This window comes from Pseudomonas brassicacearum (assembly GCF_003732225.1).
In the GTDB taxonomy this organism is placed as follows: domain Bacteria; phylum Pseudomonadota; class Gammaproteobacteria; order Pseudomonadales; family Pseudomonadaceae; genus Aquipseudomonas; species Aquipseudomonas brassicacearum_E.
Genome location: NZ_MOBJ01000034.1, coordinates 1 through 57,671, shown reverse-complemented (window position 1 = coordinate 57,671; position 57,671 = coordinate 1). Strand labels below are relative to the sequence as shown.

The window sequence follows — 57,671 nt, the reverse complement described above, 5'->3', positions numbered from 1 at the left end:
GGTTGTGGTACTGACGGCGCTGGGTTACTGGTTATTCGGCTGAGTCTTCTGCGTACGCCAGGCCTAAAGATCGCAGCCTGCGGCAGCTCCTACAAATCTGCCCGGCGTAGGAGCTGCCGTAGGCTGCGATCTTTTGATCCAGTCATTGCAGAAAACATCGAGCGCTGGTTATAGTCAGCGCTCGCTGCGTTTCCAACCCAGCGATTTCTCCCTCAAAAAAGATCAGTCCATGCCTGTATCCCTCATCAACGCGGTAGTCGATTCAGCGGTCAACGCTGGCGTCGTGCCGTGCGGGAATTTGCAGCCTGCGCAGATCAGTCACTATCCCCCTCCTGTCAGTCGCACGCCGGTGTGCGCGGTGGTTTCACCGCCAGGTGTTGGCTTCTCGGGCTGATCAGCGTTTTCTGCTGTTCCCTGCGCCCGCCTGAACACAACGACTGAATTTCAGCTTCGGCTGAGTTGGCTTCTTGCCTGATGACAGGTGGTTTTCATGTTGCTCATTTCAAAAAAAACCGCGCTCGCGGCGGCGTCCACGAGCCTGTTCGTTCTGCTCTGGAGTAGTGGGGCGATTTTCTCCAAATGGGGGCTGGCTCACGCCTCACCCTTTGCCTTTCTGTTGATCCGCTTTGCCATTGCCCTGCTGGGGCTGGTAATCCTGATTCCCATCCTCAAACTCAAACTGCCCCGTCGTGGCAAGCCGATGCTCTATGCCGCGGCCACCGGCCTGGTATTGCTGGGCGCCTATCAGATTTTTTATCTGCTGGCGCTGGACCTGAAGGTCACGCCCGGGGTCATGGCCACGATCATGGGGGTTCAACCGATCCTCACCGTGGTGCTGATTGAACGTCAGCGTTCCTGGAGCCGGATGTTCGGCCTGATGCTGGGGCTGACGGGGTTGATCATGGTGGTCTATCAGGGCATCGGTCTGGCCGGGATGTCGCTGGCCGGGATGCTCTTTGGTTTGCTGGCGCTGGTCAGCATGACCGCAGGCTCGATCATGCAGAAACGCATCACCGAAAATCCCCTCGGCACACTGCCGGTGCAGTACCTGGCCGGACTGTTGCTGTGCGGGATTTTCGTGCCGTTCCAGCCGTTCCACTTCGAGCACAGCAGCGGGTTTGTGGTGCCGGTGTTGTGGATGGGGTTGGTGGTGTCGCTGCTGGCGACCTTGCTGCTGTATCGCCTGATCGCCCGAGGCAATCTGGTGAATGTCACCAGTTTGTTCTACCTGGTGCCAGCGGTGACGGCGGTGATGGACTATCTGATATTCGGCAACAGACTGGCGATATTGAGCATGCTCGGCATGCTGTTGATCATTGTCGGGTTGGTGTTTGTGTTCCGTAAAAGCCGCTGATGCTGACGCGGCCTTCGTGATTGGCGAAGGCTGCGTTTTTTAGGGCTGGCATTGCAGGCGCACGCGCTCGTAGTTCAGGGCTTTGTTGCGCTCGGGCAATGCGTAGGGCGCCAGGCAGTGTTTGCCATCCCATTTGATGGTGAGGGTGGCCGAGTCCTCTTCCACCAGCGCCAGGGCTTTACCGCTCGGGTCGGAAATTGCCAGTTGTTTGCCGGCGGCATCTTCCAACGCGGCGCCAAATGGAATGGGCTTGTTCTGCGCATCAAACAGCTCGAACTGCACCCGTCGACCGGTCTTGCCAATATATCGCGCCAACACCACGGCGCCTCGCCTTGGTACGACTTGCTGGGTTGCATTATCGATCTCGATGTCCGCACCCAGATCCCGGGTATCCAGGCTGATCCAGTTCACCCGATAGGGCTGGGTGTTGGGGACCACGGCAAAGCCGTTGGCGCCGGTTTCAGCGCCGCTGTAACTGCCGATTTTGGCCCCGGAGACACCCGGTACTTCGGCCAGGGCAAAGGTTTCGCCCACGGTCTGGCCCAGATTGAATCCTCCCGCGTGGGCGACCACGGAACCGGCCAGGTTAAGGTTTTGCGAGGCGTAACCGCGTCCCTGGCTATAACCCGCGCTGATATCCGCCACTGAGGTGCGGGTGCTGATGTTGGCCGAGGCCGAGCCGCCACCGGTGCTGCTGTTGCCGCCTTGCAGTGAGTAATAGGTGTCGCTGTTTTCCGACAGATAACCGTTGATACCGACTTGAGTGCTATCGCTGTTCTTCTGCGTGCTGGCCGAAACAAAGGCCCGTGGTGCACGGGGCTTGGAACCCAATGGGAACGACAGGGACAGATTGATCAACGTGTCATTGTTTGACGAGCCGAAATCACCGACATCCTTGGTATAGGTTGCGCCGACGTTGTAGCTGACCTCACCCCAGTAGTTGCTGTAGCCGGTGGACAAACTCTGGGAACCGCCGCGTCCCCAGTAGCGCTGGTCGCTGGCGTTCAGGTAAACGCTGCCATATTGCTGGTTGCGGCCCAGGCTCTGGTTGATGGTCAGGTCGGTACGGGTTTTCGAGTTGCCGGTGGGTTTCTGGCCATTGGCGCTGAGTTCCTCGACGTGATTGGTCAGGGTCCGGTAGCCCTCGGTCGAATAGCGATAGGCCGCGAGGGTGAAGTTGGTGTCGGTGCCGGTGAACGTCTTGGCATACAACGCCCGCAGGCTATTACCCTGGACGGACTGGCCCGTGGTAAGGCTGGAGGAGCGAGTCAGGTCGACAGAGACGGCACCGATCGCGGTGTTGCGACCCGCGCCGACTGAGAGCGCCTTGAAGTTCTCCGAGGCCTGGACACCGACGATCCCCGTCAGGTTGCTGTTGATGCCGTAAGCCAGGGTACTGCTGACAAACTGCGGCGACGCCAGGCCATCGCTGTTGCTGTTGTACTTGCCCGCCGAGACGCTGTACTTCACCTGACCTTCGCGGACCATGATCGGCAGGCTGGAAAACGCCTGCATCGTTACCCGTCGGCGGCCATCGGCTTCGATGATGGTCACTTGCAGGTCGCCGTTGGAGCCGCTGGGATAAATGTCGCTGATTTCAAACGGGCCCGGAGGTACGTTGGCGGTGTAGAGGATGTAATCGTTTTGACGGATCTCCACCGTGGCGCTGGTTTCCGCCACGCCGCGAATGATCGGTGCATAACCGCGCTCGCTGTCGGCGCGCATGCCTTCGTCAGAGGCCAGTTTCAGGCCGCGATAACGCACGCTGTCGAACAGGTCGGTGTCGGAGAAGATATCGCCGGCGCTGAACTGGCCCTTCAACGCGGTCACGTCATGTTGCAAGTAGCTGCGGTTGCTCTTGAACGTGTTGGGCTGGCCGGTACTGCTGCTGAAGTTCGATTCGTTGCGCAGCCGCCAGGCGCCCAGGTTGATGCCGTTACGCAGGCCCAGGTTGTTGGAGAACGTGGTGGCGTAATCCGTGCTGTTACGGTTGCTGCTCAACTGATAGTTGATAAAGGCCGCCGAGACGCCGTCGTCCCATAAGGCAGGATCGACATAACCGCGCATGCCGCGCTGCATGGCGATTTGCGGCACGCTGGCCAACAGCCGCAGGCGGCTGACGTCATAGCGCAAGGTGGCCTTGTCGATCAGCGACGGCAGGTCATAGCAGGCTTGCGGCTCATTTGGGTTGAGTTTGCCGGCCGCTTCCAGCTTGTTCATGTCGATGCCCAGTTGCTGCAACATGTCCAGGGTCAGGCAGGCTTCGACCTTGGCGTTTTTCGGGTTGCTGCGGAAGTCGATATCACGGCGCCCCACCAGGGTTTCATTGCTATAGAGATCGACTCGATAGTTGCCGGGCAACACGCTGTTGGCGGACAGCAGCAGTTGCAGGTCCACCGACGACTGGGCGCCTTGCAGAAACGAGGTGTTGAATTGCTCGAGTTGATCCTGTTCGAGTGCAGTCGGCGTCGTTTCAGTAGCACCCGCCAAAGACGGAATACCGAAGACTATCGCTATTGACAGAGCGTTAAGTTTTGAAGGACTCAACAGTGTGAAAGTATTGGATAATCGCGCGCAGTGATTTACGCCATGATCGGATCTGCTGCCCGTGAGTAAAGTCATGCAAAGAACCTATATCACCCCCGATGCGAACGACTAAACGGAGCGAAGAAAAATACGGAAATAGACGATTGATGTTTAATCAGACGTATTGATTTTAGTTTTTTGTCAGGCTGGCTTTGACCGGCGTGGTGTTGGAAAGTTGAAGGGTGTAACGGTCTTGTGCGCCGTAGTCGTTGATATTCATGAATGACACGGTTGGCGTGCTGGAACTGCTGAATTGTTTGATCGCGAACTCTTTTTGTTCGCCCGGGGCGATCATCATTGAATCAATGGCTTGTTCCATTGATTGTCCTGATTGAAGTTTTATTTCCGCCATGGAAACGTGGTAAAGGCCTGGGTTATTAATCGTCAAGACGGTTTTTCCTGCTCGATCCTCCAAGCGCCATAACAGTTCTGTTGGCGCCAGGTAAGCGTTCGTCTTCAGCCCTGAAGGGCGAAAAAATACCTTGATGCGCTGGCGTACCGCGAGCTGCAAGGTATTTTGTGTTTTCGAAGCCTGGGGGATTTCCTGGACGTTGAGCCAGACCACCGACTCTCTATCGCCGGGCATGCCGGTGCCCTCATAGATCACCCGTAACAATTGCTGCTGTTTGCCTGCCACCCGTGCCAGCGGCGGGGTCACGGCGAAGGGCACCGAGGTTGCGTCGGGGGTGTCGCTGTCGACCCATGACTGGATCAACACGTCTTCACCGCTGTTGCGCACAGTGATGCCGGCTTCCTTGTGCTTACCGTCAAAGACCAGACGGGTAGCGCTCAAGGAAATGCCGGCGTCGGCCTGGGTGGCCATGAGCACGCTGAGGATACCCAGGCAAAAGGAAAGGGAGTGACGACGAAACATGATGATTACCGCTTGATTTCAAAAGAGATGGCGAGGCCTACAGGCCCCGCACACAGTCAGATCCAGTCCTGCGGTTATTCGTATTGCAGGGTGAACGGCAGGGTGGCGTCACCGCGACCGGCAACAGCGGTGCCCGCTGCGCCAGTCGTGACATAAGCGGCGGAGAACTTCAGCGAGGTGCTGCCATCTTGCAGTTTGTTCTCGATTTTGGCCGTGGTGGGCGAGCTCAGGTTGATCAGTGCGCCATTAGCATCGAGCAGGGCGATACCGATGTTTTTTGCAGCACCCAGGCCGTCGATCAGGTTCAGTACCCCAGTGCTATCGACGCCCGAACCGGTACCTTTATTGGGTTCAAAGATCATCGACACTTTGGTGCCGGCGTTGCAGCTGATCTTCATGTCAAAGTTTTCGGCGCTCAATTTTCCGCTGCCAATTGGCGCTGCGGCGGTGCCCATGTCTTTGATCGACACTTCACCCATCGGCACGGAAATAGTCTTCTTTATGTCGGAACCTTGAACGGAGCATGCATCGTTGTTAATGATGCCGGAGAAGTTGATGATGCCGCTGCCGGCTTTGGTGATTCCCGGCTCTGCTGCGAAAGCGTTGCCAGTGGCTGCCAACATGGACAGTGTCATAAGTGCCAGGGAAAGCTTTTTCATTCTGATTTCCATACGTGTGTTTTAAAAGTGCTGCATCAAGGTGCAGCCACACAATAGAGAAGCGACTCGGGTAAAAAAATCAGACGATTCTTAGAAACGCTCTGTGGCACGAGATGAAGTGGAATGTTTCAGGTCATATGGGTTCTGAAAGCGACAGTGGGTATGACCGGAGATAAGCGATTATTGGTTATGGTTTAAGTGTGAACCTGGTTAGTTGAAAAGTTTACGTTCAATGCAGTAACTCAATAAGTCCTGATCACTGTTAACTTCCAGCTTACGCATTGCGGATATTTTTTGTGCGCTGATGGTCTTGGCACTTCTATTCTGACCGCGAGCGATATCGCTAACACTTTGCCCGGACACAAACAGGCGCAGTATTTCGTGCTCTTTGGGCGATAACCGGGCAAATCGATCGTCCAGGGCAGTGCTGGACTCTATCACCGAGGTGGGTTCCGGCCCGGCACTTTGGAACGGATTGCCCTTGGCGACAGCCTTGAGAGCAACCTGGATTTCGTTGTGCAGCTGGCTTTTCTGAATGACCCCGACCACGCCCAGTTCATGCAGCCGGGTCAGGATCAAAGGGTTGGAAATCATGGTCAGCACCAGGATTTGCACCGCCGGGAAATGCCGTTTCAGATACTCCACCAGCTTGAGGCCATCGCCGTAGGGCGAGTCCGCGGGCATGTTGAAGTCGGTGATGACCAGGTCAACAGGCTGGCGCTCAAGCAGGTTGATCAGCTCATTGGAGCAGACCGCTTCACCCACCACACGAAAGCGCTCATCACGTTCTATCAGCTCACGTACCCCGAGCAGCACGATGGGGTGATCGTCAGCGATGACAACGTTTAGTTTTTCCATGAGCGGTTATCCATAGTCTGTCGTTGGGGAGAAAATTGAGGTTACTCAAGAGCATCCAGTAAAGCCGTTAGCCGTTCCAGCTTTTGCCTGACCTCCAGCGCCAGGGCTGGCGTGACCGTCAAGCCCATCAACCGGCACTCCAGTTCGGTGAAGGCAATCGCCATGGCACCGGCCTGCACAGCACCCAATGCCCCGGCCATGCTGTGCAGTTGTCGCGCAACGGCACTGGCATCGCCACTGTCCAGCGCTGCAAGCGTGGTCTGCCTGTCCTGTTGCAGGGTGCTGATAAACAGTTCGCGCATTTTAGGCGATAGCTGAACCTGGTCAGCGGCATCCTCAGGCGCACGGCTGTCATCGGTGGTGATGGCTTGCGCGGGCACGGCTATCTTGCAGTGTTTCAACAATTGCGCGCGCAAGGTATGCAGGTTCAGGGGTTTGACGAGCCAGGCGTTCATACCCACGGCGGCGCAGCGTTCACCTTCCTCGCGCAGGGCATTGGCGGTCACCCCGATAATGGGCAAATCCGCATCATGTTGACGCAGAGCCTTGGCCAATTCATAGCCATTCATGATTGGCATGTTGACGTCGGTCAGTACCAGATCGAACAATCCGGGCAGCCACTGCGCCAGGGCCTGTTCACCATTGGCTCCGACGACTACCGAGCAGCCCAGCGCTTCCAGTTGTTCCTTGATGATCGCCGAGTTGATGGGGTTGTCTTCGGCCACCAGGATATGCAGATCAAGGTGGCGGGTTTTCTCGGGTGAGGGCAGGTGGTTTTGTGCGCTGGTGCCTTGGTGCGCAAAGCTGACGGCCCAGGCAATTGCACGGATATCATGGGCGTCGACTTCCCAGCCATCGCCCGAGTACTCAGGTGGGTTGCGGCCTCCTGTCGTGGCGATAATCCGTGGACCGGGCCAAGGCAGTTCGTTGCCAGACGGCAACATATCCACCAGCAGCGCCGAGGGCTGCGTTTGTTTCGTATCGGCGTTCACCAGCCTGGCCTCTACACCGAGGCGGTTCAGCCAGGCGCAGAGATGTTGAGCCAACTCCTGCGCTGGCGCCCGGACATAAACAGCCGGCGCTCCTGATTCGAATTCAGGGCAGTCGGCCAGTTCTCCCGGCAAGCACTCAAGCGCCAATTGCAGAGAGAAGCTGCTACCCAGGCCCGGTTCGCTGACCACTTTCAACTGGCCGGCCATCAGCTCACACAGCCACCGGCAAATCGCCAGGCCCAATCCCGCACCGGCTTCACTGGAGGTATCGCGGACCTGATAAAACGGGTCGAACAATTGCGTCTGCTGGGCTTGGGAAATGCCGATGCCCGAGTCGCTGACCTGCCATTCCAGGCTGACTTTTCCACCGCTGGTTTCCAGCACCCGAACTCGCAGTACAACCCGCCCGTTGTCGGTGAACTTGATGGCATTGCTCAGCAGGTTGTTGAGAATTTGCCGGATGCGCAGTGGATCACCGCGCACCCGGTCAGGCAGCGCCGCATCGATACAGGCATAGAGCTGCAACCCCTTGACCTGGGCGAAGGCACTGTAGGTGCGCAGGGTGTCTTCCGTCAGCTCCAGGGGGCAGAACTCCTGGATCTCGATGGTCATTTGCCCGGACTCGATCTTCGACACATCCAGCACATCGCTGATCAACTGAAACAAGGTTGCGGAGGAGCGTTGGATGGTGTGCAGGTAGTTCTGCTGACGCGGCTCAAGCGGGGTCAATCCCAGCAGTTCCAGGGTGCCTAGCACGCCGTACAGTGGTGTGCGGATTTCATGGCTCATGGTGGCCAGAAACCGGGTCTTGGCCTCATTCGCCGAGTCGGCAGTCCGGCGTGCTTCTTCCAGCGCCGCCGCGTCTTCGATATGGCGGGTGACGTCATGGAAGGCACAGAGCCAGGCGTCCTGACCTTGATAGCGGGTGGAAATGAAAGCGACGTGCAGGTGACGGCCGTCGATCTCCAGATCGGCCTGTCCTGGCTCGGTGAGGCCGTGTTGCTGGTTGAGGGCGGCAATCAGTTTGGCGGTGTCTTGCCATTGCTGGGCGCGCTGGTTTTCCAGCAACACTTTATGATCGCTGCGGCGCACCACGCACAGGCCGGTAGGTGCGGTGTCGATGACGGCGCGGCTGAAGGCTTCGCTTTCGGCAATGCTTGCGTGGGCTCGATGCGCGGGGAGTACCACTCGGGTTTTGTACCAGCGACTGAAGGCCCAGCCGCAACCCAGACCCGCCAGCAACAACGCCAACAGGCTGAGCAAGGGCCACAAGGCATAATTCAGAAAGCTCTTTAAACTGATGACGTAGATGGCTGTCCAGTGTGGCTCGCCGGGGCTCGATACTTTGAACACCAGCCCGTCACTATTGAAGTTCAGTCCTTCATTGAGCCTTGACTCAGGTTTCAGCGCGCCGATCAGCGCCTCGCCCGAGGGCGCGATGAGGGTGAAATGGTCATAGATCGACCACTGCATGATTCTCTCGATGTTATTGACCTGCGATAGATTCAACAGTGAAGCGACAACCGCCCAGTGGCTGGCTCCCTCAATGTTCAATTGGATCGAGGACAGGTCAATGTTGACGTAGCCGAGGATGGACGGGGAGGTAACGTCCTCGGGTGCCGTGGTGTATTGCACCCAGTGAATCCTGCTGTCCAGCGGCTTTGGATTCTTGTCGTGCAGTCGCTGCAGAACGTGCTTCATTACCTCGACGAATTCACCGCCCTGAATCTGACCGGCGCCGCGCAGTCGTCCGGCAGCGGGCACGGCGATGTCGAAGTTATCCGGGACGTTGAACAGGAAAACCTGCGGTGACTGATAGTGTGAGGCGGACCAGAAGGCGCTGTAGTCATCGGCCAGGTGCGCGGCCAATGTAAAGACTTTGGGGTGTTGGCTGAGCGCGACTTTCTCGGGATTGACCTTCACGCTGAATGGTAGGGAGAACGAGAACTGCCGCCCTTCATAAACATCAGGTCTTTCATCGGGCAGTAATTTTTGCAACGCCATCGGGGAGGGCAGTGAGGCCAGCAGTTCGCCCTTGGCACTCTGCTGCGAGACTTCATTGAGGAAGGCTTCCTGTTCGCGCAGATTCTCCAGTAGCCGGGCAAAGTGAAATCTCACTGTGTCGTGCTGTTCCTCGAGCATTCGCTGCACACCCCAAGCGCTGATGCCGATCAACAGCAGCACCGTTGCGCAGAGCACTGTCAGGCCTTTGTTCAGGCGCAGGGAGCTGCTGGCCAGTTTCTCAAGCAAGGCGTTGGGATGATTCATTGCGCAGCCAAGCAGGAGGTGAGTCGAAAGCGGTTGTGCACAGTGACCTCGAAGCAAGAGACGTTCAAGCGCACGTTTCTGCGGGTCAATACGCGCTTGCCGGACCGTCATGGGTCAGCAATTGCTGGAACTGATCCGAAGACACAGCGTGAGAAATCAGGAACCCCTGGACCTGAGTGCAGTCGATTTTACGCAACAGAGCAAGTTCCTGCGCGGTTTCGACGCCTTCGGCCACCACGGTCAGGCCCAATTGCCGCCCAAGGGCGACAATGCTGGTCAGCGCCTGGGCCAGCTCTTCGTTTTCGTTGCATCCCTGGACCAGCGCCCGATCGATCTTCAGCTCGGTAAAAGGCGTCGACACCAAGTTCATGTAGGAGCTGTAACCCTTGCCGAAATCATCTTGCGACAGGCCGAAACCCATGATCCGCAAACGGCAGGCTCCAGCGTAAAAATTGCTGATGTCCTGAGGCAAGGAACACTCCATTAGTTCAAAGCAAATTCTCCCCGGCACCCCTTGATGCGCGTGGACAAATTCAAGAATGCGATCCGCCAGGTCATGACTGTTCAACAGGTGCGTGGGCAGGTTGATCGACACCGGAATATCGTAACCCTGGTCGCGCCATTGGGCCTGGGCATTGATAGCCTGCCCCAGCACTTGCCACAACAGGCGTTCTTCCAGATCGAACGCCTTGAGCGCTGGCAGGAACATTCCCGGGAGCAGCATTCCGTGCTCGGGGTGCATCCATCGAACCAGGGCTTCGGAAGCAACAATGCGACCATTGGCCAAGGCTTTCTTGGGTTGAAACCAGGCCTGCAGTTCACCGTTGTCCAGGGCTTCAAGGATCGCCTGACGGTCAATGCCCGGCGCGGGCGAAGGCCGGGCCGCATGGCGCAGCCCCATGAGCTGATCAGTCAGGTTGCGCAGGGCGGTGGCCTTCACCGGTTTGGAAATCAGCCCGATAACCTTCACCCCCAGATTACGGGCCACCAGACTTGCGCCCATCAACATGCGCCGCGAGGTGGCACTCATGATCGCCAGTGCGGGCCTGGAGCGTAAACCCGCTAGCCCCTGGATAAACTGCACGCCATCCATGCCGGGCATCAGCAGGTCGGTGAGTACCAGGTCGAATTCACGTTTTTTCAAGCGAGCCAAGGCTTCCTCGCCGTCTCGCGCGGACTCCAGATGAAAATCTCCCAACTCGCTGAACAAATTCTGCAGGTACAGGTGCTGGAAGGGATGGTCTTCGACAATCAAAATGCTACACGGCTTCATGGGCTGTTCTTTCATAAGGCGCCAGGTAATTGAACAAGGCCCGCAACGTAAAAGGCTTGACCAGGCAGTGATTCATTCCTGCCGCCAGGCACAACGCTTCTTCACCGCGCATGGCGTTGGCGGTAGCCCCGATGATCGGTGTTGTACAACCTTGTCGGCGCAGTTCCCGAGCCAGTTCGTAGCCATTGAGTCTGGGCATGTTCACGTCGCTCAGGACGATGTCGAAATTTTCGCTGCGCCAGATCGCCAGTGCTTCTTCGCCGTTGGACGCCAGTTTCACGGTGCAGCCGAGCTCTTCCAGTTGATCGCACAGGATCAACTGATTGATAACGTTGTCTTCGGCGACCAGGATATGCAGGTGCAGTTTTTCCATTTCTCGTGGCTCGCTGTGCTCCTGGGGCTTGACCACCCACAGGCCTTGAGCCTGGCAGACCGCCTGATGAATGGCTTGCAGGTGGTTGAGGTTGACCTTCCAGCCGCCGGACATGATCTGCGGTTCGTTGCAGCCATCGCCGGTGGCCAGCACCAACGGGCCGGTCCACTCGGGTGCCAGACGCTGTTCGAGAATGCCTGGGTGCAGCTCGATCAACACGTTTTGTGAGGCGAGGTCCAGGCGTGACGGACGGCCGATGTGCGGACGGGCCCCCCAGCGACGCAACCAGCCGCTGATGACCTCGGCCAGCTCGCGTATCGGCGAGACCACGTAGACGACTTCCGGCAACAGCCCCGTCATGGCGATCGGCACTGAAGCGGCTGAGGGCTCTTCAAGCGGCAGAGTCAGGGAAAAACTGCTACCCAGCCCGAGTTCACTGACCATGCGGATACTGCCGTTCATCAAGTGGGTCAGGCGCTGGCAGATCGGCAGGCCAAGACCCGTGCCGGCCACCACATTGGTGTTGCCTTCGGTTTGGTAGAAAGGCTCGAAAATGAACGGTTGATCGACCTGGGCGATGCCTTTGCCCGTGTCCGAGACTTGCCATTGCAGGCTGACGCGCTCGCCTTCGCGGCTCAGCAGCCTGAGCCGCAGCACTACCCGCCCTGAGTCGGTGAACTTGACGGCATTGTTCAACAGGTTATTGAGGATCTGGCGGATTCTGCTGACATCACCGATCACCCGATCCGGCACTTGAGGGTCCAGGCAGGCGTAGAGTTGCAAATCCTTGTTCCGGGCCGCAGCGGCATACCCCTGGATCACCTCCTGCACCAGCTCCAGAGCTGAAAACTCGCTCAACTCCAGGGCCAGTTGTCCGGCTTCGATCTTCGACACGTCGAGTACATCGCAAATCAGTTGCAGCAAGGTCGCCGAGGAACTTTCGATCGCACGCAGATAATCTTTTTGCTGGACATCCAGACGGGTGCGCGCCAGCAATTCGAGGGTGCCCAGCACGCCATACAGTGGCGTGCGAATTTCATGGCTCATGGTGGCCAGAAACAAGGTCTTGGCTTCATTGGCGGTGTCGGCCATCTGCCGCGCCTGTTCCAGCGCCTCTTCGATCTGGGTGCGTGCGCTGATGTCGCTGAAGGCACAGAGCAAGACGTCTTCGCCCTTATAGCGTGTGGGCGCGCAGCTCAGGTAAAGGTGCCGGCCATCGGCGGTTTCAAAGTAATCGGTGAGGGCGGGCGCCACGGTATCGAAAGCTTGCCGGATCCAGCCAGGGCACAGTTGCTCCCGTTCACCGCCCTGGCCCAGCCACTGCTGGGACAGCGTGTTTTCCAGCACCACCTGGCCGTCGGTGCGGCGTAATACGCACAGGGCCACGGGGGCGGTCTGGATCACATCGCGGCTGAACAGCTCGCTTTCGACCAACGCCTGAATACGGTGGATCGCCGGGGTGATGAAACGGTGCTCCATGCGACGGATCAGCAGCCACACCAGGCTGATGCTGAGCAGGCAGAACAGCAACGCCCCGCCCAGCTGTGGCCACAATGCTGACATCACCGCGCGCAAATTGATGGAGTACACCAGTTGCCAATCCGAAGATTTCAATTGCTTGCGGATCACCAAATGGTCGGGCAGCCAGCCCTGGCCGACAAACCCGAAGAAGTCCTGACGCTGAAGCTGCAACAGGTTTTGACTCAGCTGCGCCGTATGGCTGTTGGTGAACAACAGCATGCCCTGAGAGTTGAACATCATGAACTCGCCCACGCTGTGGTCGTTCAACGCGCTGGAGACTTCCTGACCATCCATTTCCAGCCCCAGCCAGCCGGAGCTTACGTCGCGCTCATCCAGGCGAAGGAAAATGTAGAGCTGCGAATGGCTGGCTGATTGATGGGTCAGCCACAGTTCCTCAAGCGCTGGCGCGTTGTCGCGTTTAAGGGTTTCCAACTGGTTCAACATGGCTTCGGGAAACGCGTTCACCACCGGCGTTGTGCTGTACAGGCGTGCCACGTGAGCGTCGGCACCGCTGCTGACATAGATCAAATTGACCTGTTTGGCTTTCAGGTAGTCGCGCATGCGCTCCGTCAGCCAAATGCTCCACTGCTTGCCGGGAACATTGCCCAGCAGCAGGTAAATTTCTTCCTCGGATACCGGCGGCTCGACTCCGGATTTACGCGTGGCTGACAGGCTAAGGCTTTCCAGCAGGGCTTCGCGGGTGGTGAAAAACGTGTGGGCTTCGGCAATCGCGCTGCTCATGTAGCCGCGGCGTTGGGAGATTTCATTGTTGAACGTGAACAACAGGAAATTATAGACGCCGCCCAGGATGCCGATCAGCAACACCAGGGCAAAAATGCGCAGCAAACGTCGGGCTGCATTGGGAGTGGAAAGGACCGGGTTGATCTGATGCAGGTATGTCTTCAATCTCATGCGGGCACTTTAGGCAGGCGTGGGGGCGACAGATATAAGACGATCCTTAATTGATTACAGATAACTCATGATGAACGTCACGGCGGTGTTCGCGGTGCCGGCTTGAAGTGTGCCTTCAGCCAAGCGGTAGTAGGCCGCAGACAAGGGGATCTTGAAATCAGTGCCGGTGGTATTGAAACCATTGAACGGATACACGGTGTCCAGGGCGATCGGTTGCCCGGCATCGTTCATCAATTGCAGGCCGATACCTTTGGCCGTCGATTCGGCATTCAGCGCGACGATGCCTTTTTTCGAGTCGATGACCTGAGTGGTGGCCTTGAGCTGATAGGTCACCTTCTTGATGCCGCGCTGGCACTGGTTCAAGGCGATGTTGAATTTGATCTTCCGAGGGGTGTCGCCGCTTTTACTGAACTCATCGAGGCGATAGTCGTCACCCATCGCCACCGGGACAGATGGTGTTTGGCAAGAGGCGGTATTCAGACGAATGGGATTGAGTAGATTGAACTTGATAAATACCAAGTCACTGACCTGGAGGTTTCCCAAAAAGCCGGCGGCGATCTCGTTTGTCGATGACAATTCGCCGGACTTGAAAATCTCAAGCGTGTAACTTCCGCCGTTGGTTGTATAAGTGCCTGCGTTGAGGCCGAACGGCGGCGGCATAAAGGAGATGTTCGGGTTGGGCGTCCCTATACGAAATGAAAGTCCGGTCTTGCCCAGGGGGTAAGTAGAGTTGGACGGTGTGCCCAGGGCCGGGTTTATGGAAAATCCGTAGAGCGTTGCCGCCGAGCAGGTAAAAATATGCTCATCTGCATGAAGGACTTGCTCGAAAATGACTGTGCCAATCGGGGCGTCCTGGGGGATCGTCAAACTGTCAGCGTCCACGCTGGCCCCGAAATTCAGGGTTACCGCCTTGTTGTATTTATCGGAATGAGTAAAGGCGCAATTCGCAGCCATAGCGCCCGGGCCATACGTATACGCCATCACGCAGGCAATACTTAAAAAAGCGCGCAATCGACTCTGTTTGTTTGAAAGATCCATATTGATAGCGATACACGGTGATAAAAGAGCTACACACTCTAGCGACCGTGAAAAGCGGCGAACATCAGGCGTTTCTTAGTCTGTCAGCCGCAGCTGACTGATGGATGGGCTTTTGGCGGCTTCAAGAAAAAAACATCAGACATTTCCTAAAGTCCTCAAGATCCCAGCCAGACTTGTCGATGCAGTCCTTACAACCCTAAGGAGCGTCAACATGAACGGTAAGCGTTTGTCGGTCGGTATCAGCCTGTTCTTTGCGTTGAGCGGTGCAAGCCTGGCGGCCACCCCGGTGGCTCAGGGTGTCATCCAGTTTCACGGCAGTATTGTCGAGTCAGGCTGCACCTCCCGCGTGGGGGCGAGTTCGATGTTTGAGTTCAGCAATTGTCCGACCAGGGTAAGCGGCGACTCGGTCAATGTGCGCAGCGTCGAGCCGGTTCGCTCGGTCAGTGCGCTCGATCATTCCCGCGTGGGCGTGAAGCTGGTCGCGGACGGGAGCAAGGATGGCCGTTACTACGATCAGCAATACGCCTTGGTCGACGCGGCCGGCAAACCGGTGAACTCAGGCGCTTACCTGATTACGCTGACTTCGCCTTGAGGTGAGGTGCACGCAAGCTCAGGCGGCGCATTGTGTGTCGATGCGCCGCTGCCGATGAGTTACTGCTCCGCCAGTTCCGGCACCTTCACCGCCGCAGGCTTCAACACCAGCCACAACGCCCCTGCAATCAACAGCCCGCCATACAGATGCGCCATCGACAGCGGTTCATCGAGAAACAACGCGCCCCACAACACGCCGAACGGCGGGATCATGAAGGTCACGGTCATCGATTTGACCGGGCCGATCGAGCTGAGCAAGCGGAAATACAGGATGTAGGCAAGCGCCGTGCAGCCCAGGCCCAACCCCAGCAACGACAACCAGACACTCCAGCCGCCCCAGCTAGCGGGCGGCTGAGTGATGACGCTGTAGCCGAACAATGGCAACAGCAGCAGCGTTGCGCCGAGCATGCTGCCCAGTGCCGAGAGTCGGCTGTCGAGGCCACCTTGATGGTCGAGCCAGCGCCGCGCCAGGAACCCGGCGAAACCGTAGCAGGTGGTCGCGAGCAGGCAGGCCAGCGCGCCGATCAGCAATTCCATGTCAAACGCCACGGGACCGGCGCGGGTCAGGATGGCGACGCCAAACAAGCCGAGGGCAACCCCGGCAATCTTCGAGAGGGTGAGTCTTTCGCTGAAGAACAGCCCGCCGATCAACACGCCCATTAGCGGGGTGGTGGCGTTGAAAATGGCCGAGTAGCCAGCCGGCAACACTTGAGCGGCTACCGAGTACAGGGTGGCCGGAATCCCGGAGTTGATCATTCCGAGTAGCAGCACGGTTTTGAACTTGCCACGGAAGTCCCAACTGATCCGCATCAGCGTCAGAATCACCAGCAATCCGGTGGCGGCGATCGAAACGCGGAAAAAAGCAGTGGGGATTGTGCCAATCACTGGGGCGATGATGCGCATGAACAGAAAGCTCGCCCCCCAAATGGCAGCGAGTGACAACATACGCAGAATATCGACGGGGTTCACGGCTCGTTCCTTCCTTTATCAGGGCGCAAGTGTCACCGTCGGAGCCGTCCATGGCAATGGTTGCAATGCGTAACAATTGACCTCTAAGCTCAGCCTCCAACGATAAGAACCATCCCGTAGAGGTCTCCACATGCCGCAGCCATGGCCCGCCGCCGATATTGCCCAGATGATCCTCGACGGCTTCGACGATTACCGCGAGCATTTCCGCCAGATCACTGACGGCGCCCGGGAGCGCTTCGAACGGGCACAGTGGCAGGAAACGCAGGTCGCGTCGGCGGCGCGGATCAACCTCTATGAAGTAAAGGTCAGTGAAGTGGCGGGGCGTCTGCATGCCGCCTTCGAGGCTGATGTGCTGATGGATGTCAGCTGCTGGCCGCTGGTCAAAAGCGCCTACATCAGCCTGATCGACCTGCGTTTCGACGATGAACTGTCCGAGACCTGGTACAACTCGATTTTCTGCGGGCTGTTCAGCCACGACCTGATCAGCGACGGTTGCATGTTCATCCACACCACCCGGCCCAGCTTGCACCGGGCCCGGGCCGCGCAGACCCGCACCTATAAACCGCATGGCCAGTTGTCGAGCATGTTGGTGAGCATATTTGCCGACTACCGGTTCAGCGAAGAATACGCGAACCTGGCCGGTGACCTGCACCGACTCGAAGCGCAACTGCGCGAAAACCTGCCCGACTGGGTCTGCAAGGATCCGGAACTGAGCGTCGAGCTGTTTTCCTCGGTGCTCTACCGCAACAAGGGCGCCTATCTGGTAGGGCGGATCTTCACCACCGATGAGCAATGGCCACTGGTGATTCCGTTTCTGCACCGCGAAGGTCGGGGGATTCAGATCGACGCGTTGATCACCGATGAGTCCGAAGTGTCGATCATCTTCTCGTTCACCCGTTCGTACTTCATGGTCGATGTGCCGGTGCCGGCGGAGTTCATCGGTTTCCTCAAACGCATCCTGCCGGGCAAGCACATCGCCGAGCTGTATACCTCGATTGGTTTTTACAAACACGGCAAATCGGAGTTCTACCGGGCGTTGATCAACCACCTGGCTAACACTGACGATCAGTTCATCATGGCGCCGGGCGTGCGCGGCATGGTCATGAGCGTGTTCACCCTTCCGGGGTTCAACACCGTGTTCAAGATCATCAAGGATCGTTTCTCGCCGTCGAAGAACGTCGACCGTGCCACAGTGATCGAGAAGTACCGCTTGGTAAAAAGCGTCGACCGGGTCGGGCGCATGGCCGATACCCAGGAGTTCGCCGACTTCCGTTTTCCGTTGAGCAAGTTTGAGCCGGCATGTCTGGCCGAGTTGCTGGAAGTCGCCGCGTCGACGGTCCAGGTGGAAGGCGACACCGTGTTGATCCGCCACTGCTGGACCGAACGGCGCATGACGCCGTTGAACCTGTACCTGGAAAACGCCAACGACGCTCAGGTGCGTGAAGCGCTTGAAGACTATGGTCTGGCGATCAAGCAACTGGCGGCGGCGAACATTTTTCCCGGCGACATGCTGCTGAAAAACTTCGGCGTCACCCGACATGGACGGGTGGTGTTTTATGACTACGACGAGATTTGTTTTCTCACGGAAGCCAACTTCCGCCACATTCCGCAGCCGCGTACGCCGGAAGATGAGATGGCCTCCGAGCCCTGGTATTCGATCGGGCCGCTGGACGTGTTCCCCGAGGAGTTCCCGCCGTTCCTGTTTGCCGATTCCGCGCAGCGGCGGTTGTTCGATCAACTGCATGGCGAACTGTACAACGCCGACTATTGGAAAGGCCTGCAAGAGGCGATTCGCGCCGGCAAGGTGATCGATGTGTTCCCATACCGCCGCAAAGGCCTCGATAACGAATAACCGGCTCCGCACAACCCTGTAGCAGCTGGCGAAGCCTGCGTTCGAGGACGAAGTCCTCGCAAAACCGGTGTTCGCGGTACATCAGGAATACTCGGGAAGCAGGTTTTACGACTGCTTCGCAGCCGGACGCAGGCTACGCCAGCTGCTACAAGGATCTCGTTCGCTCGTTAAATCTGCGACAATCCGTCCCCTGCGCCACTAGACGACCTTTGCGTACCTGATGACTGACGAATCGCCTTCCATCGACAAACTGCTGAAAAACCTCGATCACGCCATGCTTGCCGACCGCCACCGGCTGCGGCGGCAGTTGCTCGAGCTGCGCCAGAAACCCGACGACGCCAAGCTGGCCCTGTGGGTGACGCGCCTGCAAGCGTCCTGCGACCAGGTGTTGGCGCGGCGCGCCAGCCTGCCGCTGATTCGTTACGACGACAGCCTGCCGATCGCCGCCAAGCGCGACGAAATCAAAGAAGCGCTGCTCAAGCATCAGGTGCTGATCATTGCTGGTGAAACCGGCTCGGGTAAAACCACCCAGTTGCCGAAGATCTGCCTGGAAATCGGGCGCGGCCAGCACGGCCTGATCGGCCACACCCAGCCTCGCCGAATTGCTGCGCGCAGTGTCGCGAGCCGGGTGGCCGAAGAACTGGCCACGCCGCTGGGTGCCTTGGTCGGTTATCAGGTGCGGTTCGAGGATCAGAGCGATTCCAACACCCTGATCAAACTGATGACCGACGGCATCCTGCTAGCGGAAACCCAGAATGACCGCTACCTCGAACGCTACGACACGATCATCGTCGACGAAGCCCACGAGCGCAGCCTGAACATCGACTTCCTGCTCGGTTACCTGAAAACCCTGCTGCCGCGCCGTCCGGACCTGAAAGTTATCATCACCTCGGCGACCATTGATCTGGAGCGCTTCTCCAAGCATTTCGACGATGCACCGATTGTCGAAGTCTCGGGCCGCACCTTCCCGGTGGACACCTGGTACCGGCCATTGACGCTGGAGCAGGACGAAGAGGGCAATCGGGTCGAAGACGACTTGACCGTGGACCAGGCGATCCTCGCCACCCTCGATGAAATTGCTGCATTCGAACGCAGCGAGCGCCGCAGTCCTGGCGACGTATTGGTGTTCCTGCCCGGCGAGCGAGAGATTCGTGACGCGGCGGACATGCTGCGCAAAGCCCAGCTCAAGCACACCGAAATTCTGCCGCTGTACGCGCGACTGTCGCCGGCCGAGCAGCAGCGGATTTTCCAGTCCCATCCGGGTCGTCGCGTGGTGCTGGCAACCAACGTCGCGGAAACCTCGCTGACCGTACCGGGCATTCGTTACGTGATCGACAGCGGCACCGCACGCATCAGCCGCTACAGCTACCGCGCCAAGGTCCAGCGCTTGCCGATCGAGGCAATTTCCCAGGCCAGCGCCAACCAGCGTAAAGGTCGCTGCGGGCGGGTCGAGCCGGGTATTTGCATTCGTCTGTACAGCGAAGAAGACTTCATCGGTCGCCCGGAATTTACCGATCCGGAAATTCTGCGTACCAACCTCGCGGCGGTGATTTTGCAGATGCTGCATCTGCGCCTCGGCGAGATCACCGATTTCCCGTTTATCGAGCCGCCGGATGGCAAGGCCATCAGCGACGGTTTCAACCTGCTGCAAGAACTCTCCGCAGTCGACCGCAACAGCCAACTGACGCCGCTGGGCCGGCAACTGGCGCGTCTGCCGGTGGACCCGCGTATGGGCCGCATGTTGCTCGAAGCAGCGAAGCTCGGCAGTTTGCAGGAAGTGCTGATCGTCGCCAGTGCGATGTCGATCCAGGACCCGCGCGAGCGTCCGCCGGAGCGTCAGCAGGCCGCCGATCAGGCTCACGCACAATGGAAGGACGTGGACTCGGACTTTGCCGGGCTGGTCAATCTGTGGCGTGGCTTTGAAGAACAACGCCAGGCCCTGACCGCCAGCCCGCTGCGCAACTGGTGCCGCAAGAATTTCCTGAATTACCTGCGCCTGCGTGAGTGGCGCGATTCCCATCGCCAGTTGAGCCTGATCTGCCGCGACATGCAGTTGAGCCTGAACAGAGAGCCGGCGGACTACCCGAAACTGCACAAAGCGGTGCTGTCCGGTTTGCTCAGTCAGATCGGCCAGAAGACCGAAGACGGCGATTACCTGGGCGCGCGTCAGCGGCGTTTCTGGATTCACCCGTCATCGGGCCTGGGCAAGAAGCGTCCGCAATGGCTGATGACCGCCGAACTGGTGGAAACCACCAAGCTCTATGCGCGCATGGTGGCGAAGATCGAGCCGGACTGGATCGAGCCGCTGGCCGGGCACCTGATCAAGAAGAACCACTTCGAACCGCATTGGGAGAAGAAGCGCGGACAGGTCGTGGCCTTCGAGCAGATCACTTTGTTCGGGCTGATCGTGGTCGGTCGCCGCCCCGTGCATTACGGGCCGATCGATCCTGTCACCTCGCGTGAACTGTTTATCCGTGAAGCGCTGGTGCGCGGCGAAATTCAGTCGAAAGCCAAATGCCTGAGCGCCAATACCTTGCTGCTGGAACAGCTCGACGAACTGGAGGCCAAGGCCCGTCGCCGGGACATTCTGGCGGACGAGGAAACCCTGTTTGCCTTCTACGATGCGCGCTTGCCGGCAGAGATCCATCAGACCGCGACCTTCGACAGTTGGTATCGGGTCAACAGCCAGAAAGACCCGCAACTGCTGATCATGCGCGAAGAAGACGTGCTGGCCCGCGAAGCCAGCGAAGTCACTGCCGCGCATTACCCGGACACTCTGCGTCTGGGTGACCTGACCTTGCCGTTGAGTTACCACTTCGAGCCCAACCATCCCCGTGATGGCGTGACCCTGCGCGTGCCGGCACCGCTGTTGCCGGCGCTGCCGCCGGAACGGTTGGAATGGCTGGTGCCCGGTGTGATCGAAGCCAAGTGCATCGCGCTGGTGCGCAACCTGCCCAAGGCATTGCGCAAGAACTTCGTGCCGGTGCCGGACTTCGTCAAGGCGGCGTTGCAGCGAGTCACTTTCGCCGAGGGCTCGTTGCCTCACGCGCTGGGTCGTGAACTGCTGCGCATGACCGGTGCGCGGGTCAGCGATGAAGCCTGGGCCGAGGCGGCACAACAGGTTGAAAGTCATCTGCGGATGAACCTGGAAATCGTCGATGGCCAGGGCAAGTTCCTTGGCGAAGGCCGGGATCTGCCTGAGCTGACTGCACGTTTTGCCGAGGCCAGTCAGGCGGCATTGGCTGTCCCGCAGACGGCGAAAAGTCAGCAGCCGGTGGAAGCGAAAGTCTTTGCTGCCGTCGCCGAGAAAACCCAGCAGAAGATCGCCGGGTTGTCGATGACGGTTTACCCGGCGCTGGTGGAAGAGGCGGGCACGGTCAAGGAAGGGCGTTTCTCGACCCTGGCTGAAGCCGAGTTCCAGCATCGTCGGGCGTTGCAGCGTCTGCTCATGCAACAACTGGCGGAGCCGGCGAAGTTCCTGCGCGGCAAACTGCCGGGGCTCACCGAACTGGGCCTGATGTACCGTGAACTGGGGCGCATCGACAGTCTGGTGGAAGACATTCTGCTGGCGAGCCTCGACAGTTGCATTCTCGACGGCGAAGCCAGTTTGCCGCGTGACGGCGCTGGTTTGGCCTCGCTGGCCGAGCGCAAACGCGGTGCGTGGACCGAGCATGCCGAGCGTCTGGCGAAACTGACGCTGGAGACTCTCAAGCTCTGGCACGGTTTGCAGAAACGCTTCAAGGGCAAGATCGACCTGGCGCAAGCGGTGGCCCTGAATGACATCAAGCAGCAGCTCAATCACCTGGTTTATCCGGGCTTTGTTCGTGAAACCCCGATGCAGTGGCTCAAGGAACTGCCGCGTTACTTGAAAGCCGTCGAGCAGCGCTTCGAGAAGCTTGGCGCTCAAGTGCAGAAGGACCGGGTCTGGAGCGGTGAATTGTCCGGTCTATGGACCCAGTATCAGACCCGTGCCAACAAGCACGTCCAGGAAGGCAAGCGCGATCCACAGCTTGAACTCTATCGCTGGTGGCTGGAGGAGTACCGGGTTTCGCTGTTCGCCCAGCAATTGGGGACCAAGGTGCCGATCTCCGACAAACGTTTGAACAAGCAATGGGCTCAAGTCGAACCCTAGAACCGAGGCTTGCACAAAACCCTGTGGGAGCGAGCTTGCTCCGGGCGGCGCTCCGACGATGAGGCCATCACCTTCAACATCTATGTTGAATCTTAGGCCGCCATCGCGAACAAGCTCGCTCCCACATTAGGTACGCCGTTACTCTCGCAAAAGGGGTCAAATGCCAATGTTTATGGCAAACTTCGCGGTTATAAACGCCGCCCCCGCAGATTTGAGCCTTCGCAGCCGGGCGGATCGGAATAAAGCGATGCCAGGTCGATGCCCTTTGAGGGGATAAGGCCCTTTATGTGTTGGTACGTCGGTGCCAACGCTTTCTGCCTGAACGGATTAGAGAAACGACCATGCATAATGTCGTCATCAGCGGCACCGGCCTGTACACCCCGGCCAACAGCATCTCCAACGAAGAGCTGGTGCAGTCTTTCAATGCTTATGTAGCTCAGTTCAATGCTGACAACGCTGACGCTATCGAGCGCGGTGAAGTGCAAGCGCTGACCGAATCCAGCGCAGCCTTTATCGAAAAAGCCTCCGGGATCAAAAGCCGCTTTGTCATGGACAAGGAAGGCATTCTCGATCCAAAGCGCATGGCGCCTCGTTTGCCTGAGCGTTCCAACGATGAATGGTCGGTGCTCTGCCAGATGGCCATTGGTGCTGCCGAGCAAGCCCTGCAACGCGCCGGCAAGACCGCAGCGGACATCGACGGGGTGATCGTCGCCTGCTCCAACCTGCAACGCGCCTATCCGGCCATTGCCATCGAAGTCCAGGAAGCCCTGGGTATCGAAGGTTTCGGTTTCGACATGAACGTCGCCTGTTCCTCGGCAACGTTTGGTATTCAGGCCGCCACCAACAGCGTACAGCTGGGCCAGGCCCGGGCGATCCTGATGGTCAACCCGGAAGTCTGCACCGGTCACTTGAACTTCCGTGACCGCGACAGCCACTTCATCTTCGGTGACGCAGCGACTGCGGTGATCATCGAACGTGCCGATCTGGCCACGTCCAAGTACCAGTTCGACATTGTCAGCACCAAACTGCTGACCAAGTTCTCCAACAACATTCGCAACAACTTCGGCTTCCTCAACCGCGCGGCGGAAGAGGGCATCGGTGCCCGTGACAAACTCTTTGTCCAGGAAGGTCGCAAGGTGTTCCGCGACGTTTGCCCGATGGTCGCGGAATTGATCGCAACCCATCTGGACGAGAACAAGCTGAATGTCAGCGACGTGAAGCGTTTCTGGCTGCACCAGGCCAACCTCAGCATGAACCACCTGATCGTCAAGAAGCTGCTGGGCCGCGAAGCCACCGAAGAAGAAGCCCCGGTGATTCTCGATACGTATGCCAACACCAGCTCCGCCGGTTCAGTGATTGCGTTTCACAAGAACCAGGACGATTTGCCAGCAGGTTCGCTGGCGGTACTTAGCTCGTTTGGTGCCGGTTATTCGATTGGCAGCGTGATTCTGCGCAAGCGCTGAGTTCAAGATCGCAGCCTGCGCGAGAAGGGCAGAAGCCCAACCCCCGTAGGAGCTGCCGCAGGCTGCGATCTTTTTCTATCGGGTACTCACATTCGGACGCGAGGTATCAATGGCCGCAGCTGACGACACGCAACTGCTCGAACGCCTGTTGGCGGGCGAGCAGAAGGCTTTCAAAGAGTTGGTCAGCACCTACCAGGGCGCCATGCGGGCGGTGGCCTATGCCATCGTCGGTACCCGGCATGCCGACGAAGTGGTGCAAGATGCCTGGCTGTCGGTGGTGCGCAACCTGAGCGGATTCGAGGGGCGTTCCAGCCTCAAGACCTGGTTGTTGACGATCACCGCCAACGCGGCAAAAGGTCGATATAAACAAAACCGTCGGGAAGTGCTGCTCGATGACCTGCCGTCACCCCACGGCACCATCGATGATGATCGTTTCTCCCCCGGAGATGGCCACTGGCTGGTGGCGCCGTTCAGCTGGCACCAGGACACCCCTGAAGCGCTGCTCACCGAAAACGAACTGCGTGAATGCCTGGAAAATACCTTGCTCAGCCTGTCGGAACTGCAAAGCAGCGTGCTGCTGTTGCGTGAGCGCCAAGGCCTGGAGCTGGAGGAGATCTGTAATCTTCTGGAGATCTCGCTCTCCAATGTTCGGGTGCTGCTGCACCGGGCACGGTTGAAGGTGTTTGCGACCGTGGAGCATTTTGAGGAAACCGGCGAATGTTGACCTGTAAGGAACAAGTGGCGCGGTCCAGCGATTATCTCGATGGTCAGTTGAGTTTTCGTGAGCGGCTGATGATGCGTCATCATTTGATGTTTTGCCCCAATTGCCGGCGGTTCATTCGGCAGATGCGCTTGATGCAGGCGACCTTGCGCGTCATGCCCGAAAAACCGGTTCCCGATGTCGACGAACTCGCCGAACGCCTGGCCGCCGAGCGTCAAAAGGGTAAAAAATAGTTTCAGGTCGCACCTCCCTCATACTTCGTTTTGACTCCGCCGCGGCGGGTTTTTTTATTTCGGCAAGTGCCGGGGATGGGCGATACTCGGCGGGTCGTTAGGCAACAACCGCTGGGGAACAGGATGCCGTTACACGTTTTGGACAGTCTGTCCGCCATCGCGCCTCAAGAGTGGGATGCGCTGGTGCCCGCGACTCAGCCGTTTCTGCGTCACGCCTTTCTGGCAGCGCTGGAAGACAGTGGCAGCCTGGGGCCGCAGTCCGGCTGGCAGCCGGAGCATCTGCTGCATATCGAAGACGGTCGGCTGCTCGCGGCATTGCCGAGTTACCGTAAATGGCATTCTTATGGCGAGTACGTGTTCGACCATGCCTGGGCTGATGCTTGCGAGCGCGCCGGGATCGATTACTACCCCAAACTGTTGACGGCTGTGCCCTTCAGCCCGGTCAGCGGGCCACGGTTGTTGGCGGCCACTGTGCAGGATGGTTTCGAACTGCTGAACAGCGTGCCGGGTTATCTGGAAACTGAAGGGCTCTCCAGCGCCCATATCAACTTTACCGACGCCTTTACCGATGCGGCATTGGCCGAGCAACCGGGCTGGTTGCAACGCATCGGTTGCCAGTATCACTGGCAGAATCGCGGTTATCGGGATTTTCAGGACTTCCTTGATGCACTCAGTTCTCGCAAGCGCAAACAGATGCGCAAAGAACGTGAACAAGTGGCGGGGCAGGGCATCGAGTTTGAATGGCTTGAGGGGCATCAACTCGACCAGGCACAGTGGGATTTTGTCTACGCCTGCTACGCCAACACCTATGCGGTGCGTCGGCAGTCGCCGTACCTGACGCGGGAGTTTTTCAGTCTGTTGGCCGAACGCATGCCCGAAGCCATTCGGGTGGTCCTGGCCAAACAAGGATCACGGCCGGTGGCCATGGCCTTCAGTCTGATCGGTGGCGATAGTTTTTATGGCCGATATTGGGGCTGCCTGGCGGAGTTCGACCGCCTGCACTTCGAGACCTGTTTCTATCAAGGCATGGAGTACGCAATCGCTAACGGCTTTCAGCGTTTCGACGCTGGCGCTCAGGGCGAGCACAAGTTGATTCGTGGTTTCGAGCCGGTGATCACCCATTCCTGGCACTACTTGCGGCACCCTGGATTGAAAGCGGCAGTGAAGGACTTTCTTGAGCGCGAACGTCTGGGTGTCATGGGGTATGCAGAAGAGGCGAAGAGCGCCTTGCCCTACCGGCAGGGCTGACTTTCATTGGCTCTGGTGGCTATGTCCCGTAGCAGCTGCCGAGCCCGCGAGGCTGCGTTCGAGGACGCAGTCCTCGCAAATCCTGTGTATGCGTTTTGCTTGAAAGAACGCGCTGCCTGATTTTACGGCCGCTTCGCAGCCGAACGCAGCCTCGCGGGCTCGACAGCTGCTACAGCGCTCTCGTCTCAATCGATCCCGACAAACCCACCGGTCTGGTGCTGCCACAACCGCGCATACAACCCGCCGTGGGCCAGCAGTTCGGCGTGGCTGCCGCTTTCGGCGATCCGGCCCTTTTCCAGCACTACCAGGCGATCCATCCGTGCGATGGTCGAAAGCCGGTGAGCGATGGCGATCACGGTTTTGCCCTGCATCAGGGTTTCCAGGCTTTCCTGAATCGCCGCTTCGACTTCCGAGTCCAGCGCCGAGGTGGCTTCGTCCATGATCAGGATCGGCGCGTCCTTGAGCAGCACCCGGGCGATGGCAATCCGTTGGCGCTGACCACCGGAGAGTTTCACCCCACGCTCACCGACGTGAGCATCGAAGCCGGTGCGCCCTTCAGCGTCCGACAGCAACGGGATGAATTCGTCGGCGCGGGCCTTGCGGACCGCCTCCCAGAGTTCTTCGTCGGTGGCGTCGGGTTTCCCGTAAAGCAGATTCTCGCGGATCGAACGGTGCAGCAGTGAGGTGTCCTGGGTGATCATGCCGATCCGTTCGCGCAAGCTTTCCTGGGCTACGTTGGCGATGTTCTGGCCGTCGACCAGAATCTGCCCGCTCTGCAAGTCGTAGAGGCGTAGCAGCAGGTTCACCAGGGTCGATTTGCCTGCGCCTGAAGGGCCGATCAAGCCAATTTTTTCACCGGGTTTGATGGTCAGGTTGAGGTCGCCGATGATTCCGCTTTTCTTGCCGTAGTGAAACGCCACGTGCTCGAAACGCACTTCGCCACGGGCCACTTCCAGGCGCGGTGCCGGTTCGCGGTCGGTGACGCTGATCGGTTGGGCGATGGTTTGCAGGCCGTCCTGGACCATGCCGATGTTTTCAAAGATGCCGTTGACCACCCACATGATCCAGCCCGACATGTTGACGATGCGGATCGCCAGACCGGTGGCCAGGGCAATCGCGCCGACCGAGATCAGCGACTGGGTCCACAGCCATAGCGCCAGACCGGTGGTGCAGACGATCAGCAGGCCGTTCATGCTGGTGATGACCACGTCCATGCTGGTGACCACGCGACCGGCCAGCTGGGATTTTTCGGTCTGCTCTTCAATGGCTTCGCGGGCGTATTGCTGTTCGAAGTTGGTGTGGGCGAAGAGTTTCAGTGTGGTGATGTTGGTGTAGCCGTCGACGATCCTGCCCATGAGTTTCGAGCGCGCATCGGAGGACACCACCGAGCGTTCTTTCACCCGTGGCACGAAGTAGCACAGCGCGCCGATGTAGCAGGCGATCCAGGTCAACAGCGGGATCATCAGGCGCCAGTCGGCTTCAGCGAACAGCACCAGCGAGCTGATCGCGTAGATCAGCACGTGCCACAACGCGTCAACGGCTTGCACCGCCGAGTCACGCAGGGAGTTGCCGGTTTGCATGATCCGTTGGGCGATACGCCCGGCGAAGTCGTTCTGGAAAAAATTCAGGCTCTGTTTGAGCACGTAACTGTGGTTTTGCCAGCGAATCATGCTGGTCATGCCGGGGCTCAGGGTCTGATGCACCAGCAGGTCATGCAAGCCGACGAATATCGGTCGCAGAATCAGTGCGACCACCGCCATCCAGGCCAGCTCGACGCCGTGGATTTTAAAAAAGTCTGCATTGGGTGTGCCTTGGGCCAAATCGATGATTCGACTCAGGTAACTGAATAACGCCACTTCGATCAGCGCGCCGATCAAGCCGACGACCAACAGCGCGGCAAAACTCGGCCAGACCTGGCGCAAATAATAGGTATAGAAGGGGAGAACCCGGCTCGGCGGAGCCGCCGTCGGGGCGTCACGGAAAATATCGATCAGTTTTTCGAAACGACGATAGAGCATCAGATAAACGCCCGCGTACGGGCTCTCCTTTTTTCGATGTGAGCGGCTCGGTGATAATACCGTTGCCGCTCAGGACTCCTTGTGCAGTTTAGTCGATGCGCTTGGCCGACTTGATCAGCACCGGGTCGATGGGCACATTCTGCATGCCCTGTTTGGTGGTGGTTTGCGAGTTGACGATGACGTCGACGACGTCCATGCCTTTCACGACTTTGGCGAACACCGCGTAACCGGCATCGCGACCCGGGTCGAGGAAGTCGTTGTCCTTGACGTTGATGAAGAACTGGCTGGTGGCCGAATCCGGATCGGAGGTGCGCGCCATGGACAGCGTGCCTCGCACGTTATGCAGGCCGTTGCTGGCTTCGTTCTTGATCGGTGCCTTGGTGTCTTTTTGCGCCATCTGCGGGGTGAAACCACCGCCCTGGACCATGAACCCTGGAATCACACGGTGGAAAATGGTGTTGGTGTAGAAACCGCTGTCGACATAGGCGAGAAAGTTTTTGGTGCTGATCGGTGCCTTGACCGGGTCCAGTTCGATTTCGATCTGGCCGTTGGTGGTGTCGAGCAAGACGTGCGGAGCCTTGGCAGCGTCTGCGGCCATCAGGTTGGCGGCGAACAGAACGGAGCCTGCGACAAGGGCGATTTTTTTCAGCATGGGTCAATGATCCTGGGTAGTGGTGTCGACTGCGGTTAGAAATTCAAGCAGGGTTTGGTTGAAACGTTGTGGCTGGTCCAATGGCGTTGCGTGGCGTGAATCTTCGATCACCACCAGCCGCGCATCGGGCAGCAGTTTTACATAGGCTTCTTTCAGCGCCACCGGTGTGTAGTCGCGGTCGGCGCTGACGATCAGGGTTGGACAGGTGACTTTCGCCAGTCGTTCCTGAACTCCCCAGCCAACGATGGCATTGAAGCTGGCGAGATAAGCACGTTTGTCGTTTTTTGCCCAGCGCTCGGCCATCTTTTGCCGCAGGTCTGCCTGTTCGGGTTTGGGAAACAGCTTGCCGCCCAGGGCCGTGCCGATGGTGCGCAGACTGAGGATGCGCATCAGGCTCCAGCGCTTGAACCATTGCCAGTAATCATCCGCCGTGCGGACTTTGACCTCGGGTGCGCTGTTGACGATGCACAGGCTTTTAAGCAGCGATGGCTGATCCACCGCCAGCTGAAAACCGATCATCCCGCCCATGGACAGCCCGACCAGATGCGCCGGGCCAAGGTTCAGGTGTTCGATCAGCGCGACCAGGTCGGCGCTGAAGCCGGCAATGCTGTACCGCTCGCGGGGCTTGTCGGAGCGACCGTGGCCGCGTACGTCCGGGACGATCACCCGGTAACGGGTCGAGAGCTCCGGGACCTGTTTTTCCCAGTCCAGCGTACTCGAGCCCAGCCCGTGAACCAGCAGCAGGGGTGTGCCGTGGCCATATTCCTCGTAGTGCAAGGTGCAACCTTCGTGTTCGAAATAGGCCATGGCGCAACTCCTTGTCAGGCTTGTTCTGGTGCAGCGAAAGGCGCATCCAGCGGTGCGGTGTCGAAGGTGCGCAGCAGTTCGATGAGGATCTGCGTCGCCGGGCCCAAGGGTTTGTCCTTGTTCGAATACAGATAGAAGCTCGGGTTTCGACTGCCGCCCTGGTCCAACGGTAGCAGCTTGAGCGTACCTTCCTTCAGTTCCCGTTCAATCATGTGCCGGGGCAACCAGGCGAAACCCAGGCCGCTGCTGACAAAGGTCGCGGCGGTGGCAAGGCTGCCGACGGTCCAGCGCTGTTCAGCGCCGAGCCAGCCGACGTCCCGTGGCTGCTGCCGACCGGAGTCGCGGATCACCACTTGCATCTGGGTTTCCAGATCCTGGAAATTCAGTTCGCGGTTCAGACGATGCAGCGGGTGTTCGGGGTGGGCCACGGCCACAAATTCTACGTCGCTCAATTCCGCGCCAAGGTAACCGGGAATACTGAGACCGGTGATGGCCAGGTCGGCTACGCCTTCGAGCAAGACTTCCTCGACCCCGGACAATACTTCTTCGCGCAGACGCACCCGGCAGCCGCGGCTTTGCGGCATGAACGCGGTCAAGGCGCGGACGAGGCGGGCGCTCGGGTAAGCGGCGTCGACCACCAGCCGCACCTCCGCCTCCCAGCCTTGCTCCATGTGGTGCGCCAGATCTTCCAGCTGACTGGCCTGTTTGACCAGTTGCCGCGAGCGGCGCAGCAGCACGCCGCCGGCTTCGGTCAGTACGGCTTTACGGCCGTCGATGCGCAACAGCGGCACGCCAAGCTGGTCCTGCATGCGCGCCACGGTGTAGCTGACGGACGACTGCGAACGGTGCAGCGCTTCGGCGGCCTGGGCGAAACCACCGTGGTCGACCACGGCTTGCAATGTACGCCATTGATCAAGGGTCACGCGGGGCGCTTTCATGATGAGCTCCTCTTGTCCTAAGCTGGCAGCTTCCATTGGAGGCTGCCGAATGAAAAAAATCTGTTGTGTGGTGCTGGCGATGCTGCCGCTGACTGCGTTTGCCTACCCCATCGATGTACAAAAAGAACTCAACGGCCTGAAAATCGACTACACCACCTATGACACCGCTCGCGACATGGGCGCCATTACGCTGAACAACTACAGCGGTAAAGCCGCCGAATGCACGGTGGCCTTCCGCAATGGCCCGGAAACACCGCGTACTCGCCGCGTGAGCCTGGAGGCTGGGAAAAGCGCCGATCTCTCGGCCAGGTTCAACCGCGAAATCATCAAGCTGTACATCACCCTGACCTGCAAACCCAAATAAGGGTCGTTGCACCAGCGGGGCAGATACGCTCCGCTTATAAACGAATTTATTGATGGTTTATAGCAGTTATTTGTGCTTTTTCATCGATACGACTCTGTTTAATCTCCACTCCATCGACTTACAGCATTCACCGATGGAGGCTACATCCCATGTCCCGCGTTCTGATCATCGAAAGCAGTGCCCGCCAGCAAGACTCGGTATCGCGTCAGCTGACCCAAACCTTCATCAGCCAATGGAAAGCTGCGCACCCGACTGACCAGATCACCGTTCGCGACCTGGCGACCCATCCGGTTCCACACCTGGACGCCAACCTGCTGGGCGGCTGGATGAAACCTGCCGAGCAACGCAATGAAATCGAGCAGGCGTCACTGGAGCGTTCCAACGAACTGACTGACGAGCTGCTGGCCGCCGACGTGCTGGTGATGGCCGCTCCGATGTACAACTTCGCGATCCCAAGCACGCTCAAAGCCTGGCTTGACCACGTGCTGCGTGCCGGTGTGACCTTCAAGTACACCGCCACCGGTCCTCAGGGCCTGCTCAACGATAAAAGGGCGATTGTCCTGACGGCTCGCGGCGGGATCCACACCGGTAGTACGTCGGACCATCAGGAACCGTACCTGCGTCAGGTCATGGCGTTCATCGGTATCCACGACGTCACTTTCATTCACGCCGAAGGCATGAACCTGGGCGGTGACTTCCATGAAAAGGGTCTGAACCAGGCCTACGCCAAGCTTGCACAGGTCGCCTGAGCCGTTAATCGCCAGATAATCACCTGATGGTTAAGTAGCTCCCGAACCCCCTTCAAGCCGGTTCGCGCATCGAACCTCCCTTTGCACTTGTTGCTCATGAGTGCTCTAGCCCGATTGAACGCTTTAGCGAGATCGGGCTTTTTTTTGTCTGCGATTTTGTGGGCGGGCATGAACCTGTGGGAGCGAGCTTGCTCGCGAAGAGGGAGTGTCAGTCGACATCATTGTTGAATGACACGCCGCTATCGCGAGCAAGCTCGCTCCCACAGTGGATTTGTGTGTTGTTTGATGATTCGCAGTGAATAGCAAAACCCGCTATCGTCGCCGCCATTCGAAACGAGGCGAGCATGGGCTATCTACTTTTTGTCACGCTGATTCAGGCGTTTTCCTTCAGTTTGATCGGCGAATACCTGGCCGGGCATGTCGACAGCTATTTCGCGGTACTGGTGCGGGTGTTGCTGGCGGGGCTGGTGTTTATCCCGTTGACCCGCTGGCGTCAGGTGGAACCGGCGTTCATGCGCGGGATGCTGTTGATCGGCGCGTTGCAGTTCGGCGTGACCTACGTCTGCCTGTACCTGAGCTTCCGGGTGCTGACAGTGCCGGAAGTCTTGCTGTTCACCATCCTCACGCCGTTGCACGTGACCTTGATCGAAGATGCGCTGAACCGCCGCTTCAATCCCTGGGCACTGGTGGCGGCATTGGTCGCGGTACTCGGCGCGGCGGTGATCCGCTATGACCGGATCAACCCGGACTTCTTCATGGGGTTTTTGCTGCTGCAACTGGCCAACTTCACCTACGCGGCAGGCCAGGTGCTGTACAAACATCTGGTGGCACGCCATCCGAGCGATCTGCCGCATTATCGACGCTTTGGTTACTTCTACCTCGGCGCGCTGGCGGTCGCCTTGCCGGCGTTTCTGTTGTTCGGCAAACAGAACTTCCTGCCGCAAGCGCCACTGCAATGGGGCGTGCTGGTGTTCCTCGGACTGGTGTCCACCGCGTTGGGCCTTTACTGGTGGAACAAGGGGGCCTGCCTGGTGAATGGCGGGACGCTGGCGGTGATGAACAATCTGCATGTGCCGGTGGGGTTGCTGATCAACTTGCTGATCTGGAATCAGCATGAAGCGTTGGGGCGGCTGATGTTTGGCGCGATGGTAATACTGGCGGCGGTGTGGATTAGCCGGTTGGGTGTACAAAAGCGGGTAGCCGCCCACTAAACCTGTGGGAGCGAGCTTGCTCGCGATGGCTGAGTGTCAGTCGACATGAATGTTGCCTGTCACACCGCTATCGCGAGCAAGCTCGCTCCCACAGGGGATATGTGTAGCTACATCGAGCACTTTTCCGGCTCGGGGATATGGCTTACGCCGAGCACCGCTGGGAGCAAGCCGGCCCTTAGATCCCCGCCGCTCGGTTGCTGATACAAACTCAGCCCAAACTCCGGCAACACCGCCAGCAGGTAATCGAAGATATCGCCCTGGATCCGTTCGTAATCGGCCCACGCCGTGGTGCGGGTGAAGCAATAGATTTCCAGCGGCACGCCCTGGGCGGTGGTCTGCATCTGGCGGACCATGCAGGTCATGTTCGGCTGAATCTCCGGATGGCTCTTCAAGTACGCCAATGCATACGCGCGAAAGGTCCCGATGTTGGTCATCCGCCGGCGGTTGGCCGACATCGCCGCGACGTTGCCCTGGGCCTCGTTCCAGCTCTTGAGTTCGGCCTGCTTGCGACTGATGTAGTCGGTGAGCAAGCGTACCTGCGTCAATTTCTGCTCTTCGTCGTCGTGTATGAAACGCACGCCACTGGCGTCGATGAACAGGCTGCGCTTTATCCGTCGGCCACCAGACTGCTGCATGCCGCGCCAGTTCTTGAACGATTCGGACATCAAGCGCCAGGTCGGGATCGAAACGATAGTCTTGTCGAAATTCTGCACCTTGACCGTATGCAGGGTGATGTCCACCACGTCACCGTCGGCGCCGACTTGCGGCATTTCGATCCAGTCGCCGACCCGCAGCATGTCGTTGCTGGTCAGCTGTACGCTGGCGACGAATGACAGCAGGGTGTCCTTGTAGACCAACAGAATCACCGCCGACATTGCGCCCAGACCCGAGAGCAGCAACAGCGGCGAACGATCGATCAGGGTCGCAACGATGATGATCGCGCCGAACACGAACAGCACCATTTTCGCCAGCTGCACGTAGCCTTTGATCGAGCGGGTGCGGGCGTGTTCGGTGCGTGCGTAGATGTCCAGCAAGGCGTTTAGCAGGGCGCTCAGGGCCAGTACCAGGAACAGAATGGTGAAGGACAGGGCGACGTTGCCGAGGAAAATTTGAATGGTTTTGCTCAGTTCCGGCACCAGGTTCAAACCGAACTGGATCACCAGCGACGGGGTCATCTGCGCCAGGCGATGGAACACCTTATTGTGGAACAAGTCGTTGAACCACTGCATCGCCGGTTGCCGGCCAAGCAGTTTGACGGCGTGCAGCACCACATAACGCGCCACTCGTCCGAGCAGCAAGGCGATCACCAGCAGCACCATCAGCGCCAGGCTGGAATGCATGAGCGGGTGTTGGTCGAGAGCGCCCCAGAGGTCTTGGGTATTGAGCCAGAGCTGTTTGAGATCCATGGGCTAAAACGATTCTTCTATAGGACGAGACGGGTCGATTAGAGCATTTAAGACGCATCGAGTTACGTTCAGGGACAAATCCGCTAACAAAATAGCCATTGTTTGCGTTCGTTTGCATAAAGAAACTCGGCCTTCGCGCTCGAAACCGTTACCCTATGCAGCTGATTTTTTGTATTTCTTCGAGGTAGCACCCGTGTTTTCCCAATTCGCCCTGCACGAACGCCTGCTCAAAGCCGTGGCCGAGCTTAAATTTGTCGAGCCAACGCCTGTGCAAGCAGCGGCTATCCCGCTCGCGCTCCAAGGGCGTGACCTGCGGGTGACTGCGCAAACCGGTAGCGGCAAAACCGCTGCATTCGTATTGCCGATCCTCAACCGTTTGATCGGCCCGGCCAAAGTCCGCGTCAGCATCAAAACCCTGATCCTGCTGCCGACCCGCGAGCTGGCCCAGCAGACCATCAAGGAAGTTGAACGCTTCGCGCAGTTCACCTTCATCAAGTCCGGCCTGATCACCGGCGGTGAAGACTTCAAGGTCCAGGCAGCCATGCTGCGCAAGGTGCCGGACATCCTGATCGGCACCCCGGGCCGGATGATCGAGCAACTGAACGCCGGCAACCTCGACTTGAAAGAAGTTGAAGTGCTGGTGCTCGACGAAGCCGACCGCATGCTCGACATGGGCTTTGCCGAAGACGTACAGCGTCTGGTTGAAGAGTGCACCAACCGTCAGCAGACCATGTTGTTCTCTGCCACCACCGGTGGTTCGGGCCTGCGCGAGATGATCGCCAAGGTCCTGAACAACCCTGAGCACTTGCAGCTCAATGCCGTCAGCCAGTTGAACGACACCACCCGTCAGCAAATCATCACCGCTGACCACAACCAGCACAAAGAACAGATCGTTAACTGGCTGCTGGCCAACGAGACCTACCAGAAGGCCATCGTCTTCACCAACACCCGGGCCATGGCTGACCGTATCTACGGCCGTCTGGTGGCGCAGGAATACAAGGCATTCGTCCTGCACGGTGAGAAAGACCAGAAGGATCGCAAACTGGCGATCGACCGTCTGAAGCAGGGCGGGGTGAAGATCCTCGTCGCCACCGACGTTGCCGCTCGCGGCCTGGACGTGGAAGGCCTGGACCTGGTGATCAACTTCGACATGCCACGCAGCGGCGACGAATACGTTCACCGCATCGGTCGTACCGGTCGTGCCGGCAACGATGGCCTGGCCATCTCGCTGATCTGCCACGGTGACTGGAACCTGATGTCGAGCATCGAGCGCTACCTCAAGCAGAGCTTCGAGCGCCGCACCATCAAGGAAGTCAAAGGCACCTACGGCGGACCGAAAAAGGTCAAGGCCTCGGGCAAAGCCGTTGGCGTGAAGAAGAAAAAGGTCGACGCCAAGGGCGACAAGAAGAAAACCGGTGCCAAGGCACCGACTAAGCGCAAGATCGCCAACCGCCCGAAGACCGACGCCCTGTCGCTGGTCAGCAAGGACGGCATGGCACCGCTCAAGCGCCGCAAGCCAGAAGCGCCGGCCGCTGAATAACGCGCCACGGTGATTCACCAAAAAACCCGGACACTGTCCGGGTTTTTTCATTTTCAGCCCATGGCGATCTTGAGATCGAGCCTGACGTCAGTGCCGTCATGAGCCTCGTACGTGTCAATCACGACACACTCCGCAACAAATTAGTAACAATCTTATTGACGTCAGAATGATGGCAACTTAGCATTGCGCCATCATATTGATATCACTTGTCGTCTCGAGGGATCGAACATGTACCTGCCCACCCTCGGGAAGAGGCTGTGTGCGGCTTTGCCGTGTCTATTGCTGTGTTTCGCCAGCGTAAACCTTGCCCACGCCGCACCCACCCCTGGTGAAACCGACCTGATCCGCGAGCGTCAGGATCGCCTGCTCGAAGAGCAGCGCCGACGTCTGGAAGAACTCAAGGAATTGCCCGGTAAGGTCGTCAAACCGACAGCGTCGACAGCTCCAGCCGATACCCGCTGCTTCCCGATCAAAGACATCGAACTCAAAGGTGCCGATAGCCTCTCGGCCAGTGAGCGCGAGCGTTTGCTCAAGCCTTACATCGGCCAGTGCCTGGGCGTCACTCAGCTCAACGAGCTGCTAAAAGTCATCACCGATTACTACCTCGAGAAAGGCCTGGTGACCAGTCGTGCTTACTTGCCGCAGCAGGATTTGTCTGCCGGTCATTTGAAGGTGTTGGTGGTCGAGGGCAAGCTCGAAGGCATCAAAGGCGCAGACGGCAGCAAGCTGTCGGACCGTGAGTTGGCCATGGCCTTTCCGGGCAAGGCGGGGCAGTTGGTTAACCTGCGGGAGATCGAGCAACTGGTCGATCAGTTGAACCGCTTGCCCTCCAATCAGGCGCAGATGGAACTGGCACCCGGCAAAGCAGTGGGCGGCAGCGAAGTCCTGGTCAAGAACACTCCGCAAAAGCCTTGGCGGGCCGGTTTGTCGCGCAGTAACGAAGGCCAGCGCAGCACCGGCGAGCAGCAGTGGGGCACGACCTTTGACTGGGACAATCCGCTGGGGCTGGCGGACCAGTTGATGTTGCGCGGTGGCCACGCTGCGGTGAGCGATCATAACCACACCTCCAGCAACTCCATGCTCGATTACAACTTGCCGTGGGGCTGGTGGAACTTCAACTACAGCTATAGCCAGAGCGATTACCACTCGCTGATTGCCGCCAATGGTTACGACTTCAAGCAGACTGGCGACAGCAAGACTCACCAGTTCAAGGCCGAGCGAGTGATCTATCGCGATGCCGTGAGCAAGACGTCCTTGAGCGCCGGCGTGTCCCACTTGCGCAGCAACAACTTCATCGAAGGCAGCAAACTGGCCCTGAGCAGCAACCATCTGAGCGAAGCACAGTTCGGGATCAACCACGGGCGGCGCGTCGGCTCAGCCTTCGTCAACCTCGACCTGGGCATGCAGAAAGGGATCGGCGCTTTTGATGCCCAGAGCAATGGTCACCCGGGCCCGGGCGAGCCGGATGCGCGGTACCGCAAATACACCGGCACCCTGAGCTATTTGCAGCCGTTCAAACTCTGGGGCGAGTCGTTGAGCTTCAGCAGTTTGATGACCGGCCAGCGTAGCGAGGACGTGCTGTTCAGCCCGCAGCGCACCAGCCTTGGCGGGTTGTCGTCGATCCGTGGTTACAAGGACCAGTCACTGTCCGGTGACAGCGGCGGCTACTGGCGCAACGACCTGCGCTGGAGCCGCCCGGTGAGCTGGGAATGGTTGCGTCCGGTGTTCGCTGAATATGGCACCAGCCTGGGCTACGACCAGGGCGTGATCAGTCATGGCCGCTACAACGGCGAGCAACATGGGCGGATGTCGAGCGACTCGATCGAACTGTTCGCTCGTGGTCAGCACGTGTCTGCCAGCGTGACCTTCGCCCACTCCCTGGAGCGGCCGGATGCGTTGACCGAGCGCGAAGCACCGATCTATTTCCGCGTGGATTTCTCCCTCTAATTTATCGCTCTATCGAGACCTGAATATGGACGTTCGCCAACTGGCTTTTCTGGCCGGCCAGCCCTCTGCTGCCGTAATTCCACGCGAACGTTTCATGGGCATGCCGAAACGCGGCCTGGCGTTCCTCCTCGCCAACGTCATGTTCTGGCAGCCGATGTGGGCGCAGGCGGACGGCATCGTGGTCAGCGCGCCGGGCACCAGCCTGGATCGCGCCGGCAATGGCGTGCCGATCGTCAACATCGCCACGCCCAATGCGACGGGTCTCTCGCACAACCAGTTCCACGACTACAACGTCACCCTGCAGGGCTTGATCCTCAACAACGGGTCAACCCAGACCTCGGCCACCCAGCTGGGCGGGTACATCGTCGGCAACCCGAACCTGAAGAACAGCGGTTCGGCGCAAACCATCCTCAACGAAGTCAACGGCGGCAGCCCGAGCCAGTTGAACGGTTACACCGAAGTGGCGGGGCAGTCGGCGCGGGTGATCGTCGCCAACCCGTATGGCATCAGCTGCAACGGCTGCGGCTTCATCAATACCCCACGGGTGACCTTGACCACCGGCAAACCAGTGTTGGACAACGGTCGACTGGACCGCTTTCAGGTCGATCAGGGCAGCGTCTCCATCGACGGCGCCGGACTCAATGCAACCAACGTCGACCGTTTCGAAATCATCACCCGCAGCGCCAAGATCAACGCCCAGATCCAGGCCAACAACCTGACCATCGTTGCCGGTCGCAACGACGTCAACGCCGAGAGTCTCAACGCCACGGCGCGCGCCGACGACGGCAGCGCGAAACCGGAACTGGCGATCGACTCCTCGGCCCTCGGCGGCATGTACGCCGGCGCGATCAAACTGGTCGGCACCGAAGCCGGCGTGGGGGTGAAACTCGACGGCAAACTGATCGCCAGCGGTGGCGATATCCAGCTCGATGCCAACGGCAGCCTGAGCCTGGTCGACACCTCGGCGGCCAATGGCGCGGTGACTATCAAAGCCGCCAGCCTCAATGCCCAGGGACCGGTTTACGCCGGCAGCGCCCTCAACGTGCAAACCCAAGGCGACCTGAGCAACCAGCAATCCCTCGCCGCTCGCGACAGCATCAACCTGAGCGCCGGCGGCCAGTTGACCAACAGCGGAGTTATCGAGGCCGGGGTCAACGCCGACACCAGCCGCAACGCCAGCGGCGACGTGAACCTCAGCGCACAGAACCTCAACAACAGCGGAAAAAGTGTCGTCGCGAGCCGAAACCTGACGGTCAACACCGCGCAAACCCTGAGCAACCAGGGCGGTACGTTGAGTGCGCAGAGCAGCGCGAACATCACGGCCGGGACGCTGGATAACCAGAACCACGGCCGGGTGTTGAGCAGCGGTAGCCTGAACCTCAACGCCAATCAATTGCTCAATGCCCAGGGCGGACTGGTGACCAGCAACGGTGCACTGCTCGCCAACGTGGGAGCGCTGAGTAACGGCGCGGCTGAAATCTCCAGCCTTGCCGGGGTTACCTTGAATATTGGGTCTCTGGATAACGTCGCCGGACTGGTGTCGGCCGGCAGTTCCCTGAATATCAACGCCAGCGGTGCCTTCAACAATCAGCGCGGTCGCCTGGCCGCCCAGCAAAGCCTGCAAGTTACGGCGGCATCCCTGGATAACAGCCAGCAAGGCTCGATCATCAGCCAAGGCACGTTGGGCGTGACGACTCTTGGCGCGCTCGACAACCATCAAGCAGGCACGATCCAGAGCACCGGCAGTGCAGTGATCAACAGCGGCAGCCTGGATAACCATCAAGCAGGCGTGCTGACCAGCAGCAACGCTTTGAACCTGAGCACTGGCCAGGTGGACAACAGCGAAGGCGGACGCATCGCCAGCGCCATGGCCCTGACCGCCAGTGTCAGCGGTCTGGACCAACACAATCTGGGCCAATTGAGCGGCGCCACAGGCCTGACCCTGGACCTGAACAACGGCGTGCTCAATAACCAGAATGCCCTGATCACCACACCCGGCGCGCTGCTGCTGAAGAACCTGAACACGGTGGTTAACCAGAGCGGTGAAATCTCCAGCCAACAAGGCTTCACGTTGGCCGCCACCAGTCTGGATAACTCCGCCGGTGGCAAGGTCCTCAGCGAGCAAAACCTCACGCTGCTGATCAACCAGACGTTGAACAATTTCAAAGGCCAGATTGCCAGCAATGGACTGGAGATCAACGCCAATAGCCTGCTCAACACAACGGGCGTGCTGTCCAGCCAGGCCGGGATGAACCTCACCAGCGCCAGCCTCGACAATAGCCAGCAAGGCAATCTCTATGGCAAAGGTCCGCTGTCGATCAGTACTGGCGCCCTGCAGAACCAGAGCGGCCAGATTTCCAGCGACAACACCCTCAACCTGACTGCCTCCCAAGTGGACAACAGTCTGGGTGGTCGCATCGCCAGCGCCATGGCCCTGACCGCCAGCGTCAGTGGGCTCGATCAACATGACCGGGGCCAACTCAGCAGCAATACCAGCCTCTCCCTTGACCTGAACCACGGTCTGCTCAATAACCAGAGCGCCTTGATCACTACGCCAGGCGCGCTGCTGCTGAAAAACCTCAACGCCGTCGCCAACCAGAGCGGCGAAATATCCAGCAATCAGGGCTTCACCCTGGCGGCCACCAGCCTCGACAACCGTGGCGGCCAGGTCTCCAGCCAGAGCTATCTGACCCTGACTGGTAGCACCCTGGACAACAGCAACAATGGCCGCCTGCTTGCCGGCGGCGACTTGAACCTGACCGCCACGCAGGTAAATAACTCGCTCAAAGGCCAGATTTCCGGCCAGGGCGCAGTACAACTACGTGCTGCACAACTCGACAACAGCCAGGGCGGCAACCTCTACGCCAAACGCAATATGGGCCTGACCCTGAGCGCGCAATTGCTCAACAATCAGGGCGCGCTCAAGGGCGACGGTGCGATTCTCCTCAGCGCCGGCAGTCTGAACAACGATGGCGGCACCCTGACCAGCGTTAATGCGCTGAACCTCAACAGCCAGGGCCTGCTGAGTAACCTCAACGGCCAACTGACCAGCGGCGACACCCTCGATCTGATCAGTGGCCAGCTCAACAACGGTGCTCTCGGCCAGATCTCCAGTGCCAAGGCCCTGACCGCCAGTGTCAGTGGTCTGGATCAGCAAAACGGCAAACTGTTCAGCAACAGCTCGGTGAGCCTGGACCTGAACAACGGCCAGTTGAATAACCAGCATGGCTTGATCAGCGGCCCCGAGCAGTTGCTGCTGAAAAACCTTAACGGTGTGGCCAACCAGGATGGCGAAATCTCTAGCAACAACGCCTTCAGTCTGACGGCGACGAGCCTGGACAACACCCGTGGCAAGGTCATCAGCAGCCAGCAAGGCCTGACCCTACGCATCAGCCAGGCTTTGAACAACACGCTTGGGGTGATTTCGGCCAAGGGTATCGACGCCCGCACCGGCAGCCTTGACAACACCGACGGAACCTTCAGCAGCGCCGCTGCGTTGCTGCTTGATACCAGCGGCGCCTTGACCAACCTGAGTGGCGAGCTGTCGAGCGCCGGCACCTCGACCATCAGTGCCGCCAGCCTCGACAACCGCGATGGCGGCGTAGTGAGCGACCTGGGCCTGAGCATCGACCTTGGCGCCGCGCTGGATAACCGCAACGGCACCTTGGGCTCGAAAAAAGGCTTGAGCGTCAGCGCTGCCAGCCTGGATAACCGCAATCAGGGCCGCCTGATCAGCGACGGCAACCTGAGCGCACGCATCACCGGCAAGTTCGACAACCAGAGCCAGGGCGCTCTGTTGGCCAAGGGCGACGTCGACATCACCACCGGCAGTCTCGACAACCGCGGCGGCAGCCTCAAGGGCAGTGGCCTGCTGACCTTGCGCGGCGACTCGGCGGATAACCGTGGTTCGCTGATTCATGCCGACAAGGCCCTGCAACTGTTCGTTGGGCAACTGGACAACCGCGACAAAGGCCTGCTCACCGGCAACGCCGCCATCGGCTTTAGCGGCACCCGTCTGGACAACCAGGGCGGCCTGCTCAGCGCCGTTGGCCCGGTCAGCCTCAAGGCCGACGAAGTTGCCAACGCCGGCGGCCGCATTGCCAGCCAGACCGACCTGAGCGCCACCATTGGCGCCCTGAACCAACAAGGCGGCGTATTGGTTGCCCAAGGCAATCTGACCCTCACCGGTAGCAGCCTCGATAACCGCAACGGCGGTTTGGTCGGCACCAAAAAAGCGCTGAACATCAACGTTGACCGAATCGACAACCGCGCCGGCGAGCTGTCCAGTACCGACACCAGTGTCAACGCCAGCGGAGTCAAACTGACCAGTCAACGTCTGGATAACAGTGCGGGTGGCAAAGTCCTCTCGGGCACAGGCCTTGAGCTGAACGTGGCGCAATTGATCAACCAGACCAAGGGCCTGATCCATGCCCAAGACAGCATCCGCCTGAGCGGTTCGCGCCTGGATAACTCTGGTGGCACCCTCGACAGCAGCAACGCGCTGGACATCACCCTCGATGATGCGCTGCTTAACAGCGGCGTGATCAGCGGTCAGGCCGGGCTGAGCGTGCATGCCGCCAGTGTCGATAACAGCAGCGGCAAGCTGACCAGCGCCGGGGCTCTGGCGATCACCAGCAGCGGCGCGCTGATTAACCAGGGCGCAACGCTGTTTTCCGGCACCGGCATGACGCTGCAAAGTGCTAGCCTGGATAACAGCCGCAGCGGCCAACTGGCGGGTATCGGCCCGGTGCGCATTACCACGGGCGCGCTCGACAATAGCCAGGACGGCAGCCTGACCAGCAGCGATACCCTGGACCTGACTGCCACCGGAGTCAGCAACGGCGCGGGCGGCACCATCTCCAGCGAAAAAGCCCTGACGGCGAACGTCACTGGCCTCGACCAGCAGGGCGGCGGGCTTTTTAGTAAAACAGCGCTGAGCCTGGATCTGAACCACGGCCAGTTGAACAACCAGGGCGGTTACATCAACGCTCCAGGTAATCTGCTGCTCAAGAACCTCAACGGCGTCGCCAACCAGAATGGTGAGATCTCCAGCACCGAAGCCTTCATCCTGGCCGCGCAAAACCTCGACAACAGCCACGGCAAACTGGTGAGTAACCAGGGTCCGTTGACCCTGCGCATCGCCCAGGCGTTGAACAACACCTGGGGGGTGATTTCGGCCGCTGCCATCGACAGTCGCAGTGACAGCCTGGACAACAGCAACGGCCTGCTGAACAGCCATGGCCTGCTCGATCTGGGCGTCAGTCAAGCGTTGAACAACCAGAGCGGGGTGATGACTGCCGAGGGTTCATTGCTGCTCAGTGGCGCCAGCCTGGATAACAGCAACGGTTCGATCTCTGGCAAGCGCGACATCGTGGCCAACGTTACCAGCCTGAACAATCAGAATGGCCTGTTGATTGCCAGCACCTCTCTGGACCTGACCGGCAGCACCCTCGACAACCGCAAGAGCGGTCTGCTGGCCGCAACAAAAGCGCTGAAACTCAACGTCGGCAGCATCGACAACCGAGGCGGCGAGCTGTCCACCAGCAGCGGCACGATGACCCTGCTCGGGCAAAAACTCGATAACAGCGACAGCGGCAAGGTGATTGCCGAGCAAGACCTGAATCTGGGCCTGGGTCAGGTGAAAAACGTCAATGGCCTGCTCAACGGCAAGGTCAGCCTGAGCCTGGACGGCGACGTTCTGAACAACCTGGGCGGCAGCCTGTTTGGCCTGCAAAAGATGCGCCTGACTCTGAGCGGCGACCTGGATAACAGCCAGGGCCTGATCAGCAGCGAAGGTGCCCTCGACGTCACGGCGAACAACCTGAGCAACAACGCCGGCAAGCTCTCCAGTGCCGGCGCCCTCAACCTTGTGGCCCGTGGTGATGTGCACAACCAGGGTGGCAAGCTGGTCACCGACAGCAGCCTGACTCTGAACAGCGCCAGCCTCGACAACCGCCAGAACGGCAGCCTTAAAAGCAAAGCCGCGATGGTGATCAATACCGGCGCGCTGGACAATAGCCAAGCCGGGCGCCTGGACAGTGATGACACGCTGGACCTGACCGCAGGCCAGGTCACCAACCAGGCCGGTGGCAGCATTGGCAGCATCAATACACTGACCGCCAATGTCCGTGGTCTCGATCAACAGAACAGTAAACTCTTCAGCAACACGAGTCTGGCCCTGAATCTGAACCACGGCCAGCTGAACAATCAGGGCGGCTTTATCAACGCGCCTCTGTTGCTGCTCAGCAACCTCAACGGCGTCAACAACCAGGGTGGTGAAATCTCCAGCCCCCAGGCCTACACACTGGCGGCCGCGAACCTGGACAACAGCAACGGCAAGGTGCTCGGCAACCAGGCCCTGACCTTGCGCGTCAATCAGGCGCTGACCAACCTCAAAGGCCAGATTGCCGCCGCAGCCCTCGACGTCCAGGCCGGTAGCCTGGACAACAGCGGCGGCATCGTCACCAGCCGCAGCGACTTCGGCCTGACGGTCAACGGCCTGCTGAGCAACCAGAACCAGGGTCTGATCAACGCCGCACAGGCCCTCACGATCAACAGCGCCGACATCAACAACCAGGGCGGCCAGCTGCTCGGCGTGAGCGCCGTCAACCTCAACGCCATGGCTCTGGACAACAGCGCTAACGGCCTGATCAACAGCAAGGGCGGCCTGATCCTCAAGGCCACCAGCCTGAACTCCAGCAACGGCGGGGAACTTTCGGCCAAGGGCGATATAGACCTGGCCCTCGGCGCGCTGACCCAGCGCGGCGGGCGTCTGCTGGGCGACAACGGCATCCGTCTTGACCTGGCCGGAGGCGACCTCGATAACAGCAACGGTTTGCTCACCGCCCAAGGCCCGCTGAGCATCAGCCGCCTGCGCGACCTGAACAACCAGAGCGGCGAACTCTCCAGCATCCAGAGCTTCAACCTGACCGGGCGCACCCTGGACAACACTGGCGGCAAACTCATCAGCAACAACCTACTGGGCCTGAGTGGCGAGACCTTGCTCAATCAGGGCGGGCTGATCTCCGGTTGGCAGGGCCTGAGCGTCAATGGCAGCAGTCTCGACAACCGCAGCGGCGGTGCCCTGTCCAGTCGTAGTGGCAACCTCGACGTGACCCTCAGCGGTGCGCTGCTCAACAGCGGCGCCGGCGCACTGGTCAGCCAGAATGCCCTGACCGTCAACGCGGCCAGCCTCGACAACAGCGCCGGTATTATCTCCAGCGGCGCGGGCCAGCGCCTGAGCGTCAGCGGCCTGTTGAACAACGCCCAGGGTGGTTCGATCGACAGCGGCGCGGCCCTGACGCTGAACGCCATGGCCCTGAGCAACATCGGCGGCGGCGTCAGCGCGCAACAAGCCCTGAACGTTAGCGGCACCAGCCTGGACAACAGCAACGGCCGCCTGTTTGGCAACGGCGCGGTGACCCTCGACCTGCTCGGTGCCCTGAGCAACAGCAACGGCAAACTCGCCAGCGGCGGGCCGCTGGTGATTAGCCGCAGCACGCAAATCAACAACCAGGGTGGTCAACTGGTGAGCCAAGGCTTGTTGAACCTGCTCACCGGCGGCCTCGACAACCGCAATCACGGCACCGTCGCCGCCAGCGACAGCCTCATCATCAATGCCAGCGGCGCCGTGCAAAACAGCAGCGACGGCTTGATCTACAGCCAGAACGGCGATCTGCAACTGCAAGCCGCGAGCTTGGCCAACGGCAAAGGCACCCTGCAAAGCCTGGGCGCCACCACCGTGACTGTCGGTGGCGATATCGACAACCAGAGCGGCCGGCTCCTCGCCCAGAACGGCGACCTGCTCGTGACCGCCGCCAACCTCGACAACCGCGGCGGCATCCTCGCCAGCCTCAAGGGCGCCCTCGAAGCCCGCGTGGTCGGCGTATTGAAAAACGGCTACGACCTGAACAACAACCGCCAGGGCGGCATCACCCAGGCCCAGCGTCTGACCCTCAGCGCCCTGGGCGGCATCGACAACTATGGCGGACGCATCTCTGCGCAAAGCGGCGACGCCATCGTCAATACCGGCAGCGCCGGCAATTTCGACAACCGCAATGGCGGGCTCTACGCCAAGGGACTGGTCAAGGTCAGCGGCAACAACTTCGACAACAGCGGCGACAACGACGGCCAGATCGCCGGCAACCGGATCGACCTCAGCCTCAACGGCGCCCTGAACAACCGCCTGGGCATCATCGAAAGCGACAGCACCCTGAGCGTGCGCGCTGCCAGCCTCGACAACCAGACCGGCCAACTGCGCGCCCTGGGCACCAGCGGCAAGACCGAATTCCAGATCGGCGGCCTGTTCGACAACCGCAACGGCACCCTCGAAACCGCCAACAGCGACCTGACCCTCGGCGCCGGTGGTTTCATGAACGTCGGCGGCAGACTGCTGCACGTCGGTACCGGCACCTTCGACATCGCCACCGCGAACGTCATGGGGGCCGGTGGCACCCTCGTCACCCGAGGCGGCCTGACCCTCAACGCCGACAGCTGGACCAACAGCAGCGTCATCCAGGCTGGGCGTCTGACGGTTAACGTGAACAATTTCAGCCAGAGCGCGGGCGGCCAGTTGTTGGCTTCCAACAGCTTTGTCGGTAGCGGCGGCAATTGGTACAACGATGGCCTGATTGCCAGTGACGGCAGTTTGAACCTGAGCCTCGGCGGCACCTATAACGGCAATGGCCGGGTCAGCAGTTTGGGTAACCTTGGCCTGAGCGCCGGGGTACTCAGCTTGAGCAGCGCGGCGAGTATTGCCGGGGGTGGCGATACCTGGATCAATGTCGGCGGTTGGCTCGGTAACGCAGGACGGTTGACCTCCAGCAACAACCTGACCGTGACTGCGGGCGGGGTGTACAACACCGGCACTCTGGGCTCGGGCAACAACCTGACCGTCAGCACCGGCGCGTTGGTCAATAACAATAGCCTGATCTCCAGCGGCGGCGACATGCAGCTGCTGGCGTCCAGCGTCACCAACAGCTATGCGCAGATCTACAGCCTGGGCAACATGCTGATCTCCAGAGACTCGAGCCAGAACAAGGCCGATCTGCTGAATAACCGTTCCGGGAGCATCGAGAGCGTCGGCAATCTGACTATCGCAGCCACGACGGTAAACAACGTCATGGATGTGTTGCAGTACACCGAGCATGAGAAAAGTGTCGCGACCATCACTGAATTGCCGTGCGCATTGATCGCGGGGCCTGCATGTGACTACCGTGGCGGTGGCCGCAGAAACGGCCTTTGGGAAATTGCAGAAACCGATCGTTTGAAGATAACGCTTCATTCTGAAGCCGCCTCGATCAACAGCGGCGCGAACCTGACGATTAACGCAGGAGAAGTGAACAACATCAGCAGCAGTCTTACAGCGGCTGGCGATTTAACTGCCACTGCTTCGACGATCAACAACAAAGGTGTGCAAGAGCAGGAAATCGAATCCACTCGAAGATACGTGAGCTGGGTCAACGAAACCGCCACGGCCATTAGACTGGCTGGCATCTTCACCCAACGAAACAACCCGACACCTTCGGCCACGGTCGAAGCGGACATGAGCAACTTTCTGGCCTGGATGGGAGAAACACTGCCCGCCAGCACCCGCGTCAACAACGGTGAGTCTCTGGATGCCATTATCCAGGCTGGCGCAAATGTCACCCTCAATGCCGCTCAGAACATCAACAACAGCGTGGTTCGCCCGTACTATGCCTATGTTGCGGCGGGTCGTACCAAGACTGACACCGGTGCGGGACCGGCGTACTCCACGCCGATCTACGTCAACGCGCAACTACCCCCCAACCTGGCCCAACAGCAGGTCAACCCACTGAGCCTGCCGGGCTTCAGCCTACCCACCGGGCAAAACGGCCTGTTCCGCCTGAGCGGCCAGGGCGGTACCGTCCGTCAGGCAACCCAGGCCAACAACGCACCCCAAAGCTGGACTATGGGCGGCGCCAGCGTCAGCAGCGCCCAGCGCGAAATAAACCTGCCGAACGTTCAGGCTCGCAGCGTCCAGATCGGTGACATTGCCCAGGTTTCCGCCAGCGACCGGCAACTGGTGCAGACCGCCCGCCAGAGTGCCGGCGTCAGCGCCAGCGGCAGCGCAATCAACGTCACCGCGCCAAGCGACAGCAACATCGGCAATGTTCAGTTGCCCGGTCATGACCGCGCCACCGACACCATCACCCAGTCCGGTGTCGTGCATGTCGATGCTGCGAGCCAGCCGCCAGTGGACGCCACCCACCCCGACCTGAGTCTGCCGACCCTGCCAGCCACCCAGCGTGACCCACTGACCGGGATCAGCGTACCGGGCGCGGCAGTACCGCCGATTGCCACAGCACCCGCGGCCAGCACCGCCGTGGCTGCCATTCCGGTAGCCATCGCAGCCGTGACCAGCACCCCGGCCACCAGCCAGACCGTGGCCCGGGTCCAGGGCCTGCCCGACACCTCGGGCAAGTCCAACCCGCAGAAATACCTGATCGAAACCAACCCGGTGCTCACCGACCTCAAGCAATTCATGAGCTCGGACTACCTGTTGGCGAACCTCGGCTACGACCCGGACAAAAGTGCCAAGCGTCTGGGTGACGGCTTCTACGAACAACGGTTGCTCCAGCAAGCGGTGGTCGCGCGTACCGGCCAGCGCTTCATCGACGGCCAGAACAGCGACGAGAAGCTCTACAAGTACCTGATGGACAACGCCATCGCCAGCAAACAGCAGCTCAACCTGGCGGTGGGCGTGACCCTCACCGCCCAGCAAGTCGCGGCCCTGACCCACGACATCGTCTGGATGGAAAACGCCACGGTCAACGGCGAAACCGTACTGGTGCCGGTGCTCTACCTGGCCAACGCCAACAACCGCCTGGCCCCCAACGGCGCCTTGATCGCCGGCAACGACGTCTCGCTGATCGCAGGCGCAGACCTGAACAACGTCGGCACCCTGCGCGCGACCAACAACCTGTCGGCCGCCGCTGGCAACAACCTGGTCAACAGCGGTTTGATCGAAGCGGGCAACCGCCTGGACCTGCTGGCGGGCAACAACATCGTCAACAAGGCCGGCGGCATCATTGCCGGGCGTGATGTGAGCCTGACGGCGCTCCGTGGTGACGTGATCAACGAACGCAGCGTGACCACCCACAACAGCAGCAACGACAGCTACAGCCAGCAACGGACCTTCGTCGACAGCGCCGCCCGCATCGAAGCGGCCAACAACCTGAGCCTCCAGGCCGGGCGCGATGTCAGCAACAACGGCAGCGTGCTGCAAAGTGGCGGCGATACGGCGATCAGCGCCGGGCGGGATATCACTATCGCGGCCACTGAAAGCCGTAACAAGGACGACTACGGTTCGAATAGAAACAGTAGTTCCGTCACCCAATATGGCGCCACCGTCAGCGCCGGCCGCGACCTGCAGATGAACGCCGGCCGCGACCTCTCGGCCATCGCCAGCCAGATCGAAGCCAAGCGCGACATCGCCCTGGCCGCGACGGAAAACCTGACCCTGGCCTCGGCAGCGGACGAGAGCCACTCCTACTTCAAGAACAAGAAGGAGACCCGTCAAGAGGATCATGCCAAACAGATCTCCAGCACCGTGACTGCCGGTGGCAGCGTTGCGCTGAGTGCGGGTAAGGACCTGACGCTGATCTCCAGCCGTGTCAGCGCGGGCGATGAGGCTTACCTGGTGGCGGGCGACAACCTTCAACTGCTGGCTGCGCAAGACAGCGATTACTCGCTGTATGACATGAAGAAAAAAGGCAGTTGGGGCAGCAGTAAAACCCAGCGTGATGAAGTGACCCAGGTCACGAACGTAGGCAGTGAAATCAAGACCGGTGGGGATCTGACGCTCAAGAGCGGTGGGGACCAGAAGTATCAGGCGGCCAAGCTGGAAAGTGGTAAGGACATCACGCTGGACAGTGGCGGTTCGATCACCTTTGAAGGGGTGAAGGATCTTCATCAGGAGAGTCATGAGAAGAGCGATAGTGACCTCGCCTGGAACAGTGCCGAAGGCAAAGGCAACACCGACGAGACCCTGCGGCAGAGCAAACTGGTGGCCCAAGGCAATCTGGTGATCAAAGCCGTCGACGGCCTGCACATCGACGTCAAGCAAATCAACCAGAACACCGTCAGCCAGACCATTGATGCGATGGTGAAGGCCGACCCACAACTGGCTTGGCTCAAGGACGCCGAGAAGCGTGGGGATGTGGATTGGCGACAGATTAAGGAGGTACACGACTCCTTCAAATACGACCATTCCGGGCTGGGCGCCGGGGCGATGTTGGCGATCATTATTATCGTCACAGTGTTGACGGCGGGTGCGGCGAGTACCGCGGTGGCTTCTGCCAGTACGGCAATGGGAGCCTCAGCCGGTGGGACCATGGCGGCGGCATCGGTAGCCACCGCAGCAACGGCGACTACTGCTGCCACAGCAGCCACCGCTGCGGGACTGGGTAACGTGATCGCGGCGAGTGTGTTGACCTCGATGGCCAGCACTGCGGCAGTCAGCGCAATCAACAACAAAGGAAATCTGGGCGCCACTTTCAAGGACGTGACCTCGTCGGACAGCCTAAAAGGGTATGTGTTAGCAGGTGCAACGGCAGGCATTGCCTCCCAGTTTGGCTTTAATCCCACCGAGTTGAAATTTGACCAGAACATCGCTATCAAGATAGCCGCTGATTCGGTGGCCAAGACGGCGATCATGGGCGGTAGTTTGAAGGACAACCTGATCGAGTCTGCGGTTGGCACGGGGATCAGCATCGCCGGGGCTATAGGGGCCAACAAGATCGGTGATGTCACGCTCTTCGAAAACGGCAAGTTGACGAAGGTGGCCATGCACGCCGCGCTCGGCGGTCTGATGGCTGAGGCGATGGGCGGGGACTTCCGTACTGGGGCCCTGGCCGCTGGCGCTAATGAAGCAGTAGTGGATTTTCTAGCGGACAAGCTGCTGCCAAAAGGTGTAGACCCTCAAAGTCTTGATTATCAGAAGGGGGTCAGTAACCTGCTGGCGGCGTCGCAACTGGTAGGTGTATTGACGGCAGCGGTCACTGGTGGGGATCCGTCGATAGCAGCGAATGTCACGCTGAATGCAACGCAGTACAACTACCTGAACCATGTGGAAATGCAAAAGCTTGCCGAGGAATTAAAGACCTGCAAGCAAACCAATACCTGTGATGGCGTTGCCAGCAAGTATTTTGAAAAGCACCTGGCCAATGAGCAAGTGCTCAAGGAAGTTTGTGCTGTCGATAAGAGCGGTTGCCAAACGGCGGTGCTCGATATCTACAATGCTGTGCTGGGGTTTCAGCGTGGGGATTACGACGTTGAATTGCCGCCGGACCTCAAGCGGGTAGTGGATTCGTTCCATCAGATCAATATCGATGCGAGCGCGGCTCCCACGGCGACGATAGCAATGCCTTCGGCGGAAGCTTTCATTCAGGCGCTGGGGCTCGATCCTTCTGATCCGAGGGTGAAGGTCTCGGCCGCCGCACTTGCTACGTTGATTGCAGGTAAAGCATCATCAGGTCTAAAAGGGACTGGTGGTACGAGTGCCATAAATGGTGGGAGTGTCGGGAGTAACCCGATTTGGTCGTCGACGTCAAATAAATCAGCCGTTGAAAACGCTTTCGGGCACTGGGATAAGCACAAGGGAGAGTTTCCCGAGCTCCAGAACTCCAAGCAGTATGTGGAGCAGGCAAAGGACTTTTTAATAAACTCACCTGGCGGGACTTTAACAAAGACAAACAGTCGGGGAGATACTCTTAAATATGATCCAAATACAAATACCTTTGGTGTGCTTGGGCAGGATGGTGCGCCAAGAACTATGTTTCGACCTAAAGATGGAATAAATTATTGGAATCGGCAGTAGGAGGTTGGAAATGAATAATGCTTGTCCTTGCTGTGGTTTCTTGACACTTGATGAATCACCTCCCGGAACTTTCGAAATATGTCCTGTTTGCGGGTGGGAGGATGATGAAGCTCAGTTTAGAGATCCAACCTACGATGGCGGTGCTAATCCTGTTTGTCTTGATCAAGCTAGAAAAAATTTTTTGCTTATTGGTGCGATAAATGAAGGATGTCTTTCTATAGTTCGTGAAGCTCTGCCAGAGGAAATTCCAAGCGTGTAATAAAGGGCACCCAATAGGGGAGCACCCATTAGCGGGTCTATTGCTGGGCCGGCTAATGGGCGTCCCCTTTTTTGGAGGTGGTTTAAAATATGGATGAGCGATTGAGGTTGTCATGTGCAGAGCTTGTTAAAATGGAATCGGAGCAAGCTGCTGACTGGATTTTAAATACACGGAAAAGGGGACAGATTTATTTTCCGCTGATTTGCTAGGCTGAAAGCTCCATGGAAGGAGGTTGCTCATGCCCAGGATGGGACGCATTGTTTTGCCGAACTACCTGCATCACGTTGTACAGCGTGGTCATAATCGTCAGGTGGTGTTTGCTGCTGCTGAGGACCATCAGCGTTATCTTGCCGACCTTCGAGAGCTTAAGGAGGTGTTTGGGGTAAGGGTGTATGCCTACTGCCTGATGACCAATCATGTCCATTTGTTGTTGGCGCCAAGCGAATCGGTGGCAGGACTGGGGCAGCTAATGAAGGCGCTGGCGGCGCGTGCCACTCGCTACCGCAATCGGTTGGAGGGTCGTACCGGTACGCTGTGGGAGAGTCGGTACAAGTCCAGTGTGGTGCAATCCGATACTTATCTGTTGGCATGCTGTCGCTATATTGAATTGAATCCGGTACGCGCATGCATGGTAGCTGATGCGGCGGACTACCCTTGGTCGAGTTACCGGGCGCGTGTGGGCCATCTGCCTGATAGCGATTGGCTAGATACTGACGCCTGTTTTGATGTGTTGGGTGATACCAGCCTGGAACGGTACAAAAATTATGAGGGTTTTGTACGACAAGCTGTTTCCAGCGAAGAAGTAAGGCTTATTCGTGAAGCTCTACAGCGTGGACAGCTAACCGGGACGGGACGTTTTATCGATGAAGTAGAACAGATTGCGGGGATTCGAATAGAGCGTCGAGGTCAAGGCCGGCCAAGGGAAAAGCCTGGAGTGGGAAAATAAATCTGTCCCCTTTTTTCCTTTTTCCGAGCTAAGTTTGGAGAGAAGGGAAGCCCGATAGGTATGAGTACGGCGGATGGAAAAACTGGGTATCGTATTGAATATGATGAGCGAAATGGGGCTCATATTAATGTGTTCAATCGCAAGGAAGAGGCTCCGCACTTTACATTCGATGGTAGTGCGGAAATGGTGAATAAGTTAACCGATCAGTTCAAAAGGTAGTGATGTGATGAGTAAGTATTTTGATGATGAGTTGATTAGTGATTTGCATGAGAAGGTTTCATCCGGTGAGTTACGTATTGCTCGAGAGATAGATATTTATTTTGAGGCGTTAAATTCAAGGTTTCCGATTAAGAGTCGCAGGCTTGACTGGGCGGCGATGCCGTTCTCATGGGTGGGGCTTGAACTTGATAGTAAAAAAAAGTCCGATGCTTTTGCATCTTTTTTTAAAGATGTAATGCTTGAGTTTGGGTTGGTGGGTGAAGTGGTGTATGTCGGTGATGGTGCGACGGATATTGCGGTACTTGGAGATGTAGAAGCGTTTGTTGATGTGCTTGAGTGTTTGGTATCTATTCCTCAGCATCACTATTTTTTGTCAGTGGACTGTTCGTGGCTTATATGTTTTACAGTGGGGGGAGATATGGGTGTTGTGGTTGTATGAAATGAAGGTTGATAACAGGGCCGAAAAGGGACACCCATTAGCCGGCCTCAAGTTAAGGCTAATGGGCGCCCCTTCTGTGTTTGTAAAGTACCGCTCTTAATTTAAAGCTGGAAAAGGGGACGGATTTATTTATTGATGACCGATTTTGGCTGTCGAAAATAAATCCGTCCCCTTTTTGATTCATGAAGTAGAACAGATTGCGGGGATTCGAATAGAGCGTCGAGGTCAAGGCCGGCCAAGGGAAAAGCCTGGAGTGGGAAAATAAATCTGTCCCCTTTTTTCCAGGTTGACGGACCGGTCTAAGGCACCCGGCGCACTCGAAAGTGCCCCGCGCACAGTCACCATTAAGTTTTGCGTCGAGCACGGAAGTGCACGAGCAAAGTTGAAGGACAGTGCGCGCCTTAAAACCACCGAGCCGTCAAACCCGATCACGAATGAGTCGTGACAGGCGCGAGGATAGGGAGTGAGGCTGTGGCAGTCAATCGGCCAAAGGTCTGACGCAGGTGGTTTGTTTGTAGGTTTGTTCCGGAACTGACAGTTGCCGTGTGCGCAGATACCGATCGCCGGTTGCGATGAACGCAACTGGGGCAGGATTAACGGTCTGAGGAAAAGAGGGCTGATTTATTTACCGGCGCCCGAGCAAGGTTGTCGATGATAAATTCGTCCTGTTTGATCGTGAGCATCGGCGTTGACGCCAGCGCGGTCGATGCCACAACCTCAAGCACAACGAAAAGGGGACACCCATTAGCCGGTCTCGAGTCAAGGCTAATGGGTGTCCCATTTTTTTGTTCCATCGATGCAAAAGTCGAGGCAATAAAAAACCGGACAGTGTCCGGTTTATGTCATTGAGTTTGACGTCAGCGCAAACTGGCGACGGTTCCACCTGCTACTTTGCCCTGACTCTCGAGTTCACCAAGTGCGTGCAACAATTGCAGGCGCAGGGCTTTGGGTGTCGTGTAGTCCGACGTCTTGTGGCGCGTCTCACACCATCTATTGATTTCAGCCAACCAGTCGACGTAATCGGTGTCGGCCTGACTCAAACCGCGCATCCAGTAATTGAGTTGTTCCCAGCTTGCCTTGATGCCGACCAGCGCCCGGCGATGCTCAAGACTGAGCGTTCGTGAGCTGGACTCGAGCAGATCCGAGACCGGACCATCGACCGCCGGACTGGATTGTTTGCTCAATACTTCAACTGCAACACGGAACACACGAGGCGAGGGGTCGCCCAGTGCGCGTATCAGTGCAGGCAACGAAGCTTCGCCACACACTTGTTCTAATGTCTCTAAAGCCTGCGCACGAACTCTCGGGGCGGAATACTCGACAGCTGACTCGAGCATCTCTCTGGCCTGCGGTTCGTTCAGCTCTCGAGCCAACCCGATCAAGCCAATCCATTCGCGTTGGGTAGTCGGTAATGGCGCTTGCAGGCGTTGTTGCAACACCTCTCGACTGTCTAGTTGCCACTTCGACGACGCCCAACATGCAAGGAAACGCACCGAGGTCGAAGCGTCGAACAACGCTCTTTTCAAAACGCAGTGAGTCTGATCTGAGGTGTTTGCCAGATTCAACCAAGCGCGCAGAGCATTCACTCGAAGATTAGCGGCGTGACTGGTTAATGCACCGAGCAATAGAGCCTGTACCTGTGCGTCGGGCAACTGCAGGCTTGCCTGTAATGCCATGCGTTGGACCGATGGGTCCTGATGGTTCAGGGCTATTTCCAGCACGTGGGCGAGATCATGCGCAAACGCCTTTTCTAATATCCCCAGCAGCAGGCGTGCTGGTTTTCCATGCGTTGCCTTAAACGCTTCAAGGGTGGTATCTCGCACCGAAGGCGCCGCCAGAATACGAATGACGTTTGTCAGCGTTGATTGGTGATTGATACGGTTTTTCTGGACCAGGGAGATGAATGGGTCCAGTACCTGAATCAGCAATACTGCATGTCGTGGATCGAGAAAGCGCTGCACATGATCGCTGGCCAGTGTGCGAATCTGCGGCACGTAGTCGTTCAAGTTATCGATCAACGCTGCCAGTGCATCGCGGCCCTCAATCTGCATGAGCCGACGTACGGCCGCCTCGCGGACGAATCCATTACGATGACGACTCAGAGCGCACCAATCGCCGGTGCTCTGAGCCGTACTGAGCACGGCCATCGCTTGGTCGCGGCGAATCTCTTCGTCAGTGCGCAGGTCCTCGTTGCGCACGTCTCTTGGGAGGGGAGTCTCGTCGCGTAGCGCAATGGTGAGAGAAGTATGAGCGGTGCGATTAAAAATGCGTTTGAGCCATCCCTGGAAGGCGTTCATGGTTTGTCCTTGTGGCCGGAGGCTGTCGGACAGAACTCGCAGCTTGTATGTATTGGGAGGGGCAAGGATATCGTTACGAGTCGATGATGGCTATCTGGTATTATCGGTTTGATCGCGCAAAGACCGATCAAGGCGTTTGTCGCCGTAAACAAATCAGTCACTTCTGTGTTTGTAAAATACCGCTCTTAATTTAACGTAACCCTCCTCAAGGACGAACTCACATGCGTGTGTTGGCTCTACTCCTGGCAATCTCATTTTTATCGGGCTGCGCCTCGAAGCCGGATTACTACGTCTCCCCCACACCGGTTCAGATCCCGGCGACCGCCACCTATTGGATCGATAACTTCGACGTTGAACTGGTCGGCAAGAATGAGCGGTTTATGCCGCAAGACGCGTTGCGCGAGCAGCTCAGTGTTGAGCTGATCAATCAATTGTCGAGCGCTAATCGCTATGCGACGAGCAAGGAAAGTGCCGATTACCTGCTGGATGTGAACACCGTCTACAAGCGTCGGATCGGCAACTCCAATGGTGGATTGGTGTCGGTCATTGTCGACGACAATACGATCCTTGCCAGTGTTGATTTCAGTTATCAGGTCAAGGTCAAAAAGGCCGGTGCCGAAGTTCTGCATTTTTCCAACGAGCGTGAGGGGCTGCAGCCTGCCGGTGCATTTGGTCAGCTTCGCAATATGAAGACGATGGTGGCGGCGCTGACTCACAAAGATAATTCTGACGTGGAGCCTTTCTATATCCGTACCTTGCCGACATTTATCGTGTCCGACATCAGGAATATTCCTTCACGCTAGTTGCTGCGAAAAGGGGACACCCATTAGCCGGTATCGAGTCAAGGCTAATGGGTGTCCCCTTTTCGTGCAGATTAATTGCGGCTTGAAAGGCTCCACCATCGGCCCCACTCTGAAAACGAGCCTTACTCTCAAATAAATCGTACCCCGCGATGAGGTACATAGTTATCGCGGGGTACGCCGTTGAGCACCATCGTTTTGCAAGATTCTGCACACACGGCCTGAGGCTCAGTTCATCCTTCCCCGCAAAGTGCGGGAACAGCCTATACGTTACTTCAGTGCTGCGCCCGAATCTGGCGCCCCAACACATCCATCACATCGCAGCCATCACGCAGCAACATCGCCGCTGCGTGGGCGATTTGCTGCACGTCTGCGCCTTTGGCATGGGCAATGTCGAGGCTGGCCAGGCTTTCCATCATTTGCGTGACCGCCAGAAACCGCGCAGCGGCGTTGCTGTGCAGCACATCCAGCGGCGCTTGGGTGGCGACCAGCAGCACCGGGATATCGCAATCGTTGTTGGTCATCGGCATGTGCGGGTTCATGCGTCATCTCCCGGTTGGGCGGCGTGCAGTCCGTCGATCGAAGCCTGAACCAGTGATCGGGCGGTGCCGAGCATCTGCTGGCTGGCCCAGCGTAACGAGACGATGTGTTCCGGGCGGGTGGCGGTGGGGGCTTGATGGGCGAGGGCTTCGGCGCAGCTCAGGTAGACCGAGGCGTGTTCGAGTGCGTCGAGTAACGGGATGTCGGGCTGCACGGCGAACAGGTAATGGTCAACATGGTCGCAGCGGGCGAAGGGGGTGGATTTTGTGGTTGGATCCGTCATGGGTGTAGCTCCGTGAGATTCAAAAGAGCTGCCACAAAAAACGCCGTCAAACGATATTGGGTGGCAACTGTGCGTGGGTTGACGGACCGGCTCTCACGAACACCGGCGCACCCGAAGGTGCCCCGCGCACAGTCGCCATATGCAATGCAGCGGGCACAAAAGTGCTCGAGCAGAGAGAGGCGATGCACGTCGTAAGAAAATACGGGCCGTCAAACCCGATCACGAATGAGTCGTGACAGGCGCGAGGATAGGGAGTGAGGCGGGGTCAGTCAATCGACTAAAGGCCTGAAACAGGCGGTTTGTTTGTAGGTTTGTTCCGGAACTGACAGTTGCCGTGCGCGCAGATACCGATGCGGAACAGGGAATAGATTTATTTTCCTGTCCCGTCATGAATAAGGTTTACACCTGTTTCAGGACTAGACACTCACCAAAAAGCCCGAACACTGTCCGTAATGCTGTTCACTTAAGCATTTGAGTCCACGCCGGGCTTCCTAGAAAA

The 57,671-nt window shown here is 58.6% G+C and carries 37 protein-coding genes (1 of these 37 running past the window's edge); 20 read left to right on the top strand and 17 right to left on the bottom strand.

Features of this window, described 5'->3' with window-relative positions; all coding sequences use genetic code 11:
• From BK659_RS24690 to BK659_RS24685, 3 genes are all read left to right on the top strand, one after another.
• Positions 1–43: the final stretch of an aspartyl/asparaginyl beta-hydroxylase domain-containing protein gene (locus BK659_RS24690; RefSeq protein ID WP_123427949.1), read on the top strand. Its footprint begins 896 nt before the window's first position; the window shows 43 of its 939 coding nt (coding positions 897–939); its start codon lies off the left edge, out of view; it ends in the stop codon at positions 41–43.
• 186 nt (positions 44–229) lie between these two features.
• Entirely contained in the window at positions 230–394 is a 165-nt protein-coding gene (locus BK659_RS27825) for a hypothetical protein (RefSeq protein WP_185015468.1), read from the top strand.
• A gap of 96 nt (positions 395–490) precedes the next feature.
• A complete protein-coding gene (locus tag BK659_RS24685) occupies positions 491–1,354 on the top strand; it encodes a DMT family transporter (protein WP_123427947.1) in 864 nt (287 codons plus the stop codon).
• Between the two features lie 39 nt (positions 1,355–1,393).
• Here BK659_RS24685 and BK659_RS24680 read toward each other — a convergent pair whose 3' ends face one another.
• From BK659_RS24680 to BK659_RS28120, 8 genes are all read right to left on the bottom strand, one after another.
• On the bottom strand, positions 1,394–3,853 hold the full coding sequence (locus BK659_RS24680) for a fimbria/pilus outer membrane usher protein (RefSeq protein ID WP_404942548.1): 2,460 nt from the start codon (positions 3,851–3,853) through the stop codon (positions 1,394–1,396).
• Positions 3,854–4,070: 217 nt separating this feature from the next.
• On the bottom strand, positions 4,071–4,814 hold the full coding sequence (locus tag BK659_RS24675) for a fimbrial biogenesis chaperone (protein ID WP_123427945.1): 744 nt from the start codon (positions 4,812–4,814) through the stop codon (positions 4,071–4,073).
• Between the two features lie 74 nt (positions 4,815–4,888).
• Entirely contained in the window at positions 4,889–5,473 is a 585-nt protein-coding gene (locus tag BK659_RS24670; RefSeq protein ID WP_123427943.1) for a fimbrial protein, read from the bottom strand.
• 210 nt (positions 5,474–5,683) lie between these two features.
• On the bottom strand, positions 5,684–6,331 hold the full coding sequence (locus BK659_RS24665; protein WP_123427941.1) for a response regulator: 648 nt from the start codon (positions 6,329–6,331) through the stop codon (positions 5,684–5,686).
• Between the two features lie 41 nt (positions 6,332–6,372).
• Positions 6,373–9,591, bottom strand: a complete 3,219-nt coding sequence (locus tag BK659_RS24660) for a hybrid sensor histidine kinase/response regulator (protein ID WP_123427939.1) — start codon at positions 9,589–9,591, stop codon at positions 6,373–6,375.
• 85 nt (positions 9,592–9,676) lie between these two features.
• The gene (gene pvrR / locus BK659_RS24655; RefSeq protein WP_123427937.1) at positions 9,677–10,864 is read right to left on the bottom strand and encodes a response regulator cyclic di-GMP phosphodiesterase PvrR; all 1,188 of its coding nucleotides are present in this window, start codon (positions 10,862–10,864) and stop codon (positions 9,677–9,679) included.
• A complete protein-coding gene (locus BK659_RS24650; RefSeq protein ID WP_123427935.1) occupies positions 10,851–13,670 on the bottom strand; it encodes an ATP-binding protein in 2,820 nt (939 codons plus the stop codon). The genes pvrR and BK659_RS24650 overlap by 14 nt, the downstream gene beginning before the upstream one ends.
• Positions 13,671–13,724: 54 nt before the next feature.
• Positions 13,725–14,708 (bottom strand): fimbrial protein, encoded by a 984-nt coding sequence (locus BK659_RS28120; protein WP_259740309.1) that lies wholly within the window; start codon positions 14,706–14,708, stop codon positions 13,725–13,727.
• 211 nt (positions 14,709–14,919) lie between these two features.
• On the opposite strand from BK659_RS28120, the gene BK659_RS24640 reads away from it, so the two are divergent.
• Positions 14,920–15,300, top strand: coding sequence for a type 1 fimbrial protein (locus tag BK659_RS24640; protein WP_123427931.1), 381 nt, complete (start codon positions 14,920–14,922; stop codon positions 15,298–15,300).
• A 59-nt stretch (positions 15,301–15,359) separates the two neighbouring features.
• On the opposite strand, the gene BK659_RS24635 is transcribed toward BK659_RS24640, so the two are convergent.
• Entirely contained in the window at positions 15,360–16,268 is a 909-nt protein-coding gene (locus tag BK659_RS24635) for a DMT family transporter (protein WP_123427929.1), read from the bottom strand.
• Positions 16,269–16,398: 130 nt separating this feature from the next.
• Here BK659_RS24635 and aceK point away from each other — a divergent pair, with 130 nt between their 5' ends.
• From aceK to BK659_RS24605, 6 genes are all read left to right on the top strand, one after another.
• A complete protein-coding gene (aceK, locus tag BK659_RS24630; protein WP_123427928.1) occupies positions 16,399–18,120 on the top strand; it encodes a bifunctional isocitrate dehydrogenase kinase/phosphatase in 1,722 nt (573 codons plus the stop codon).
• 220 nt (positions 18,121–18,340) lie between these two features.
• Positions 18,341–22,252 carry an ATP-dependent RNA helicase HrpA gene (hrpA, locus tag BK659_RS24625; RefSeq protein WP_123427926.1) on the top strand — a complete coding sequence of 1,304 codons (3,912 nt, stop codon included), beginning with the start codon at positions 18,341–18,343 and terminating at the stop codon, positions 22,250–22,252.
• A 341-nt stretch (positions 22,253–22,593) separates the two neighbouring features.
• Entirely contained in the window at positions 22,594–23,715 is a 1,122-nt protein-coding gene (locus tag BK659_RS24620) for a beta-ketoacyl-ACP synthase III (protein WP_123427924.1), read from the top strand.
• 109 nt (positions 23,716–23,824) lie between these two features.
• The gene (locus tag BK659_RS24615; RefSeq protein ID WP_123427922.1) at positions 23,825–24,439 is read left to right on the top strand and encodes an RNA polymerase sigma factor; all 615 of its coding nucleotides are present in this window, start codon (positions 23,825–23,827) and stop codon (positions 24,437–24,439) included.
• Positions 24,433–24,669, top strand: coding sequence for an anti-sigma factor family protein (locus BK659_RS24610; protein ID WP_123427920.1), 237 nt, complete (start codon positions 24,433–24,435; stop codon positions 24,667–24,669). Before BK659_RS24615 ends, BK659_RS24610 begins: the two co-directional genes overlap by 7 nt.
• 123 nt (positions 24,670–24,792) lie before the next feature.
• Positions 24,793–25,917, top strand: a complete 1,125-nt coding sequence (locus BK659_RS24605) for a GNAT family N-acetyltransferase (RefSeq protein WP_123427918.1) — start codon at positions 24,793–24,795, stop codon at positions 25,915–25,917.
• Positions 25,918–26,102: 185 nt separating this feature from the next.
• Here the strand turns inward: BK659_RS24605 and BK659_RS24600 are convergent, their stop codons facing one another.
• The 4 genes from BK659_RS24600 to BK659_RS24585 all read right to left on the bottom strand — a co-directional run bounded on the left by BK659_RS24600 (position 26,103) and on the right by BK659_RS24585 (position 30,332).
• Positions 26,103–27,935, bottom strand: coding sequence for an ABC transporter ATP-binding protein (locus BK659_RS24600; RefSeq protein ID WP_123427916.1), 1,833 nt, complete (start codon positions 27,933–27,935; stop codon positions 26,103–26,105).
• 88 nt (positions 27,936–28,023) lie between these two features.
• Positions 28,024–28,587: a peptidylprolyl isomerase gene (locus BK659_RS24595; RefSeq protein WP_123427914.1), complete on the bottom strand. Its 564-nt coding sequence runs from the start codon at positions 28,585–28,587 to the stop codon at positions 28,024–28,026.
• Positions 28,588–28,590: 3 nt separating this feature from the next.
• Complete coding sequence (locus BK659_RS24590) at positions 28,591–29,394, bottom strand: alpha/beta fold hydrolase (RefSeq protein WP_123427912.1); 804 nt, start codon at positions 29,392–29,394, stop codon at positions 28,591–28,593.
• 14 nt (positions 29,395–29,408) lie between these two features.
• Positions 29,409–30,332: a PA3225 family LysR-type transcriptional regulator gene (locus BK659_RS24585; protein WP_123427910.1), complete on the bottom strand. Its 924-nt coding sequence runs from the start codon at positions 30,330–30,332 to the stop codon at positions 29,409–29,411.
• A 49-nt stretch (positions 30,333–30,381) separates the two neighbouring features.
• Here BK659_RS24585 and BK659_RS24580 point away from each other — a divergent pair, with 49 nt between their 5' ends.
• The 3 genes from BK659_RS24580 to BK659_RS24570 all read left to right on the top strand — a co-directional run bounded on the left by BK659_RS24580 (position 30,382) and on the right by BK659_RS24570 (position 32,656).
• A complete protein-coding gene (locus tag BK659_RS24580; RefSeq protein WP_123427908.1) occupies positions 30,382–30,696 on the top strand; it encodes a 3-phosphoglycerate kinase in 315 nt (104 codons plus the stop codon).
• A gap of 149 nt (positions 30,697–30,845) precedes the next feature.
• On the top strand, positions 30,846–31,445 hold the full coding sequence (locus BK659_RS24575; RefSeq protein WP_123427906.1) for an FMN-dependent NADH-azoreductase: 600 nt from the start codon (positions 30,846–30,848) through the stop codon (positions 31,443–31,445).
• A gap of 344 nt (positions 31,446–31,789) precedes the next feature.
• Positions 31,790–32,656 carry a carboxylate/amino acid/amine transporter gene (locus BK659_RS24570; protein WP_123427904.1) on the top strand — a complete coding sequence of 289 codons (867 nt, stop codon included), beginning with the start codon at positions 31,790–31,792 and terminating at the stop codon, positions 32,654–32,656.
• Between the two features lie 107 nt (positions 32,657–32,763).
• Here BK659_RS24570 and BK659_RS24565 read toward each other — a convergent pair whose 3' ends face one another.
• Positions 32,764–34,062: a mechanosensitive ion channel family protein gene (locus BK659_RS24565; RefSeq protein ID WP_123427902.1), complete on the bottom strand. Its 1,299-nt coding sequence runs from the start codon at positions 34,060–34,062 to the stop codon at positions 32,764–32,766.
• 193 nt (positions 34,063–34,255) lie between these two features.
• Between BK659_RS24565 and BK659_RS24560 the strand changes: the two genes are divergently transcribed.
• The 6 genes from BK659_RS24560 to BK659_RS24535 all read left to right on the top strand — a co-directional run bounded on the left by BK659_RS24560 (position 34,256) and on the right by BK659_RS24535 (position 53,252).
• The gene (locus BK659_RS24560) at positions 34,256–35,602 is read left to right on the top strand and encodes a DEAD/DEAH box helicase (RefSeq protein ID WP_123427900.1); all 1,347 of its coding nucleotides are present in this window, start codon (positions 34,256–34,258) and stop codon (positions 35,600–35,602) included.
• 228 nt (positions 35,603–35,830) lie between these two features.
• Positions 35,831–37,549, top strand: a complete 1,719-nt coding sequence (locus BK659_RS24555; protein WP_123427898.1) for a ShlB/FhaC/HecB family hemolysin secretion/activation protein — start codon at positions 35,831–35,833, stop codon at positions 37,547–37,549.
• Positions 37,550–37,574: 25 nt separating this feature from the next.
• Complete coding sequence (locus BK659_RS24550; RefSeq protein WP_123427897.1) at positions 37,575–51,389, top strand: two-partner secretion domain-containing protein; 13,815 nt, start codon at positions 37,575–37,577, stop codon at positions 51,387–51,389.
• Between the two features lie 10 nt (positions 51,390–51,399).
• Positions 51,400–51,648 carry a CPCC family cysteine-rich protein gene (locus BK659_RS24545; protein ID WP_123427895.1) on the top strand — a complete coding sequence of 83 codons (249 nt, stop codon included), beginning with the start codon at positions 51,400–51,402 and terminating at the stop codon, positions 51,646–51,648.
• 238 nt (positions 51,649–51,886) lie between these two features.
• On the top strand, positions 51,887–52,594 hold the full coding sequence (locus BK659_RS24540; RefSeq protein ID WP_123427893.1) for a transposase: 708 nt from the start codon (positions 51,887–51,889) through the stop codon (positions 52,592–52,594).
• Positions 52,595–52,820: 226 nt separating this feature from the next.
• A complete protein-coding gene (locus tag BK659_RS24535) occupies positions 52,821–53,252 on the top strand; it encodes a hypothetical protein (protein ID WP_123427891.1) in 432 nt (143 codons plus the stop codon).
• Positions 53,253–54,109: 857 nt separating this feature from the next.
• Here the strand turns inward: BK659_RS24535 and BK659_RS24530 are convergent.
• Entirely contained in the window at positions 54,110–55,549 is a 1,440-nt protein-coding gene (locus BK659_RS24530) for a HEAT repeat domain-containing protein (RefSeq protein ID WP_123427889.1), read from the bottom strand.
• 221 nt (positions 55,550–55,770) lie between these two features.
• Between BK659_RS24530 and BK659_RS24525 the strand changes: the two genes are divergently transcribed.
• Complete coding sequence (locus BK659_RS24525; RefSeq protein ID WP_123427887.1) at positions 55,771–56,352, top strand: hypothetical protein; 582 nt, start codon at positions 55,771–55,773, stop codon at positions 56,350–56,352.
• A 272-nt stretch (positions 56,353–56,624) separates the two neighbouring features.
• On the opposite strand, the gene BK659_RS24520 is transcribed toward BK659_RS24525, so the two are convergent.
• Together BK659_RS24520 and BK659_RS24515 are read right to left on the bottom strand one after the other, a co-directional pair.
• Complete coding sequence (locus BK659_RS24520) at positions 56,625–56,891, bottom strand: short-chain dehydrogenase (protein ID WP_103316269.1); 267 nt, start codon at positions 56,889–56,891, stop codon at positions 56,625–56,627.
• A complete protein-coding gene (locus BK659_RS24515; protein ID WP_123427885.1) occupies positions 56,888–57,172 on the bottom strand; it encodes a DUF3077 domain-containing protein in 285 nt (94 codons plus the stop codon). Before BK659_RS24515 ends, BK659_RS24520 begins: the two co-directional genes overlap by 4 nt.
• Positions 57,173–57,671: the final 499 nt, after the last annotated feature.

Bases quoted from the DNA above. Each gene is read 5' to 3' on its own strand.
- BK659_RS27825 (WP_185015468.1), top strand. From the start codon at position 230: ATGCCTGTATCCCTCATCAACGCGGTAGTCGATTCAGCGGTCAACGCT.
- BK659_RS24685 (WP_123427947.1), top strand. From the start codon at position 491: ATGTTGCTCATTTCAAAAAAAACCGCGCTCGCGGCGGCGTCCACGAGC.
- BK659_RS24675 (WP_123427945.1), bottom strand. From the start codon at position 4,814: ATGTTTCGTCGTCACTCCCTTTCCTTTTGCCTGGGTATCCTCAGCGTG.
- BK659_RS24670 (WP_123427943.1), bottom strand. From the start codon at position 5,473: ATGAAAAAGCTTTCCCTGGCACTTATGACACTGTCCATGTTGGCAGCC.
- BK659_RS24665 (WP_123427941.1), bottom strand. From the start codon at position 6,331: ATGGAAAAACTAAACGTTGTCATCGCTGACGATCACCCCATCGTGCTG.
- BK659_RS24660 (WP_123427939.1), bottom strand. From the start codon at position 9,591: ATGAATCATCCCAACGCCTTGCTTGAGAAACTGGCCAGCAGCTCCCTG.
- pvrR (WP_123427937.1), bottom strand. From the start codon at position 10,864: ATGAAGCCGTGTAGCATTTTGATTGTCGAAGACCATCCCTTCCAGCAC.
- BK659_RS24650 (WP_123427935.1), bottom strand. From the start codon at position 13,670: ATGAGATTGAAGACATACCTGCATCAGATCAACCCGGTCCTTTCCACT.
- BK659_RS28120 (WP_259740309.1), bottom strand. From the start codon at position 14,708: ATGGATCTTTCAAACAAACAGAGTCGATTGCGCGCTTTTTTAAGTATT.
- BK659_RS24640 (WP_123427931.1), top strand. From the start codon at position 14,920: ATGAACGGTAAGCGTTTGTCGGTCGGTATCAGCCTGTTCTTTGCGTTG.
- aceK (WP_123427928.1), top strand. From the start codon at position 16,399: ATGCCGCAGCCATGGCCCGCCGCCGATATTGCCCAGATGATCCTCGAC.
- hrpA (WP_123427926.1), top strand. From the start codon at position 18,341: ATGACTGACGAATCGCCTTCCATCGACAAACTGCTGAAAAACCTCGAT.
- BK659_RS24620 (WP_123427924.1), top strand. From the start codon at position 22,594: ATGCATAATGTCGTCATCAGCGGCACCGGCCTGTACACCCCGGCCAAC.
- BK659_RS24615 (WP_123427922.1), top strand. From the start codon at position 23,825: ATGGCCGCAGCTGACGACACGCAACTGCTCGAACGCCTGTTGGCGGGC.
- BK659_RS24610 (WP_123427920.1), top strand. From the start codon at position 24,433: ATGTTGACCTGTAAGGAACAAGTGGCGCGGTCCAGCGATTATCTCGAT.
- BK659_RS24605 (WP_123427918.1), top strand. From the start codon at position 24,793: ATGCCGTTACACGTTTTGGACAGTCTGTCCGCCATCGCGCCTCAAGAG.
- BK659_RS24600 (WP_123427916.1), bottom strand. From the start codon at position 27,935: ATGCTCTATCGTCGTTTCGAAAAACTGATCGATATTTTCCGTGACGCC.
- BK659_RS24595 (WP_123427914.1), bottom strand. From the start codon at position 28,587: ATGCTGAAAAAAATCGCCCTTGTCGCAGGCTCCGTTCTGTTCGCCGCC.
- BK659_RS24590 (WP_123427912.1), bottom strand. From the start codon at position 29,394: ATGGCCTATTTCGAACACGAAGGTTGCACCTTGCACTACGAGGAATAT.
- BK659_RS24585 (WP_123427910.1), bottom strand. From the start codon at position 30,332: ATGAAAGCGCCCCGCGTGACCCTTGATCAATGGCGTACATTGCAAGCC.
- BK659_RS24580 (WP_123427908.1), top strand. From the start codon at position 30,382: ATGAAAAAAATCTGTTGTGTGGTGCTGGCGATGCTGCCGCTGACTGCG.
- BK659_RS24575 (WP_123427906.1), top strand. From the start codon at position 30,846: ATGTCCCGCGTTCTGATCATCGAAAGCAGTGCCCGCCAGCAAGACTCG.
- BK659_RS24570 (WP_123427904.1), top strand. From the start codon at position 31,790: ATGGGCTATCTACTTTTTGTCACGCTGATTCAGGCGTTTTCCTTCAGT.
- BK659_RS24565 (WP_123427902.1), bottom strand. From the start codon at position 34,062: ATGGATCTCAAACAGCTCTGGCTCAATACCCAAGACCTCTGGGGCGCT.
- BK659_RS24555 (WP_123427898.1), top strand. From the start codon at position 35,831: ATGTACCTGCCCACCCTCGGGAAGAGGCTGTGTGCGGCTTTGCCGTGT.
- BK659_RS24550 (WP_123427897.1), top strand. From the start codon at position 37,575: ATGGACGTTCGCCAACTGGCTTTTCTGGCCGGCCAGCCCTCTGCTGCC.
- BK659_RS24545 (WP_123427895.1), top strand. From the start codon at position 51,400: ATGAATAATGCTTGTCCTTGCTGTGGTTTCTTGACACTTGATGAATCA.
- BK659_RS24540 (WP_123427893.1), top strand. From the start codon at position 51,887: ATGCCCAGGATGGGACGCATTGTTTTGCCGAACTACCTGCATCACGTT.
- BK659_RS24535 (WP_123427891.1), top strand. From the start codon at position 52,821: ATGAGTAAGTATTTTGATGATGAGTTGATTAGTGATTTGCATGAGAAG.
- BK659_RS24530 (WP_123427889.1), bottom strand. From the start codon at position 55,549: ATGAACGCCTTCCAGGGATGGCTCAAACGCATTTTTAATCGCACCGCT.
- BK659_RS24525 (WP_123427887.1), top strand. From the start codon at position 55,771: ATGCGTGTGTTGGCTCTACTCCTGGCAATCTCATTTTTATCGGGCTGC.
- BK659_RS24520 (WP_103316269.1), bottom strand. From the start codon at position 56,891: ATGAACCCGCACATGCCGATGACCAACAACGATTGCGATATCCCGGTG.
- BK659_RS24515 (WP_123427885.1), bottom strand. From the start codon at position 57,172: ATGACGGATCCAACCACAAAATCCACCCCCTTCGCCCGCTGCGACCAT.